Raw genomic sequence first — 57,671 nt, 5'->3', positions numbered from 1 at the left:
GGCTTCGGCGCACTCGCCCTCCCCGAGGTCCTCGCCCTCACCACCGCGGGCAACCTGCGCTCCCAGGCCGTGATGCGCCGCCTCGGGATGACCCACGACCCCGCCGACGACTTCGAGGACCCCGACGTACCGGAGGGGCCGCTCCGGCACACCGTGGTCTACCGGCTGCGGGCCGGGGCGTACGCCGGCTAGGCCCTGTCCGGCCGACCTTGCCTGCGCCGCCCGGATTGTCGGTGGGCTGTGCGAGGGTGACGTCATGCTGGCGATCACGGTGCAGACGAACGACGCGCGGCACCTCAGGGTGACCGCGGACGAACTGGCGGGGTTGGTCCGGCGCATCGGCGCCGGGGCCGACACCTTCCTCGTCGTGCAGCGGATACCGGACCTGCCGGACGTGTACATCCAGGTCTGGCACAAGGCCGGCGGCGGCTACACCCTGGAGCACCGCGACGGCTCCGCCGCCCGGCACTTCGAGGTGCGGGTGGACGGGCCGGAGACGGTGCTCGCGGCGATGACGGCCTGGGCGCGGCAGGAGCCGGGCTGGGGTGACGCCCTGGCGTGGGAGCGGCTGGACTTCGGCCCGGCCGCCGAGCCGGTGCCCGCGCCGGTGCTGGAGCCCGAGGAACGGCAGCAGCTGGAGGACCAGCTGCGGCTGACCCTCGCCTGCGGCTACACCGACCGCGCCCGGCTCGCCGAGCACGCCGAGGAGTACCTGGTCTCCGGCGAGCGCCGCCCGCTCTCCCCGGCCCAGGCCGAGCAACTCGCCGACCGGCTCTGGCTGGAGCGGATCGGCGAGCAGAGCGGCTGGATCGGCGAGACCGACCCGGAACGCCTCGCCCGGGCCTTCGCCGCTCTGGAGGCGGCCGGCATCACCGCCCGGGAGGACTTCACCTGCTGCCGCTCCTGCGGTGAGGCGGAGATCGGCGCGGCCGGGCGGCCGGAGGCCCGGGGGTTCGTCTACTTCCACTCCCAGTGCACCGAGTCGGCCGCCGCCGGCCGCGGACTGTCCCTGCTCTACGGCGGCTTCGACGGCTCCCCGGCGACCACCACGGCCGTCGGCGAGGAGGTGGTCACCGCCCTGGCGGCCGTCGGCCTGCCGACGCTCTGGAGCGGCGACCCCTCCGACGCGATCGAGATACGCCCGCTGCTCTGGCGCCGCCGCCTGGTCGGCTGAGCGCGGGACGGGGGGGTCAGGGCACCAGTAGCCGGAGGGCCTCGCGGTGGACCGCCACGTCGACGGGGAGAGCGGTGATGAACTCGCCGTCCGCGTAGGCGGTGATGCCGGGGGACTCGATCCGCAGCGACTCGGTGCGCAGGGTGGTGACCTCCGGGTGGGTGGTGTGGGTGCCCTTGAAGAGGGTGGGGAAGAAGCGGGCGATCCGCAGCCGGGGCATGGCGTCGACGAGGGTGACGTCCAGCAGTCCGTCGTCGGGCAGGGCGGCCGGGCAGATCAGCATGCCGCCGCCGTAGCTGCGGGTGTTGCCGACGGCGGCGAGGGTGAGGTCGCGTTCGATGACGGTGCCGTCGGCGAGGGTGAGCCGGAACGGCAGCGGGCGCAGGTTGGCGAACTCGGCGAGGATGGCGAGGTTGTAGCGCATCCGGCCGCGGGGCCAGCGAAGCCGGTTGGCGCGGTCGCTGACCAGCGAGTCGAAGCCGCTGGCGAGGACGGAGCCGTACCAGCGGACGGCGCCGTCCGGGCCGGTGATCCGGCCGAGGTCGACGCCGCGGGTGCGCCCGGCGGCGATGACCTCGGCGGCGGCCTCGGGGGAGTCGATCGGCAGGCCGTACTCGCGGGCGTGGTCGTTGCCGGTGCCGGCCGGGATCAGGCCGAGCGGGACGGCCGTGCCGGCGAGGGCCTGGAGGGCCAGGTTGACCATGCCGTCGCCGCCGACCACGACCACCGCGTCGGCCCCGCCGGCCGCCGCCTCGCGGGCGAGGCGGACGGCGTCGTCGGCGGACTGCCCGGCCTGCGGCTCGACCTCGACGCCGAGGGCGCGCAGCCGGGCGACGGCCCGGTGGGCGGCGGGTTCGGCGTGGCCGATGCCCGCCGCCGGGTTGGTGAGAACGGTGACCCTGCGGATGACGGTTCTCGGTCCGGTCACGGGATCAGCTTCCCGGGGTTGAGGATGCCCGCCGGGTCGAGTTCGGCCTTGACGGCGCGCAGGATGCGCACGCCGAGGTCGCCGATCTCCTCGGTCATCCAGGGCCGGTGGTCGGCGCCGACGGCGTGGTGGTGGCTGATGGTGCCGCCGGTGCGCACGATGGCGTCGCCGGCGGCCCGCTTGGCGGTGCCCCACCGGGTGAGCGGGTCCTCGCCGAGGGCGGCGACGACGGTGAAGTAGAGCGAGGCGCCGGTCGGGTAGACGTGCGAGATGTGGCAGAGCACGAGCGCGCCGGGCAGGGCGGTGGTGAGCGCCCCGGTGACGGCGGTGCGCAGTTCGGCCAGCCGGCCCCACTCGGCCGCCGTCTCCAGGGTCTCGCACAGCGCGCCGGCGCTGAGCAGCGAGTCGCGCAGGTAGGGGGCGTTGAACCGGCCGTGCTCCCAGGCCCGGGCGGGCGGCTCGCCGAGCGAGGTGCCGCCGGCGGCGAGCAGCACCTCGCGGGTGAGGTCGTGCCGGGCGGCGACCTGTTCGGCGGTGCCCTCGAAGACGGTGACGGCCAGGCAGCCGGTGACGGCGGGGGCGCCGCCGATCTGCTCGGTCGTGGCGAGGTTGACCATGGTCTCGGCCTCGTCGGAGAGCCGGATCACGGTCGGGCCGGTGCCCTGCTGCTCGACGGCGCGCAGCGCGGCCGTCCCGGTGGCGAAGTCGGGGAAGCTCCACGCCTCGTAGGCCTTGACGGCGGGCAGCGGGTGGACCCGCAGGCGCACGGCGGTGATCACGCCGAGGGTGCCCTCGGAGCCGAGGAACAGCTGGCGCAGGTCGGGGCCGGCGGCGGAGGCGGGGGCCCGGCCGAGGTCGAGCGTCCCGGCGGGGGTGACCACGCGCAGGCCCCGGACCATCTCGTCGAAGCGCCCGTGCCCGGCCGAGTCCTGGCCGGAGGAGCGGGTGGCGGCGAAGCCGCCGATGGTGGCGTAGCGGAAGCTCTGCGGGTAGTGGCCGAGCTCCCAGCCGCGTTCGGCGAGCAGCGCCTCCGCCGCGGGGCCGGTGAGCCCGGCGCCGAGGACGGCCTCGCCGGAGGTCTCGTCGAGGGCGAGCAGCCGGTCGAGGCGGCGCAGGTCGAGCGAGACGACGGCCTGGAAGGGGCCGCGCTCGGGGTCGAGCCCGCCGACCACGCTGGTGCCGCCGCCGAACGGGACGACGGCGATCCGGCGTTCGGCGCAGACGGCGAGGACGGCGGCGATCTCGGCCTCGTCGCCGGGCAGCACGACGGCGTCGGGGGCGTCCTGGGCCTCGCGGCTGCGGCGGCGCAGCAGGTCGGGGGTGGACTTGCCGCCGGCCCGGGGCAGCCGGTCGGCGTCGGCGGCGCTGACGTGGGTCTCGCCGACGGCGTCGGCCAGGGCCTTGAGGTCCTCGGCGGTGATCCGGGACGGACGCAGGACGACCTCGGCGGCGCTCGGCCCGGGCGCGGCGTCGCCGGTGACGCCGAGGGCGGCGGCGAGCAGTCCCTTGATGTCCGCGGACAGTTCCTTGGCGAGGGCCGGGTCGCCCCAGGCGTTCCACTTCATCGGGGGGAGGGGCAGGGCGGCGTCGGCCGGTCCCGCTTGCGTCTCAGGTGCCATGCGTTACAGTTTCACACATCATGTCAAGTAGTAACGCCACGGCCGGAGGGCCGGTCAAGGCTGCGAAACCCCGCAGCACCGAGCCGCACGGCACCGAGCGGCGAGGCGCTGAGCTCCGCAGCGCCGAGCCGCGCAGCACTGAGCCGCGCAGCACCGATGACGCGATCCTGGACGCCGCCGCCGACCTGGTCGTGCACCTCGGCGTGCGCCGCACCCAGCTGGCGGAGATCGCCCGCCGCGCCGGAGTCAGCCGCCCGACCGTCTACCGGCGCTGGCCGGACGTCCAGGCGGTGATCGGAGCGCTGCTCACCCGCGAGATCCTGGCCACCCTGGAGCGCGCCTCGCTGGAGGTGGTCGGCCGGGAGGCCTTCGTGGACCGGGTGGTGGAGGTCGCCGTCCGGCTGCGCGACCACCCGGTGCTCGGCGCGCTGCTCCACTCCGACGACTCCGACCTGCTGCTCCAGTACGTCGTCGAGCGCCTCGGCGCCAGCCAGCGCGGCCTGCTGGAGGCGCTGCGCTCCGGCATCGAGCGGGGCCAGGCCGACGGCTCCGTCCGGGCCGGCGAGCCGACCGAACTGGCCGCCATGGTCCTGCTGATCGCCCAGTCCACCGTCCAGTCGCACCGCATGGTGGCCTCCCTGCTGCCGGAGGCGGCCTGGCGGCGCGAACTGGCCCGAGCACTGAACGGATACCTCGCACCATGACGCCCGAGGCCGGCCCGTACGCGGGAACCGCCCAGCTGAACGCCGTCCGCCGGCTGCGCGAGCTCGACGCGCTCGTCGACGATCCGCACATCGACCTGCTGGTGATCGGCGGCGGGGTGACCGGCGCCGGGGTGGCGCTGGACGCCGCCGCGCGCGGCCTGCGGACGGTACTCGTGGAGTCCCGCGACCTGGCCTTCGGCACCAGCCGCTGGAGTTCCAAGCTGGTGCACGGCGGCCTGCGCTACCTCGCCTCCGGGCGGGTCAAGGTGGCCCGGGAGAGCGCCGTCGAGCGCGGTGTGCTGATGACCCGCACCGCCCCGCACCTGGTCCGCGCGCTGCCCCAACTGGTGCCGCTGCTCCCCGACTTGCTGCGCCCGGGGCAGGCCTCGCTGATCCGCGCCGGCTTCCACGCGGGCGACGCCCTGCGGCTGAGCGCCGGCACGCCGGGCGCGCTGCTGCCCCGGATGCGCCGGATCGACGCGGCCCGGACCAGGCAGCTGGCGCCGGCCGTCCGGACCGCCGGACTGCGCGGCGCCCTGGTCGCCCACGACGGCCAACTCGTCGACGACGCGCGGCTGGTGGTCGCCCTGGCGCGCACCGCCGCGCAGTACGGGGCGAGCGTGCTGACCCGGGTGCGGGCCGAGTCCGTCACCGGGACGTCGGCCCGGCTGGTCGACGCGCTGAGCGGGCAGACGCTGACCGTCACGGCGGGCGCGGTGATCAACGCCACCGGGGTGTGGGCCGGCGAGGTGGACACCTCGATCAAGCTGCGCCCCAGCCGCGGCACCCACCTGCTGGTGGACGCCGCGACCCTGGGCCACCCGGCGGCCGCGCTCACCGTGCCGGTGCCCGGCTCCACCAGCCGCTTCGTGTTCGCGCTGCCGCAGCAGCTCGGCCGGGTCGCGATCGGCCTGACCGACGAGGACGCCCCCGGCCCCGTCCCGGACGAGCCGCAGCCCACCGAGGCCGAGCTGACCTTCCTCCTCGACACCGTCAACGCCGCCCTGGCCACCGCGCTGACCAGGGCGGACGTCCGCGGCGTCTACGCCGGGCTGCGCCCGCTGATCGACACCGGGGGCGGCAGCACCGCCGACATCTCCCGGGAGCACGCGGTGCTGGAGTCCCCGTCCGGGGTGGTCACCGTGGTCGGCGGCAAGCTCACCACCTACCGGCGGATGGCCGAGGACGCCGTGGACGCCGCCGTCCGGCTGCGCGGCCTGCCCGCCCGTACCTGCTGGACGGCCCGGCTGCCGCTGGTCGGCGCCCCCGGCCACCGGGACAGCCGCCCGCTGCCGATCCAAGGGGTGCCCGCCTCGCTGGTCGCCCGGCACGGCGGCCTGTCCCACGAGGTGCTGGCGGCGGGGGAGTCGGCGCCGGTGGCGGAGGGCATCGACGTGACCCGCGCGGAGGTCGCGTACGCGATCACCCACGAGGGCGCCCTGGACGCCGCCGACGTGCTGGACCGGCGGACCAGGATCGGGCTGGTGGCGGAGGACGCCGAGCGGGCCCGGAAGGCGGTCGAGGAGATCCTCGGGGACACCGCCGCGCGGTAGCGGGGCCGGCCCGACCGCGGACGGCAGTGCGGCCGGGGGCCTCAGCGGGCGGTGCGTTCCGGCATCGGGTGCTCGGCGCCCGCGAACTCCAGCACGCAGGCCAGCGGGTGCTCCGCCCGGCCGGTCCGGTCCAGCCGTACGGCCAGCGGCCGCGGCGGCTCCTCGGCGAGCTGCCCGGACAGTGTCAGCGGGTAGCCGCCGTGGCCGTGGGTGCGGTGGAAGGCGCACTCCTTGCCGTCCACCAGCAGTTCGGTCTCGGTGATCCAGCCGGAGCGGACGTTGACGGTGACCGAGTGACCGTCCCGGTCGAGGTGGAAGCTGTACCGCTGGCGCATGGGAACCTCCCGCGGGGGCCTCGGAACGGGGACGGCCAGGGATCCACCGCCAGTCTATGAGGGCCGTACCCTCCCGGCGCCCCGGCCGGTACGGTGGCCGGTGCGCGGAGGGATCACGGCCGGGGGCGATCGGTTCCCTCCCCGGCCCCTGAGAAATCCCCGGGGCGGGGCCAGCCCGCAGGCGGATTCTCGTGATCTCTACAGTGTTGTAGATTCGTCCGCAGGGAGAGATCCGAGGAGGGCATTGTGGGAGTTTCGCTGGCCAAGGGCGGCAACGTCTCGCTGAGCAAGGAGGCGCCCGGTCTGAGCGCCGTGATCGTCGGTCTCGGCTGGGCCGTCCGCACCACCACCGGGGCCGACTACGACCTGGACGCCAGTGCGCTGCTCTGCAACGCGCTCGGCAAGGTCGTCTCGGACCAGCACTTCGTCTTCTTCAACAACCTCCGCAGCCCCGACGGTTCGGTCGAGCACAGCGGCGACAACCTGACCGGTGGCGGCGACGGCGACGACGAGCAGATCAAGGTCGACCTGGACCGGGTGCCGGCCGACGTCGCCAAGGTGGTCTTCCCGGTGTCGATCTACGACGCCGACGCCCGGCTGCAGAACTTCGGGCAGGTCCGCAACGCCTTCATCCGGATCGTCAACCAGGCCAACGGCCAGGAGATCGCCCGCTACGACCTCACCGAGGACGCCTCCACCGAGACCGCGATGGTCTTCGGCGAGCTGTACCGCAACGGCGCCGAGTGGAAGTTCCGCGCGATAGGGCAGGGTTACGCCTCCGGTCTGCGCGGCATCGCCACCGACTACGGCGTCAACGTCTGATCCCTCCCCGAGGGGTGCGCCCGGGCGGGTCGGCTCAGCCGGCCCGCCCGGCGGCGTGTCCGGCGGCGTGTCCGGCGGCATGTCCGAGTGCGTGGCCGCCGAAGCCCGCGCCGGGGGCGAGCTGGCCCCGCCACCAGGCGTCCATCGCCGGTTCGTCCATCGCCGACCAGTCCGGCGCCGCGGTCACCTGCGCCCGGCCCAGCGTGCGGCCCAGGTCCACCAACTCCAGCCCGGCGGCGGTCCGTTCACGGTCGTACGCGGCCAGCAGCGGCGCCCAGGAGCCACCGCCCAGCCGTAGCCCGGCCTGCTCGAAGGCGTACGCGTCCTGCAGCGCCTTCACCGCGCCGCTGGTGTTGTGCGGGCGGACGATGGTCGCCGCGTCCCCGCCGATGAGCAGCCGTCCGGCCGTGCGGTGCGGGGCCGCCAGGTCGTAGACCGGCTGCAGCAGGGTCCGCTCGGGCGGAGTCAGCGCGATCACCCCGGCCCAGTACGGCGGCAGCTGCCGCTCGGCGAACTCCCGCATCTCGTCCAGCTGTTCCCCGGTGAGGGCGCCGGCGGCGACGGCGGTCGGGCCGTCCAGGCGCAGCCAGTCCGGGGTGGGCGCGTAGAAGACCCAGTTCACCTGGGTGCGTCCGGGGGTGAGCCCGGGGATCCGGTAGAGCACCACCTGGCCGCCGCCGTAGCAGACGGTGGCGCACTCCTCCTCCGGCCAGGCCGCGGCCCCGCCGGGCAGCCCGTCCAGCAGCGCGGAGTCGTAGCTGCCGCGCCAGCAGACGTACCCGGCGTACTCGGGCTCGGCCCGCGGGCAGACCGCGGCGCGCACCACGGAGCGGTAGCCGTCCGCGCCGATCACCAGGTCGTACGGGGTGCGGGTGCCGTCGGCCTGCTCCGTCCAGGCGCCGTCCGGGTCGCCGCCGACCGCCGTCACGGTGGTGCCCAGCCGGTACTCCACCGCCGCCGGGGCCTTCTCGCGCAGGGCCTGCCAGAGCACCGCCCAGTGGTGGGAGTGGAACGGGAAGGGCTGGGCCCAGAGCAGCCGCCCGCGCCCGTGCGGGCCGTCGCCCTCGCCGGCCGGCCCCCGGGTGACCCAGCGGCGCACGGTGAGCCGGTGGCGGCGGGTGTCCGGGGCGAGGTGGCCGGCGTCGACCAGTTCGGCGAAGCGGTCGTTGTGGGTGCAGATCCCCAGGCCGCGGTCCTCCAGCCGGCCCGGGCTGCGTTCCAGCACCACGACCCGCTCCGCGCCGAGCCGGGCGGCCGCCCCGGCGAACGCGCTTCCGGCGATGCTGCCGCCGACCACGGCCACCGAGCCACCCCGCACGGTCGTCCCCTCTCCCGGGTCCCTGTTGCGTCTGCTGCGCGCCCTGCGCGCCCTGCGTCTGCTGCGTGCTCTGCGTGCCCTGCGTGCCCTGCGCGTCCGGCGCGTCCGGCGCTTCTCGGCGTCCGTGCCGTCGGCGCGCGACGGCAGGTTCCGACAGGCGACGGCACGACGATACGCCGCCCGGTCGCGGTGTGCCGGGGCTTCTCCGTCGGCCCTATGCAACTAGTTGCATAGCACGTCGGCCGTCGCCTACTCTGCGGTAACCATCCCCACTGGCCGCCCCCTCAGGAGACGTCGATGAGCTGGACCCCCGGCAGCAGCCGCTACCCGCACCTGCTCAGCCCGCTCGACCTGGGCTTCACCACCCTCCCCAACCGGGTGGTCATGGGCTCGATGCACGTCGGCCTGGAGGAGGCCCCCGGCGGCTACCAGCGGATGGCCGCCTTCTACGCCGAGCGCGCCCGCGGCGGCGTCGGCCTGATCGTCACCGGCGGCATCGCCCCCAACGAGGCCGGGCGCCCCTGGGAGGGCGGCGCCATGCTGACCACCGAGGCGGAGGCCGACGAGCACCGGGTGGTCACCGACGCCGTGCACGCCGCCGGCGGGAAGATCGCCCTGCAGATCCTGCACTTCGGCCGCTACGCCTACCACCGCGACCTGGTCGCCCCCAGCGCCCTCCAGGCCCCGATCAGCCCCTTCGTCCCCAACGAGCTCACCGCCGAACAGGTCGAGCAGACCATCGAGGACTTCGCCCGCTGCGCCGAACTCGCCCGCCGGGCCGGCTACGACGGCGTCGAGATCATGGGCTCCGAGGGCTACCTGATCAACGAGTTCATCGTCGCCGCCACCAACCACCGCCAGGACGAGTGGGGTGGCGACTACGAGCGGCGGACGCGCTTCCCGGTGGAGATCGTCCGCCGGGTCCGCGAGCGGGTCGGCGAGGACTTCATCATCGTCTACCGGCTCTCCATGCTCGACCTCGTCCCCGGCGGATCCACCCTCGACGAGGTGGTCCAGCTCGCCCAGGCCGTCGAGGCCGCCGGCGCGAGCATCATCAACACCGGCATCGGCTGGCACGAGGCCCGCATCCCCACCATCGCCACCTCGGTGCCGCGCGGCGCCTTCGCCTGGGTCACCCGGCGGGTGATGGGCCGGGTCGGCATCCCGCTGGTCACCACCAACCGCATCAACACCCCCGAGATCGCCGAGCAGTTGCTCGCCGACGGCTGCGCCGACCTGGTCTCGATGGCCCGCCCGCTGCTCGCCGACGCCGACTTCGTCGCCAAGGCGCGGGAGGACCGCGCCGACGCCATCAACACCTGCATCGGCTGCAACCAGGCCTGCCTGGACCACACCTTCAACCTCCAGATCACCTCCTGCCTGGTCAACCCGCGCGCCTGCCACGAGACCGAACTCGTCCTCGCCCCCACCAAGGTGCGCAAGTCCATCGGCGTCGTCGGCGCCGGCCCGGCCGGCCTCGCCTTCGCCGTCTCCGCCGCCGAACGCGGCCACACCGTCACGCTCTACGACGCCGCCGACACCATCGGCGGCCAGCTGAACATCGCCCGGCGGATCCCCGGCAAGGAGGAGTTCACCGAGACGCTGCGCTACTACCGCACCCGCCTGGCCGAGTTGGGCGTCACCCAGCGCCTCGGCGCCGTCCTGACCGCCGAACAGCTCGCCGCGGCCGAGCACGACGAGATCGTCCTCGCCACCGGCGTCACGCCCCGGACTCCCGTCGACATCCCCGGAATCGACCACCCCAGCGTGCTCGGCTACCTCGACGTGCTGCGCGACGGAGCGCCGGTCGGCGAGCGGGTCGCCATCCTCGGCGCGGGCGGGATCGGCTTCGACGTGGCCGAGTTCCTCACCGACCAGGGCGACCAGGCCAGCCTCAACCCGCCCGTGTTCCAGGCGAAGTGGGGCATCGACCCGGAGTACCGCGAGCGCGGCGGCCTGCGCGCCCCCGAGCGGCCGAAGCCCCCGCGCAGCGTCCACCTGCTGCAGCGCAAGACCGGCAAGGTCGGCGCCGGACTCGGCAAGACCACCGGCTGGATCCACCGCACCGAACTCAAGCACCGCGGCGTGGTGATGGTCGCCGGCGCCACGTACGACCTCATCGACGACGCCGGACTGCACTACACCGTCGACGGCGAACGCCAACTGCTGCCCGTGGACACCGTGGTGCTCTGCACCGGCCAGGAACCGCGCCGCGACCTCGCGGACGCGCTGCGCGAGCGCGGCCTGTCCGTGCACGTCATCGGCGGCGCGGACGTGGCCGCCGAACTGGACGCCAAGCGGGCCATCAAGCAGGGCACCGAACTGGCCGCGGCCATCTGACGTCGGGCAGTCGGGGGGCTACCCGGCGCACCGGGGCCCGCGGCACCGCGCCGCGGGCCCCGCCTCTCCCGCCCGCACCCCGCTGACCTGCGAGGACGCCTGCCCGCGCGCCCCGCCCCGGCCCCGGTGGGACACTGGTTGCCTGTCCCTGCCCGACCACTCGACCGGGGGCCAGCATGTCCCTCCCGAGGACTCTCCACGCCCTCGCCGCCGCGGCCCTGGTCGCGGCGGCCGCCCTGGGCCCGGCGGGCACCGCAGGTGCCGTCGGCGGCGCGGCCGTACCGCCGCTGCCGTCCGCCGACCAGCTGAAGTCGGCGCTGCTCACCGCGAACGACCTCGGCCCGGGCTACACCGAGGCGCCCGCCACCCCCACCCCCAGCTCCGGCCCGAGCGCCAACCCGACCCCTGTCACCGGCTGCGACGCGCTCAACGCCCTCATCAACATGCACGCCACCGCCCCCGACCCGGCGACCCCGCGCGCCGAAACCGAACTGGACGGCCCCGACGGCAACCCGATGGTCACCGAGGCCCTCGCCGCCGAGGACTCCGGCAGGCTCACCGCCGACGTCAACACCGTCGCCGACGCGCTGAAGACCTGCCACACCATCACCTTCGGCTCCGCCATCGGGGTGACGGTGACCTTCACCGTCACCCCCGTCACCCTCGGCGACCGCCCGGACGCCCCCGCCGCCCGCCTCGACGGCACCCTCGCCGGCGTCCAGCTCAGCGCCTTCGTCGGCGTCGAACGCTTCGGCACCGTCGGCCTCGCCTACGGCTACTTCCAACGCCAGGGCGCCGACCCCCAGGCCGCCGCCCTGCAGTACCGCAGCGCCGTCGCCAAGATCGAACACACCCTCGGCACCACCGCCGGCAGCACCACCCCACCCACCGCCACCGCCACCGCCACCCAGGGCATGTCGGTCTGACCGCCCCGGGACACCCAGCGGCCCCTGTCGAGCACACCGCTCGACGGGGGCCGCTGCGCGGTCGATCAGTACCAGTCGGTCTTCCTGATGAAGACAGCGGTGGAGTTGGAGGTGGCCTGCGACTTGATGTCCTTGTCGTTGACCATCGCGGTCCAGATGGAGCCGCCCGAGTACGTGACGGCGCCGTAGCTGTCGTTGAGGGTGTTGGCGATGTCCACGGACTCACCGACGATCGCGTACTTGTCCCGTGCCCAGGCTGCCCGGCAGGACGGGCTGTAGCGCAGCTCCAGCGGACCGTCGGTGGAGACGGTGATGGCGTCGTTGGCGCAGGTGGTGTTGGCCGGGTCCAGGCCGGTGCAGCTGCTCGCGTAGCAGCTGGTGGCGGCCGAGGCCGGTCCGGCCGCGAGCACTGCCCCGGACACCGCCAGGGTCAGGGTGGCGCCGATCGTGGCGGCCTTGCGGGTGATGGAACGCATGGAGTCCTCCGGGGCGGTACGGGACGATGGATCAGCGCTCCCACTCTCGGGCGCCGCGTCACCGTCCCTCCACCGTCCCGGCTTCCCCGGGACGTCCCCCGCCCGTCCCGGGAAGCGGGGCGGCCGCACCCCCGTGCCGGCCGCCCCCGTACCGGCCTCCCCGTTTCCGGCCTCACGGCAGGAACTTGACCTCCGGGAACTTCGGGGACGGGCCGTCGAGGAGGGCGCCGCGGCGGTGCCGGAGGTGGCGGTCGAAGAAGGCGAGCGGGTAGGCCTGCTGGATGCGGACCGAGCTGTCGGCGGGCAGGGTGCCGACCTGCTGCTGGATCTGCTGCTCGGGGATGCCGAGCACCTTGCCGACCTGGGGAAGCAGGACGGCGGCGTCCTCGTAGGAGCCGTGGACGACGCCGTCGGCCTGGATGTTGAGCCGCCAGCCGTGCAGGTGGTTCCAGAAGGTGACGGCGTCCGGGTTCTGGTCGCGGCCGAACTCGGCGGTCATCATCATGAACGGCCGGTCGAGGTCGGTGATGGTGATCGCCGCCATCGGACCGTCGATGGCGAAGCCGGCCCGGACCCGGCGGTCGGCCATGATGACGGCGGCGGTGGCCGAACCGCCCTTGGACCAGCCGAACATGCCGACGTCGAGCGGGTCGGGGGCGCCGAGCAGGCCCTCGGGGAGGGTCTTGCCGTCGACGTCGGGGTTGCGTCCGGCGGCGAGTTCCTCGACGCAGTCCAGCACGAAGCGGGCGTCGGCGGCGCAGTCGTTCGGGCCGATCCGGGGGGCGCCCTCGATCCACGGGGTGAGCACGCGGCCGTCGGGGAACTCGGTGAAGGCGTCCCAGGTGTGGTCGACGGTGACCACGACGTAGCCGTGGCTGGCGAGTTCCTGGACGATGACGGTGTTGACGGCCCGGTGGGCGTGGGCGCCGTGCGAGTAGACGATGACGGGAAGCCGGTGGCCGGGGCGGTGGACGGGCGCGCCCAGGCGGGCCGCGGTGAGCGGGGCAAGGGTGAGCGGGAGCTGGTAGCCGGCGTCGTCCAGGAAGGCCTTCAGGGCGCCGTCGCTCAGCCAGGGGGCGAGCGGGAGTTCGTCGGCCTTCCGGGCCGGGTACCAGACGGCGGCCATCAGCTCGCGGTACCGGCCGGCGCCGGCGAACGGGTCCGGCCGGGAGGTGTCGCGCAGGTGCAGGTCGACGGTGCCGACGCGGTGCGGGCCGGTGGGCTCGGGCAGGGTGAGCCGGCCCGGCGTGGGAACGGGTGCCGGGGTGGGGGCGTCCGCCCGGGCGGTGGAGGCCAGGCCGAGCGGGGCGGCGGCGCCCAGGGCCAGTGCGGTGCCCAGTACGCGACGGCGGGTCGGTCCGGTGGGGCCGGTGAACGGCGTGGTGTCCATGGCGAGGACGCTGTCACGCGCTGCCGGACGGCGGCATCGGCCCACCGATTGATCTCCCGCCCGCCCGCATTGGCCCACGGGTTTACATCCCCGGGCTGATGCGGCGTCAGGCGTGGAAGCGGCAGAGTGGGAAGTCGGCCGGGCCGACTTCCCACTCCTGGCGTTCCGTTTGTTCTGCTTGTTCTGCTTGTTCCGTGCGCGTTGTTCCGTGCGCGCCGGGGGTCCGGTCAGTTGAAGACCAGGACGTCGGTGCGCATCGGCAGCGAGCTGCCCCAGTCGATGTTGATCTTGAAGGTGACGATCCCGTTGCCCGGGGCGATGCTCGACACCTGGAGGGCGGCGGCACCGACGAACCGGTGCCCGTTGGAGTCGATCTCGGAGGCGGTGATGACGACGGTGGAGTCGATCCCGATGACGTTCCACTGGAGCTGGAGGTTGAAGATCCCGTGCGACGGGGTCCAGGTCCACCAGGCCCGGTACACGGAGCCGACGTTGCCGCCGATCGCCGCGAGGTCCCGGCCGTGGCCGGTGGGCTCGGAGTGGCCCGCGATCTGCGGGATCTCGGAGGCGGAGGATTCGGCTGCGGTCATGGCGTCACTCCTTGCGCCGGGAGAGCCCCACGAGCTCTCCGGATACTCCGAGTGTCGGTCCGTGTGCATACCGTAGGCAATCACTCGTGCGAGTGAACAGCGGCGCGTCCCCGGCGTGTCAGCGCCCGCTCCGCCCGCCCGCGTGCGCCGGTCCCGCCCGTCCCGGGTCGCTGCCGCCGATCGGCGGACAGCGCGCCGCCGTGCGGGTGTCGGCGCCGTACCGACGGGCGCCGCCTGTTACCAAAAGCCCCATGTCCCACCACCTCAGCGGCCCCAACCTCCGCTCCCCGCGCGGCGATGCCCGCCTCGACATGACCGACCTGTTCGCCTTCCCGGCGGCCGACGCACCCGGCCGGACCGTGCTGATCCTGAACGTGAACCCGTACGCGCCCACCCAGGCCGCCGAGTTCCACCCCGACGCCGTCTACCGGATCAACATCGACAGCGATGGCGACCACCGCGCCGACGTCGCGTACTCCTTCACCTTCTCCGCCCCGGAGAGCGGGACCGGCGCACAGACCGTCACCGTCCACCGGTCCACCGGCTCCGCCGCCCAGAAGCACGAACCGGCCGGCGACGTGCTCTTCTCCGACGCCCCGGTGGCCTTCGGCGACGCGCCCGACGTGATCGAGGCCAACGGCTACAAGCTCTCCGTCGGCCTGCGCAGCGACCCCTTCTTCGCCGACCTCGAAGGCATCGTCAACGACTTCACCTGGACCGGCAAGGACGCGATGGCCGGCGCCAACGTCTTCGGCATCGCCCTCGAAGTCCCGGACGCCGACCTCGGCCCGGACCCGGCCATCGGCCTCTGGGGCCGGGTCAGCCTGCGCCAGGACGGCCGGCTGATCTCCGTCGACCGGGGCGCCCACCCGTCCCTCACCGCCTACTTCAACACCGAGGAGGTCAAGGACGCGTACAACGCGGGCGAGCCCGCCGACGACTGGGACACCTACCGCGAGCCCTGGACGGCCGTTCTCCAGCACACCGGCGACTACACCACCGAGGCCGCCACCGAGACCCTCAAGCTCGTCCTCCCCGACATCCTCCGCTACGACCGCTCCCGTCCGGCCGGCTACCCCAACGGCCGCACCCTGGTCGACGACGTGACCTCCGCCCGGCTCACCATGGTCTCCGGCGGCAAGGTCACCAGCGACCACATCGGCCCCCACACCGACCTGCTCCCGACCTTCCCGCACCTGGGGCACCCGCACCCGGTCAAGTAGCCCCCCGCCGCCCGGTTGACCGGCCCGCCGCGAGCCCCGCGGCGGGCCGGTCGCCGTCCTCGGCACCGGCTTCCCCGACCTCCTCGGCCTCCTGCGCGCCGAGAGCCCCTCAGTCGGCCCCGCGCAACCCCGCCGACAACGCCGCCGGCAACGGCAACGTCGGGGCCCCAAGCCCGGCCTCCAGCGCCCTCGACCGCCCCTCGCCAAACACGTCATGGTTCGTGCCGGAACGTTGTGAGAATTCAGCGGAGTTGGGCTCGTGGCGATCCACTGGAGGATTCAGACGGACCATGGCAAAGGGGGGCGCAGAAAGCCGCCCAGGTTGCCCCTCAGATACCGTGCGAGGCAACCCGCACCCTTTCCATGTCGGCCACGAGCGATTCCACCCTCGTGTTCGCCTTCCTGCCCCAGCCGTATCCCGCCAGTAGCGGCAGTTGGTCGGACTTGCCGTTGGTCAGCACCAGTTCGGGGAGGTCGGAGGAGAAGAGCAGTCCCGAAGTGGTGGCGGATTCCACTCTCTCGATCTCGGACCAGGTGTACGAGCGTGCCCGGAGCAGCCCGGAGTACTTCAGCCCGGACGGCCCGAAGGACACCCCGTACATCGGCGAGCGCACCATCAGAACCAGCGCGGGAACTCCGGTGAGAACGATCGGGATCAGGTCGTCGACCCTGGTGGCGAACGCCGCCGTCGAGGTCGCGATCAGTGCGCACAGGAGCCCGATCAGGAAGTAGACGATCGTCCAGGGACTGCGCCGCTTCTGCATGGTGTTACCCCAGTCACGTTGTGCGCCGGGGCGCCGTCCGGAGACCGGACGGCGCCCTGACATGGTGGTTCAGTGGATCAATGCCCACTGATCGGACAATCTAGAAGTTGAACGGCTTGAAGAAGAAATTCAGCACCGCGGGAACCAGCGTGGCGAGCGTGTAGCCACCGAACACCGGTTGGATCGGACTGCTCGGCTTCACCGGGCTCGTCCTGAGGCTCCAGGCCGGCTTGCTCCAGGGCTTGAAGCCCCGTCGTGCCTCCCGCCAGCGGGACCAGCCGCCGAGTGCGGCGTTACGGCCGGCGGCCGTGACGCCGAAGCTCATGAGGCTGAACGCGCCGTCCGCCGCGTTGGCGCGCCAGGTACGACGCCAGCCACCGCCCTCGGAGGCCCGCTGCTGAGCCCGGACGCCGTATGCGGCACCCTGCATACCGGCACAGGCCGCCCAGCCGACGGCAGGGACCAGGCAGCCGGCGGTTGCCGCACCGGTGGCGAGTGCGCCCCGGTTGTTCTTGACGAACTTTCCGACCGCCTTTGCTTGGCGGGCACCGCGGCAGGAGCCGTTCGGGTTCTTGCCGACCAGGCAGACCCGACCGTCGAGGTCGTAATTGTTGATCGGGTCGCCGAAGCCGTACTCGTAGGCGTTGGCGCTACCGCCCGCGACCGGGTCCGTGGACAGGAAGCGGCCGGTGGCCGGGTTGTAGAGGCGGACGCCCATCAGGATCAGGCCGTCCTGGGCCTCGCCGGAGCGCTGCTTGCCGCCGAGCCAGCCGTAGCGGGTGGCGGGCTGGCCGGTGGCGGGGTTGCCGTACTCGTCGGCGTCGAGGAGGACGGGCTTGGTGAGGGCGGGGTCGCTGGTGAGGACCACCGAGCCGAACAGGTTGGTGAGTTGGAGCTGGGTCTCTCCCTTGTCGGAGATCGTGGCGGCGAGGTCACCGCTGGTACCCGGGACGTAGCGGGTCCAGGCGCCGCTGGCGGGGTCCTCGACGATCCAGCGCGGGCTGTCACCCTCATCGCCGTAGTGGTTGAGCTTGGTGGCGGTGGTGGACCAGCTGCCGTCGGCCTGCTTCTTGGCGGTGGTGCTGCCGTTCAGGCGGCCTGCCGGGTCGAGGGTCCAGGTCTGCCGGGTGTCGGCGGTCTCCTGGGAGGCGACCAGGTCGTTGACCCGGTAGCCGATGGTGGTGCCGGCCGGGGTCTTGACCGTGCGGCCGAACGCGTCGTACTGGTAGCCGGCGTTTGTGATCCGGTCGGCGCTGTCGTAGGTGGTCGTGGTCGTAGCGGCGCCGGCGGTGGTGCAGCTGCCGTCGCCGGCTGGCCCCGAGAGGTCCTTGCTCGTGCGGTTGTAGTGGTTGTCGTAGGTGTAGATCCGGGTGGTGCAGCCGCTGCTGGTGCTGCCGTGTTCCGCCTTGACCAGGCGGCCCAGGCGGTCGTAGCCGTAGCTCTTGCTACCGGTGCCGGTGCTGTCCTTCACCACCTGGCCCTGGGTGGAGACCTCGTTGGTCTGCGCCCAGATCACCGCGCTGTCCGAGGCCCGGGTGTAGCTGCGGGCCACGGCCTTTCCGGAGGCGTTGAGCGTGTCCTTGCGGACGATGCCACCGGGGTAGGTCTGCTCGACGAGCTGCCCGTCCGGACTGTACTTGGCGGTGAACTCGCCGGCCTTGCTGTCGGTCACCGAAGTGAGCAGGCCACGCGGTTCCTTGGCCCGGTCGTAGGTGAAGGAGAGCGAGCCGGTGGGGTCGACGACCTTGACCGGCTTGCCGAACTTGTCGTACTCGGTCGTGGTCGTCGCACCGTCGCCGTCGGTGTAGGAGGTGGTCCGGCCGAGGGCGTCGCGGACCGTGCTGACCGATCGGCCGTCCGTGGTGACCTTGACGGTCCCACCGGTGGCGGGGTCGTACGTGGTCTCGGACTTCGGCACCGCCGCGCCCTCGTCGCCGGTGGTCTCGGTGGAGACCGGCCGGTCGACGTCGTCGTACACCGTCGCCGACTTGCGGGTCTTGCCGGCGTTGGTCTCGACGACCTCCTCCGGCTTGCCGCCGCGCGAGTAACGGGTGATCTGCTTGACCGGCAGGGTGGTCGGCATCCGGGCGGAGTCCGCCCCGGTGACGGCCGCGCCCGGGGTCGTGGTGCAGACCAGGCCCGCCCACTCGGGTCGGTTGGCACAGGCGGGAGCGGCCGCGTTGGCACCGGCCGCGTAGTACGCGGTCTTCACGGTGTTGGCGTCGGCGGCGTCGTTGCCTGGGACGCGGGTTTCGACGGTGCGGCCTTGGGCGTCGTAGCTCGTGGTGCTGGTGAGCTTGGCACCCAGCGCGTCGGTGGTGACCGAGGTGGGCTTCTTCAGGGCCCAGCCGGAGGTGCCGCCGATCGGCGTGCCGTAGCCGTTCTTGGCGACGCGCAGCTCGGTGTCGTCGGCGTAGCCGTCGATGCGGGCGCCGTCGGTGGAGGTGGTGACCAGGTGGTAGGCCTGGCCGTCGGGCTTCCCTTCGTCGTAGGTGTTGGTGTTGTGGTCGCGGGCGACCACCGAAGTGCCGACCGGGAGGGTCGGGTTGACGGTCGTCTTGGTGAGGGTGACAGTGTCGATTCCGGTGTGGAAGCGCTCGCCGCCGCTGGCCGCGTTGGTGTCGACCACGGTGAGCTTGAGCTCGTGGTCGCCGCGCGCCAGGTGTACCGATTGGCCGACGGTGAACGGGGCGACCACGCCGGTGGCGATGTAGGTGTCGATCGGCTGGCCGACGTTCTGGCCGTCGATTGCCCACTGGACGATGCCGTGGTCGCTGTTCTTGGTGAGCTGGCCGGAGAGGACGTAGTCGCCCTCCTCGGGGACGCTGACCCGCATGCTGTCGAACGCGCCCGCTGCGGTGCCGCGGATGCCCAGGTGCGCGCCGCCGGACCAGGTGAGGCCGCAGCAGTCGCTGTCGACCTGGATCTTGGTGTTGGTGCCGAGCTGCGGCAGCTTCTCGGCCTCGGAGGTCACGGCGACCGGGGTGGTCTGGCCGTTGACCTGCTCGGCGAGCGCGGCGCGGTAGACCGGGCCGAGGGTCTCCGTCACGTCCAGGCCGTCGGCCGTGTAGACGGTGCGCGCGTCGAGCAGACGGGCGCGGGAGGTGGAGTCGGCGGGCAGGTTCAGTTCGGCCGCGTACTTGTCGGCCTCCGGGTGGGTGCCGAGCGCGATGGAGCGGTTGGTGGCCTCCAGGGTGCGCACGACGTGGCCGTAGCGGTCGTACTCCTTGGTGTCGATGTCACCGCCGGGGGTGACGGACGGGGTGGCGGTGTTGACCTCGTTGCCGGAGGCGTTGAGGTAGTGGACGCTGGCCGGCTTGTAGCCGTCCGGACCGGGCTTGGCGGCCGTGGCCGTGCTGGTGCCAGGGGCGTCCTCGGGGTCGAACACGGCGGTGGCGTCCGTCGGGGCGTCGGTCTGCGCCCACTTGGCCACGTCCGGGCCGGCCAGGTCGTACGGGCCGCCGGCGCCGCGGGTCAGCGGCACGTCGTAGACGACGCTGGTGGCGGTCTCACCGCTGACCTGGTCCTTGGAGCCCTGCGCCAGCGCGGCGCGCCGCACCTTCAGCAGACGGCCCGGGTCCTGGTCGGCGGCGGCCTTGCCGTAGTCGAAGTTCCACGGCAGTTGACCGGCCGGGGTGGCGCGGGTGAGGCGCCCGGCGTCGTCGTAGCCGTAGGTGGTCTTCAACGGGGTGGCCAGACGCGGGTCCCACGCCTCGGCCAGGCGGCCGCGGTCGTCATAGGCGTAGCGGGCGACCTCGACCGCCTCCTGCTTGGAGGTGGCCGGGTTCCACGACCAGGCCTTCACACCGCGCACCCGGTCCAGGTAGTCACCCGGGGCGGACGCGGTGGCCGTGGTGGCCTTGGCGTAGTCGTACTCGAGGACCTGGCAGCCGCGTGGCAGCGGGTCGACGGTGCAGCCGTTGACGTCGTCGACGCCGGGTTCGACGGCTGGGATGACCCGCTTGACCAGCGAGCGGCCGTCGGTGGTGTCGTACTGGTACCGGGTCGTCGAGTTGGCCTCGGGCCCGGTCTCGCTGACCACCTGGTAGATGTTGGAGCCGGCCTGGCGGGCGAAGACGGTCTTCGAGCCGTCCAGCTCGGTCAGCTCGTACGTGGTGCCGGCCGTCTGGACGTCCCAGATCTGGTTGGGGCCCGCCCAGCAGACCCAGATCGAGGCGCCCTTGTCGGCGTCCAGGCACTGGCCCGAGTGCCGGTTGGTCACCGTGTTGTCGGGCCGGACCTCCCACTGCTGGTTGTCGCCGCCGTTGCAGCCCCACAGCGTGAGCGGGGTGCCGTTGGCGACCTGGCCCCACGGGTTGTCCAGGCAGTAGCCCAGCAGCCGCAGGCTGAGGTCGTCGCCGCGGGTCCACTGCTGGTTGGCGGCGCCGGTGCAGGCGGCCGGCTGCAGCCGGGCACCGTTGCCGGCGGCGCCGTTGGGCACCTCCAGGCACTGGCCGGTGGTGGACAGCACGATCGCGCCGGACTTGGCCGGGACGGCCTTGAGGCTCAGGGACTCGGCGCCGGGCTCGGGGAAGAACGTTCCGTCGGTGCCCTTGGCGAAGGTCAGCGAGCTGTCGTCGTTGCCCTTGATCTCGACCAGGTCGGACTGCGGGAACGAGAGCGAACGCAGCTCCGAACCGGTGCCCGCGTCGGGGCCGCCGGCCCACTGGGGGCCGAAGGGGGCGACGATCTCCTTCAGTGACAGGTCGTCGAAGAAGACCTCCTTGCCGCTTCCGGCCGCGTTGCCGTTGTAGAGGCGGAACCAGGCCTCGGTGGCGTCGGCCGGGACGGCCATGTCGACGGTCAGCTGCTGCCAGCCGTCGGTGAAGGAGGCCTTCGGCGAGGCGGTCTCGCCGTAGCCGGCCGGGGTGCGGTAGACGCCGACCATCCGCAGGCCGCGGTTGGCCAGCGGGGTGTCCAGGCCGGTGGCGCCGGGGACGTAGACCCAGCCGGTGAGCCGGTAGGTGCGGCCGGGCTTCATGCCCTGGCCCAGGGTGTACTCGGGGCCGAGTGCGGCGTAGGAGTCCCAGCCGGAGGCGGCCGGGCTGATCAGCAGCGAGTCGGTCGAGCTGTCGTGGCCGCGCGCCGTGGAGCGTGTGACGGTGGCCTGACCGGGAGTGAAGCCCGCGGTGTCGGTGCCGATCTGACGCTGGTTGATGGTCAGTCGCTCGCCCTGTGGCTGCCAGCCGCGACCGAGGTCGCGGGAGGACGCGGTACGGCTGACCGAGGTGCCGAACGCGCCGGCGTCCGTGGTGCTGGTGGTGTAGTCACCGGTGAGCAGGTTCACCGAACCCGGGCCCACCTCGGTGGTGGCCGCGCCGTCGGCGTTGCGGTCGACCGTCATGGTGTTCCAGACGGTGGTGTAGCCGTTGCCGGAGCCGTCCTCGGGGAACAGCACGGCGCGGACCTGGACGACGCCGCCGACCTGGCCGAGGGTGTCCAGCACGTTCCAGTTGGCGTGGGTGCCGAGATCCGCCAACCGCGGCTTGTCCTCGGTGACCGGGGTGTTGTCCGCCTTGGTGAGGTTGGTGCGCGGGACGTTGTACTCGGTGGCGCCGGGGCCGCGACGGTACTGGTAGACGACCCGCTTGAACTGGGTCTGCGCGTCGACCGAGAGCTTGACGCGCTTGGCGGCCTGGGTGCCGTTGACCGGCGAGCTGATGCCGGCCTGGCCGACGTGGAAGGTGTACGTCGCGGGCGGGGACAGGTTGCCCGCACGGTCCTTGGACTGCACGGACAGGACGCGCCGGCCCTCGGTGGTCGGGGTGATCGACAGGGTATGTGCCCCGGTGGCGTTGACCGTGACGGGGGTGCCGCCGTCCAGGGTGTAGACGTAGGCCGCCGTGTCGTCGGTGCCGGGGGCGGGTGAGAAGGTGAACGAGCCCGCCTGGTTGGCGGTGCCGTGCCAGAGGCCGTCCGCCGGGTAGTCGGACGAACTCACGAACGGTGTACCGGGCTTGACGGTGTCGATGATGAAGCTGGTGCCGACCCAGCCGGACGCGGAGCGCTCGTCCGAGACACGCGCCCAGATCCCGTACGTCACTCCCTCGTCGAGCTTGGCGATGCCGAGATCGGCCGGAGTGATCTGTGCGTAGGTGTTCGCGGGAACCTTGCGGTAGATGCCGGTCACGTACGAACCGTTGCGCCACAGGTCGAAGTTGACCCCGACCTCGCCGCCGTCCGGATCGGCCGCGAGGACCTGGAAGCGGGGCGTCGCCGAGTTCGTGTAGCGCGGGTCGCCCTGCTGGGAGGGCAGGAGGTCGACCACGGAGGGCGTCGGCGGAACCGAGTTGTACGTGATCGAGACGAACGGCGGCCAGTAGCCCTCCGCGGAGCTGAACCGCTTCCAGGACAGGCTGCTGGACTCGTCGGCCGCCTTGAGGGCGAAGCCGTAGTCGCCGTAGCCGAACCCGGCGAAGTACCGGATCATCTCGGTGACGTCGGCGTTGGCCCAGAACGATCCGTCCGGGGCGTAGCAGTCGTGGTTGTCACCGTCGCCCGCCACGTCGTACGTGTCGTTCGAGGTGGCCCACTTCTTCTCCATGGCGGGCTGGTTGCCCCAGCGGGTCCACCCGGCCGCGCCGCCCGCGTTCCAGACCTCCCACTGCTTCGGGGTGCACGAGGCGGAGTGGTAGTTGGCGAGGTGGAGCGTGGCGCCCAGGATCTGCTTGCCGTTGAACGGGCCGCCCGGGATGGTCAGGAAGGACCGGGCCACGACCTTGCCGTCGTAGCTGCCCAGTTTGAGGTCGGTCGACGCGGAGGCGTCGATGTTCTCGTTGGTCTGGACGTAGGTGTCGAAGGTCGTGCCGACGTCCACCACCGGGTCGATGGTGACCGGGAACTGGGTCTTCGGGTCGGCGAGGAACGCCGCGTCCGGGGTGAACACCAGCTCGGTGTCGGCGCCCTGGCCGCGCAGCTCCATCGTCACCGGGCCGCGGTTCAGGTGCTCCTGGGAGGCCTGGTCGACGGCGGCGTCCCACATGACGGGGGCCGGGATCCGGACGACCGTCTTGCCGTTCGGCTTGTCGAGCAGCTGGATCGAACCGTCCTGCTGCGGGGCGACGCTGAGGCCGGTGGTGTCGAGCGGGATCGTCATGGTGCCGGTCTGGGCGACGGCGGCGCGGTCCTTGACGATCAGGAACTGCTCGAAGCCGGTCCGGGTGGCCTCCAGGACCAGGTCGACGCCCGGGCGGGCGTTGACGTAAGTGGCCTTGTTGCCCTCCAGCTTGGGCTTGGGCAGCTTGCCGAGCCAGCCGAATGTGACCTGCTGCTCACCGGCGCCGATCTTGACCAGCTCGCGCTCGGCGGGCTTCGGGTCGGCGGGCTTCGGGTCGGTCGGCTTCGGGTCGGCGGCCGGGGCCGCGGCGGCGCGGGCGCCGGCGCGGGAGGCCCGGGTCGCCTCGGCCGACGGCGAAGCGGTCGGGGATGCCGACGGTGAGGCAGTGGCCGACGTCGAGCCACCCGCTGACGGCGTGGCGGCGGGGGTGGTGGGCGTGCCGGTGGTCGGCGTGCCGGTGGTGGGCGTGCCGGTGGCGGTCGGCGTGACGCTGGGCGCCGTCGTCGGGGCGGTAGTCGGAGCGCTGTTGGGCGCCGTCGTCGCCCCGGCGCTCGGCAGGCTGTCGCCCACCGTCACCCCGGCGTCGCCGCCCTCGAAGACCACCCCGCCCGGGTGGGCCTTCGGCGCGACCTTGCCGTCCGGCGTCTGCACCAGGGTGGTGTCGACGGGCACCCAGGCCTCGCCGACCTTCATCCGGATCGGCCCGGTGGACCGGTCGGAGGTGAGGGTGCCGTCCGGGTTGGCCCACAGGGTGGTGAACTCGGTGCGCGCGCCGGTGACTTCGATCCGCCGCTTCTGCAGCCGGGCCGAGAGCAGGGCGGACGCCTCGTCGGGCGCCTCGGTGGCCGGGGCGGCCGGGGGCGCGGGGGGCGTGGGCGCGGCGACGGCGGGGGCCGCCGTGATGGCGTCCACCGCGACACCGGTCTGCACCAGCAGACCGAGCGTCAGGATCGCGGCTATTCGCCGGCTCCTGCGCGTGGAGAAGGCCCCGTCCGTGGAACCGGACGAGGCCTGAGACCGTCGTGACATCAAGACTCTCTCAAGAGATTGCCATTGTTGGTAAAGGCTTCTGCAAAGCCGAACGACAATCTCTCATTCCCGGCAGACCCCCGGTGACCAGCCAGGATGAAGATTCCGTAACGGATCACTCACCCAGGGTGCTAATTGGTGGTGGTTTGTCGAGAAAAGGGGGGAATGACTGGGTCGGCGCGGGGGGCTTCGGCATGACCTGGGTGATTGTTATTTGCCGGTACTTTTCCGGCCCATTGCCTTGTTGACGCGGTTTCTGATTACGCCGGCTCGTACGTCGTCCGGCGGACCAGGGCGCGGGCCTGGGGGCCGTCCATCGGGTGGGCGAAGAGGTAGCCCTGGCCCAGGGGGCAGCCCATGGCGGCGAGCAGGTCGCGCTGGTCGGGGTGTTCGATGCCCTCGGCGATGACCTGGACGCCGAGGGTGTCGGCGATCCGGGTGATGCCCTCGACCAGGGCGTACTGCTGGGGGGAGAGGCCGAGGCCGTCGATGAAGGACTTGTCGATCTTCAGCAGGGAGATGGGGAACTCCCGCAGGTACGACAGCGAGGAGTAGCCGGTGCCGAAGTCGTCGATGGCGAGGCCGATGCCGAGGTCGCCGAGGGTGGCCATGTCGGCGCGCAGGCGGTCGTCGCGGCGCATCAGGACGGATTCGGTGAGTTCCAGGACGAGGGTGCGCGGGTCGATGCCGGAGGTGTCCAGGGCGTGGCGCACCACGTCGACGAAGCCGGCGTCGCGGAACTGGCGGGCGGAGACGTTGACGTTGACCCGCAGCGGTGGGCGGCCGGTGGCGGTGCGGGCGGCGGAGCTGGCGGCGTGCCAGGCTGCGGCCTCCTCGGCGGCGCGTTCCAGGACCCAGGCGCCGAGCGGGACGATCTGGCCGCTCTCCTCCGCGAGCGAGATGAACTCGTCGGGGAGCACCATGCCGCGCCGGTCGTGGGGCCAGCGGACGAGGGCTTCGAAGGCGACCAGGTCGCCGGTGCGCAGGTCGACGATCGGCTGGTAGTACAGCTGGAAGGCCGATTCGGCGATGGCGGAGTCCAGGTTCTCGTTCATCTCGTGCCGCTCGACCATCCCGGCCTGCAGGGCCGGCCGGTAGTGGCACCACTGGCGGCGGCCGGCCGCCTTCGCCGAGTAGAGCGCGAGGTCGGCGTGGGCGAGCAGTTCGGTGGAGTCCACGCTGTCCTCGGTGGTCGCGACGCCGATGCTGGCGCTGACCCGGACGGCGCCCGCGCTGAGCTTGAACGGTTCGGTGAACACCGAGAGCACGCCGGCCGCGATGGTGTCCACGTCGGCGGGGCAGTAGGCGTCCTCGACCAGGACGGCGAACTCGTCGCCGCCGAGCCGGGCGGCGGTGTCGGAGCTGCGCAGCGCGGTGGAGATCCGCAGCGAGACGGCGACCAGCAGTTCGTCGCCGACCGCGTGGCCCTGGGTGTCGTTGACCACCTTGAAGTCGTCCAGGTCGATGAACAGCACCCCGGTGACGGCCCCGCTGCGCTCGCCGCGGGAGAGAGCGTGGCCGACCCGGTCCTGGAACAGCACCCGGTTGGCGAGGCCGGTCAGCGAGTCGTGGAAGGCCCGGTGGGTCAGCTCGCGCTCCATCTGGCGCTGCTCGGTGACGTCGCGCAGGGTGAGCACCAGGCCGCCGACCGTCGGGTCGTCCCGCAGGTCGGTGTAGCGGACCTCGGCCTCGATCGGGGTGTGGTCCAGGCGCAGCAGCCGCCAGTGCTCGCGCGGCTGGTCGCCGCGGGGCGGCTCGGCGGGGTCGCGCATCCGGGCCAGCGCCTTGCCGACCTCCCGGCTGTCCTCGGGCGGGACGAGGTCGGTCAGCAGGGTGCCGTCCAGGCTGGGGTGGCCGAGCACCCGCTGGGCGGAGGAGGAGGCGTAGCGGATGCCGTCGTCGGCGTCGAGGATCAGGATGACGTCGCCGGCGTTCTGCACCAGGGTGCGGAAGTACAGCTCGCTGTTGCGCCGGGTGACCTCCTGGCTCAGCACCACGCGTTCGACGGCCAGCGCCGCCTGGCCGGCCAGGATCTCCAGCGAGCCCCAGAGGCTGGTGAGTTCCTGCTCGGTGCCGGTGACGACGAGCGAGCCGATCAGCGGGTCACCGGAGGGGCGTTCGGCCAGCATGAGCGGGCAGACCAGGGCGGCGGGCATGCCGCCGAGCTGGTCGGGCAGGTCGACGGAGTCGGCGGGTAGCAGCCGGGTCTCGCGGTGGGCGGCGAGGCCGGCGAGGACCTCGTCCTCCTGCAGGGTGGGGAGGTTCGGGGCGGGGAGGTTCGGAGTAGGGCGGTTCGGAGTAGGGCGGTGCGGGGAGGCGCCCCCGGGGCCGCTGAGGCCCTTGGCCGACCCCCGGGCCGAGCCCCCGCCGTCCGCACGGTCGCCGGCCCGCCGGACGTGCAGCACCCCGGACTCCGCCACCGCCAGCAGGGCGACGTGCCCGCGCTCGGCCGGCATCAGGGTGGAGGCGGCGGCCTGGACGGCGTCCGCGACCTCCGCCACCGTGACGGCCGCGGTCAGCCGGGCGCCCGCCTGGCGCAGGGCCCGTTCCCGGGCCACCGCCTGCCGGCGGGCGACCACGACGACGGCCAGCCGGGCCAGCACCAGCAGGTACAGCAGGGCGGAGAAGGCGCCGATCACGCCGGCGTTGCCGGTGCTCCCGGCCAGCGACTCGATGATCAGCATGCCGGGCGCGATCAGCGAGGCGAGGGTCAGCAGGACGAGCCGGCCGGCCGAGAGGTCGGGCTGCTGGGTGGGAACGGGTCTGGTCAGTTCGACCATCGAGGGGTGCAGCGCGGCCGCGCCCCAGGCGGTGTAGAACGCGGCCCAGCCGAGTTCCACGCCGGTGCCGATCCGCCAGTGCCCGTGCAGCTGGATCAGCCCGTAGAGGATGTCGGAGGTGAGCAGGCCGAGGGCGCCGACGGTGAGCAGTTGCAGCGAGCGGGAGTTGCCGCCGCGCGGGGTCAACAGCCGTAGCAGCAGGGCGAGGACGACCACGTCGCCGAGCGGGTAGGCGATCGAGACGGCCTTCTGCACCCAGGTGAGGTCCGGGTTCCGGGCGTACGGGAGGATCAGGTAGATCCAGGCGAGCAGCGCCAGGCCGAGCGTGATGATCAGGGCGTCCAGCAGCCCGGCGCGGTCCTGGCGGGCGGTGCGCCAGCGGATGAAGCCGAGCAGACCGGCCGCGTACAGCAGGAACTCGGCGAGGTAGAAGCCGTCGGCGACGGAGGGGAACGGGTTGTTCAGGTGCAGGATGTCGAGTTGCAGGGCCTGCACCGCCTCGCCGGTGGTGAAGCTGAGGTTGGCGAGCGCCAGCAGGTACCAGAACAGCGGGTGACGGGGGCGGTTGAGCCGGACGCCGACCACGACGGCGGCGACGCCGCCCAGGCCCATGCCCGTCCACCAGATGATCCGGAGGCCGGGGTCGGCGAAGTAGATGCCGGTGAACAGCACCATCCAGAGCAGGTAACAGACCATCAGGCGTTGTCGCCGGCGAGTCAACGAGGCTACCTCCTCCGCGGCACCACCCCGCCGGTCGGGCGGGGGAGTTCGGGCGAGGGCGGAACTGGCGTACGGGCCCCGCGGCCGGTTCGGCCCACGGGAGAGTGACGTCCGGCGGTCCGTGCGACGGACGTTGTCGGTGTCCCCTGAGTGCGTATAGTCGGAAATGTCGCACCTCCCAGCATTCTGCCGCTTCAGCACGAGGTCAAGCCGGTGGACGACGCAGCCGACAGCGCACTGGGCGCACGCACGGATGTGAACTCCGGGCGTCACGCCGTGGTAGCCAACGACGACGGTCAGTACGGGCTCTGGCCCGTGGAGCCCGGGGACCTGCCACTGCCCGCCGGGTGGCGGCAAGTTTACGGGCCGGCCGGGCGGGCCCGGTGCCGGGCCTGGGTGGAGCGGAACGCGCCCGGCCCGGCAGGCGGGTCCGCCGGCGCCGGGTTCGGCCGCGCGGGGTCCGTCCGCGCCGGGTTCGTCCGCGCCGGGTTCGCGGAGACGGTGCACGGGCTGTTCCGGAACCGGGCCGCCCACGACCCGACGGCGATCGCGGTGGTGGGGGAGGAGGTCACGCTGAGCTACCGCGAACTGGACGCGCGCAGTGACCGGCTGGCCGCCGAGCTACGGGCCCGGGGGGTGGGGCCGGAGCAGGTGGTGCCGGTGTGCCTGGGGCGCGGGGTGGAGCTGGTGGTGGCCTGGCTGGGGGTGCTCAAGGCGGGCGGGGCGTTCCTGCCACTGGATCCGGCGCATCCGGAGCGGCGGCTCGCGGGGCTGGTGGCGGACAGCGGGGCGCGGGTCGCGGTCACGGACGGTCGCGGGTTCGACGGGGTGGAGCGGGTGGCACCGGACGTCGCCGGAACGGCACCGGACGTCGCCGGAACGGCACCGGACGTCGACGGCAGGGCACCGGAGGTCGACGGAGCGGCGCCGCCGGTGCCGGACGAGGCCGCCGTACCCGACGAAGCTGCCGCGCCGGATGAAGCCGCCACGCCCGACGAAGCCGCCACGCCCGACGACCTCGCCTACCTGATCTACACCTCCGGCACCACCGGCCGCCCCAAGGGCGTCCCGGTCACGCACCGTTCGCTGGTGTTCACCCTCGACCGGGTGATCCACGCCTACCGCCTCGCCCCCGGCGAGCGGGTGCTCCAGCTGGCCGCGCTCGGCGCCGACACCGCGCTGGAGCAGGTGTTCTCGGCGCTGCTCGCCGGGGCGACGGTGGTGCTCGGCGGCCGCGACACCTGGGCGCCCACCGAGCTGGTCCACCGGCTGCCCCGGCTCGGCCTGGCCGTCGCCGACTTCACGCCCGCCTACTGGCACCACGTGCTGGACCTGCTGCCGCCCGGCGGCCCGGCCCCGGACGGGCTGCGGCTGGTGGTGGTCGGCGGGGACGTGGTGCACGCCGACGACTGCCGGGCCTGCGCGGAGCGGCTGCCGGGGGTGCGGCTGGTCAACGCGTACGGGGTGACCGAGGCCGCCGTCACCTCCTTGCACGGCGAGGTCACCCCGGAGCTGCTGGACTCCCCGACCGCGCCGGTGCCGATCGGGCGGCCGCTGCCGGGGGTGCGGGTGCACGTACTGGACGAGCGGATGCGACCGGTGCGGCCCGGCGAGCGGGGCGAGATCCACCTCGGCGGGCCCGGCCTCGCCCGGGGCTACTGGCGGCAGGCCGGGCTCACCGCCGAATCGTTCCGGCCCGATCCGTACGCGCCGCTGCCCGGCGAGCGGATGTACCGCACCGGGGACGCCGGGCGCTGGCGGACGGACGGGCAGCTGGAGATCCTCGGGCGCTTCGACGACCAGGTGAAGGTGCGCGGGCACCGGGTCGACCCGGCCGAAGTGGAGGCGGTGCTGGCCGCCCACCCGGCGGTGCGGCAGGCCAGGGTCGCGGCCGACGGCAGCGCGCCGGACGGCAGCCGGGTGCTCACCGCGTACTACACGCTCGGCGACTGGGCGGTGCCCCCCGAGGGGCTGCGGGGGTTCCTCGCGGAGCGGCTTCCGGAGTACCTCGTCCCGGCGGAGTTCGTGCCGCTGGAGGCCATGCCGCTCACCGCGGCGGGGAAGATCGACCGGCGCTCGCTGCCGCACGCCGCGGTCCGGACGGCGGGCCCGGACGCCGCTGCCGCCTCCGCCTCCGCCTCCGCCTCCCCTCCCGCCTTCGCCCCGCTTCGGACGGCGGCCCCGGCCGCCGCTCCCGCCTCCGCTCTCGCCGCCGCCGGACCGAGCGCCGTGGAGGCCGCCGTCGGCCACCTCTGGGCGGAGCTGCTCGGCGCCGAACTCGTCGGCCCCGAGGACGACTTCTTCGCCCTCGGCGGCACCTCGCTGCTCGCCATGGAGATGCTCGCCCGGGCCCGGATGATGTTCGGCCTGGACGTCGGCCACGTCCGCACCCTCACCCGGGCGCTGCTGCGCTCGCCCGTCCTGCGCGACTTCACCGCCGCACTGCAGGCCGCCCGGGCCGGCGCCGCCCCGGGGGAGGCCGCCGTCGACTGGCAGGCCGAGGCCCGACTCACCGACCCCGTCGGCCAGTCCTGGAGCCCGGCGCCGTCCCGGGCCGAGCCCGCCGAGATCCTGCTCACCGGCGCCACCGGCTTCTGCGGCGCCCACCTGCTGCACGTGCTGCTCGCCACCACCCGGGCGCGGATCCACTGCCTGGTCCGCGCGCCGGACGAGGAGCACGCGCTGGAACGGCTACGCGCCACCCAACAGCGCTTCCTGCGGCACGACTTGGCGGACCACCGGGTGGTGCCGCTGGTCGGGGACCTCGCCGCGGAGCGGCTCGGGCTGGCGGAGCGACGCTTCGACTGGCTGGCCGGGCACCTGGACGCGGTCTACCACCTCGGCGGGCTGGTCAACTTCCTCTACCCGTACCACCAGTTGCGCGCGCCCAACGTCGGCGGCACCCGGGAGCTGATCCGGCTCGCCGGGCACAGCCGGGGCGTGCCCGTGCACTACCTCTCCACCCTCGCCGTGCTGGCCGGGTTCGGCGCGGCCGGTGTCCGGGAGGTCACCGAACGCACCCCGCTCGCCCACCCCGAGCGGCTCGGCGTCGGCTACGTGGAGAGCAAGTGGGTCGCCGAGCAGCTGCTGCACAACGCGGCGGCGGGCGGGTTGCCGGTGACCGTGCTGCGCACCAACGACGTCACCGGGGACCTCGCGGCCGGGGTGATGAACACCGGGACCGAACTCTGCGCGCTGATCAAGTACGTCGCGGACAGCGGAAGTTACCCGGACGTCCAGCTGCCGCTGGACTTCGTGCCCGCCGACCGGTTCGCCCGGGCGGTCGCCCACATCGCCGCGCACGCACCCGCCGACGGCGAGGTCTACCACCTCACCTCGCCGGATCCGGCCGGGCTCCCCGAGCTGGCCGACCGGCTCCGGGCGCGCGGCCACCGGATCGACCGGCTCCCGTACCAGGACTGGGTGCGGCGGCTGGCCCGGTTCGCCGCCGGGCACCCGAACCACCCGATCACGCCGTTCGTCCCACTGTTCGTCGACCGGGCGCCCGGATCCGAACTGTCCATCAGCGAGCTGTACTTCCAGTCGGTGTTCCCGCGCTTCGACCGGCTCAACGCGGAGGCGGCGCTGGACGGCAGCGGGGTCGAACTGCCCGCCGTGGACGGCGCCCTGCTGGACCACTACCTGGCCCGGCTGGCCGACGAAGGGTTCCTGCGACCGTGACCGCGACGGCCTTCGACGCGCTGGACCTCCGACTCGCCCCCGCCGACGGCCCGGTGGCCTTCGGCGGAGCGCTCGGACCGGAGGAGCTGCTGGCGGCCTACCGGCGTGGGCTGTTCCCACTGCCCGCGGCCGACGAGTACGCGAGCGCCTACAACGAGGCGCTGTACGGGGATGCGGCGGAGGCGGGGGAGGTGGCCCTGCTGCCGGGCGGGGCGGACCCGTACGCGCTGGCCTGGTGGTCGCCGGACCCGCGCCCGGTGCTGCGGCCCGGCGCCGTCCGGCTGCCCCGCCGGCTCGCCCGGCGGCTGCGGGGTGCGGTCGAGTGGTGGACGACCGCGGACCAGGCCTTCGGCGAGGTTCTCACGGCCTGTGCGGAAGGGCGCCAACCAGCTTGGCTTACCCAAGAGTTGATGGCGGCACTGGTCGAGCTGAACGCGCGGGGAGCGGCCCACAGCGTCGAGGTGTGGGAGGACGGGGAGCTGATCGGCGGGGTGTTCGGGGTGGCCGTCGGGCCGGTGCTGAGCCTGGACTCGATGTTCCACCGGCGGCCGGACGCCGCCCGGGTCGCCGTCGCCGACCTCGGGGCCCGGTTCGGCGCCGCGGGCGGGCGGCTGCTCGACGCCCAGTGGGACGGGCCGTACGTGCGCAGCCTCGGCGCGGTGCCGATGGAGCGCTCCCGCTACCTCGGCGAGCTCTCGGCGGCGATGACGGTGGTGACGGCGGTGACGACGGACCCGCTGCCGGGTGATCGGCTGCCCGTGACACGGCTATGCTGACCTGGGCTTTTCGCTCGGAGTGAGCTGTCTTCGACAAACTTATTCCTCGTCAGTAACATGACGCCGCGTGTTCAAACCCTCGATAGGCAGGGCCGCGCCCGCAGCCCTGCTCACCCTCATCCTCGCCGGAACGGCCGCGTGCGGGCCCACCGGCTCCGGCGGCACCGCCGCGCAGGCCGCCGTCGAACCGGCCGCCGCCACCAGCACCGCCGACACCGGCGCGACCACCGCCGGGGGCAGCCCGGCGGGCGGCGCGCCCGCCTCCGGCGCCCCGCGCGCCCGGGCCGGCACCCCCGCCTCCGGCCGTCCGACCCCGGGCGGCGGCAACAGTGGCAACGTCACGGTCGCCCCGGCCGACGACCAGCAGGCCGCCATCGGCAGCCCCGGCAAGGACGGCGGCGCGGTCACGGCCGCGACCAAGGCGCTCCAACTCACCGCGTACGACCCGGGGAAGGGCACGGCCGTCCTGACGGCCTCGGGCCCGGGCACCGCGCCGACGGCGGCCCCGAGCGCCTCTCCGACCGCCGCGCCGACCGCTGTCCCGAGCGCCGTCCCGACCGCTGTCCCGAGCGCCGTCCCGACCGCGAGCGCGAGCGCCACGGGCGCGGGCGCGGGCACGGGCGCGGGCACGACCGCGACTGCGACCGCCGCCGCCGTCCAGCCCGGCCAGCTGATCGCCAGCCCGCCCACCGCCGCCGCACCGCAGGGCGCGCTGGTCGCCGTCACCGGCGTCAACCCGGGCGCCGGAAGCACCGTCAACCTGACCACCCGCCCGGCCACCCTCTCCGAACTCCTCGGCGGCACCGAGGCGGACGGCCAGGTGCCGATCGACGTGCACGGCATCAAGGTGACCCCGCTGGTCAAGGACCTCAAGGCCACTGCCGGCATCGACGGCAACGGCGTGAAGGCCGACGCCTCCGGCACCCTGGAGGTCGACGTCAAGGCCCCGGTCCCGCTGCCCCAGGGCGCGAGCCTGGACGCCTCCGGCTCCCTCCAGCTGCGCCCGGCCGTCCACTTCGCCTACCACGGCGCCCAGGCCGGCAGCCCCCGCACCGCCTCCGTCGGCTTCGACCTGGGCGCCCAGGCGCACTGGAAGGTCACCGGCGACGTCGCCCGCAACACCGGCGCGGCCCCGATCCGCGTCCCCTTCGCCAAGCTGCAGGCCAGCCCGGTGCTGACGGTCGCGGGCCTGCCCGTGGTGGTCAACCTCGGCCTCACCTGCTACCTGGAGGTCAGCGCCGACGGCCAGGTCCACCTGGAGACCGAGCAGGACGCCACCGGCACCTGGGCCGTGCGCGCCGACTACACCGGCGGCAAGGGCTGGACCCCGACCACCAGCGCGGACACCAAGGTCTCCCCGGTGCACGTCCACCTCGACGGCAAGGCCTCGGTGCGGGCCGCCCTCGGCGTCGAGGCCAGCGTCGGCCTGTACGACACCGTCGGCGTCGAGGCCACCGTCGCCCCCTACCTGAGCGCCAAGGCCGACGGCTCCCTCGCCGTCGACCTCCCCGGCAACACGCCGCAGCTCCAGGGAAGTTGGGCCCTGGTCGGCGGTGTCGACCTGAACGGCGCACTGACCGCCCACCTGAAGATCTTCGGCACCCCGATCATCGAGGGCAAGATCCCCCTCCCACCCTTCCACAAGGAATGGCCGCTCCTCACCGGCTCGGCCACCCTCCCGGCCGCCCCGAAGCCCACCAAGAGCTGACCCCCCCCACCAGGAAGACCCCGGCCGATCCGCTCGGCCGGGGTCTTCCCTTTGCCCTTAGCCCTTCGTGCCGGTGGGCCGGGGTGGGCCGGGGTGGGCCGGTGGGTCAGTCCTCGATCGCCTGGTAGAGCGTGGTCCAGAAGTCGTGGATCAGCCGGGCCGAGTTCGGCACGGACATCCCGGTCTGGGTGAGCAGGAGGCCGACAAGGCCGTGCTGCGGATCGGCGTAGGTCGAGGTGCCGCTGCCGCCGTCCCAGCCGAACTGGCCGATGGGGGCGTAGTCGCCGCGGTAGGTGCGGACCGCCATGCCGAAGCCCCAGCCGCCGTGCTGGCCCTGGCCGTAGGAGAGGTGGACGTTGTCGCCGGCCAGGGCGCGGCGGGCGGCGGTGTGCTCGGGCGTCATGCGGTTGGTGGTCATCAGCTGGACGGCGGGCCGGGACAGGATCCGCTCGCCCGCGTGCGTGCCGTGGTTCAGCAGCATCCGGAAGTAGGCGTGGTAGTCGTCGACGGTGGAGGCCAGGCCGCCACCGCCGCCGGGGAACGCCGGGGGCTTGCTCCAGCGCCCGGTCGCGGGCTCGTCCCACACGGTGAACGCCCCGGTCTGCGGGTCGGGGGCGTAGAGGGGCGGCAGCCGGTCGATCTTGTCGGCGGACACGTGGAAGCCGGTGTCCGCCATGCCCAGCGGGTCGAAGATCCGCTCGCGCAGGAAGGACTCGAACGGCTGCCCCGTGACCCGTGCGACGAGCACGCCGAGGAGGTCACTGGCGATGTGGTACTGCCACTGTTCGCCGGGCTGGTGCATCAGCGGAAGGGTGCCGAGGCGGCGGAGCCACTCGTCCGGTTCGGGCATCGGCGTCGGCAGGTCGGGGGTGAGCCCCTGCTCGAAGACCGCGTTCATGATCGGGGTGCCCAGCGCGGTCAGGTCCATGCCGAGCCCGAAGGTGCTGGTCAGTACGTCTCGTACGGTGATCGGCCGCTTGGCCGGCACGGTGTCGTCCAACGGGCCGTCGATCCGCTTCAGCACCTGCCGGTCGGCGAGCTCCGGCAGCCACTGCTCCACCGGGTCGTCCAGCCGCAGCCCGCACTCGTCCAGCAGGACCATCGCGGCCGCCACCGAGACCGGCTTGGACGTCGAGGCCATCCGGAAGATCGTGTCCCGGCGCATCGGCGCACCGCCGTCGTGGCCCATCGTCCCGACCGCTTCGACGTGCGTTTCGTCGCCGCGGCTGACCAGGGCGACGACCCCCGGGATCCGACCGGAGTCCACGTGCCGCGCCAGCACGTCGCGCACCTTGCGCAGGCCTGCCTCGGTGAAGCCGCCGTTGTTGGTTCCCATCCTGGATCTCCCCCTGAGTGAGTGTTCGGGAATCTCTGAACGCTTCGAAGCTACATTGCGTTCAGTGAATCGTCAACGCCGATGGCGCGCCCTAAATCCTGTTGCTTACTGGGGAGTTAGCTATTCATTGCAATGACTATGGCGCTGAATGCAATGGTCGGCGCGGGCAGTGCATTGCAATGGGATGGAGGTGAACGCATACTGCCGAGCGTGGAGTGCGCGGATCGGATCGGAAGGGGAGGGGTGGAGGCGATGCCCGGAGGCAGGCTCACCGGTGAGGACCGTCGGCTGATCGCGGAGGGGCTGGCGGAGGGGCTCGGTTTCGCCGAGATCGGCCGACGGCTCGGGCGGCCCGCCTCGACCGTCATGCGGGAGGTCGCCCGCAACGGCGGGTCCGAGGGGTACCGGGCGAACCGGGCCGAGGAGGCCGCCCGGCACCGTGCGCGGCGCCGGAAGCGGGACCGGTCCCCGGAGCCGGCCGTTCCCGAGCGCGGCGAAGGCGGAGGCGGCGGCGGAGGCGGAGGCGGCGACGGGCGGGACCCCGGGGAGGTGCAGGAGTTCACGGAGTTCTTCACGCTCCTGCTCGAACAGCAGGGGCTGCCCAGGATGGCCGCCAGGGTGCTGGTCTGCCTGTACGTCACCGATTCCGGTGCCGTCACCGCCGCCGACCTGGTCCGGCGGCTGCGGGTCAGCCCGGCGTCCGTCTCCTCCGCCGTCGGCTTCCTCGAACAGCAGGGCATGGTCCGGCGCGAGCGGACGCCCGGTGAACGCCGTGAGCGCTACGTCATGGACGACGACATCTGGCGGCGCTCCACCCTCGCCGCGCTGCGGATGAACGACGCCCTGATCACGGCCTCGCAGCGCGGTGAGGCGGTCCTCGGCGCCGCGACTCCGGCGGGTGCCCGCTTCGGGGCCTCCGCGGAGTTCCTCCTGATCATGGGCGAGGCCCTCCGGCAGGCGATGGACCGGTGGCAGCGGCGAACGGCCTCCGGCGAGCCGGGCGGGACCTCCGGCGAGGGGGACGGGGCCTCCGGCGAGGCGGACGGGGCCTCCGGCTGACCGGCCCGGCCCGGCCCGGTCAGATCCAGTTCCGGTCGCGGGCCGCCAGGGCGGCCTGGAAGCGGTTCGGTACGTCGAGCCGGCGCATCAGGGCCGCGACGTGGCCGCGGTAGGTGCGCAGCGACATGTCCAGGGCCCGGGCGCCGGCCTCGTCCTTGTCGACGCGGGCCATGGTCCGCAGGACCGCCCGTTCGATCTCGTTCGGCGGTTCCTCGCCGACGCCGCAGGACCGCTCCCAGTGGCGCTCGAACAGGGACAGCAGGTGCGACAGCAGCCCGGGATGGCGGATGATCAGGGCACCCCTGGTGATGTCGTGGGGGTGGGTGGCCACCAGGGCGGTTCTTCGATCGAAGATCACCATGCGTTCCAGTGGGTCGGCCGTGCCGCGCACCTGGGCGCCCTGCTCGGCGAGTTCGGCGGCGAAGCGGTTGATCCGCCGGCTGTCGAGTGCGCTGCGGTGCAGGATGGTCCGCATCCGCAGTCCGCGCCGCAGGTACTTCAGGTCGGAGCTGCGGACCGAGTCGAGGGCGGCGGCGATGATCGGCCCCGGGTGGGTGGTCAGCCGCTCCTCGCGGGCGAAGAACGACAACTCGTCCACGCACGCCACCACTTGGTCGATCCCTTCGACCTGCTGGAGGTCGCGGGCCGGCCCACGCTGCCCGGTGCGCCGGTCCTCCAGCAGGAGGTCCACCAGGTGGCGTGTGGAGACGACCTGCCGGATCTCGTCCTGGAGCCCGTCGAGCCGGCGGCGGGCCAGCCCTTCGACGGCTGCCCGCGGGTCGACGCCGGTGAACGCGGACCGGCCGTCCGAGGCGGTCAGCAGGCCCAGCTCCAGGAGCCGGGCGACGGCGGCCCCGGCGCTGTCCTGGTCGAGTCCGCAGCCGAGCGAGATCGCCGGGAGCCCGATGCCGGGTGAGCGCAGGACCAGCCGGTAGACCGACTCCTCCTGCTTGTCCACGCCCAGTACCGCCAATGCGTTGCCTTCCATGCGACCCCCGGAGACGTCGAAGTGAAAGCGACGGCCCGGGTCGGGCCGCCGCTCGACAGAGATCGTGCAACGGCTGTCGGGGGCTCCCCAGGGGTCCTCCGCCCCGTCCGGGCGGGACCAACGTCCCATGGCTGCAGGAAGTTACGCCCGGCAGGTGCAGGCAGTGGCGCCGGGAACGGGATCCGGGCCCGCCCGGGCGCCAGTAGGTTTGTTCGTGTCCACAGCGACAAGGCCGTTGCCGCTCGGCGCAGTTGCCCGGGTCCGGGAGCGGGTCCAGGAGCGGGTCGCCGGGGCGGGAGGGGGTTCCGACGGCCGGCGGCCTCGGGTGTGGACCCCGGCTCCCGGGGCTGACCCGACGGGCCATAGGTCAGGCCTATGGGCTGATAGGTCGACCGCCCCTACCCATGGCGGTTCGCGCTGCGAAGGGTGGACGGACAAAGCCATCGATCCGTTCGAAACCGGGACCAAGGGTCCTGGAGCTCACACAGGAGAAAGAGCCGGCAGTGAAGTGGAAATGTGCAAGGCGTACGGCAACCGCCGTGCTCGCGACCGGAGTTCTGGCGGGCGGCGGGCTCGCGCCGTCGGTGGCCGCCGCGGCGGACGGCGGCGCCGGTGGTACTGGTGGTGACGGGGGGACCGTCATCACGGCGGCGGAGGTCATCGGGCTGGGCGACTACATCCGGTTCAGCGACAAGAAGGACGATGGCGGCATCGGCGGCCTGACCAAGGCGACGACCGCTGACGGCGGCGTCCTGTTCGTGTACTGCCTCGACAGCGGGACCGATCTGGTGCCGGGCTCGGCCTACCACGAGGCGGGCCGGTCCGACGTGCCCACGCTGAAGGGAAACCCCGATGCGGGGAAGGTCTCCTGGATCCTGCAGCACGGGTACCCGGCGGTCACCGAGGGCGAGCTCGGCGAGCTGGTCGGCGGCAAGCTCTCCAAGGCGCGTGCGGCCGGGGCGACCCAGGCCGCCATCTGGCGCATCACCAACCATGTCACCGGGGTCCCGTCCGACCCGGTCGGCGCCAAGGTCGCCGACTACCTCGCGGCGCACGCGGTCGACGAGCCCGAGCCGGGCGCTTCGCTCTCCCTCGCTCCCGGCGCGGTGACCGGGGAGGCCGGCTCGGTGCTCGGCCCGATCGGGATCACCTCCACGGGTGAGCCGGTGGGCGCGTCGCTCGATCCCGCGGCGGCCGCGGCGGGCGTGGTGCTGACCGACCGGGAGGGGAAGGCCCTCTCCGACGGCAGCGGCAAGCTGACCCAGCCCGCGAAGAACGGTGACGCGCTCTTCGTGAAGGCCCCGGCCGGGTCGTCGGCGGGCAGCGCCACCGTCACGGCGACGGCGTCGGTCCCGGCGTCGGCGGGCCGGGCGATGGTCAGCCGGGACAGCCAGGCGCTCCTCCTGGCGCGCGCTGACGCCAGGCTCGCCACCACCGCGACCGCGAAGGCGAGTTGGACGGCCGGTGGCGCCTCTCCGTCGCCCACCGCCACCCCGACCGGCACGGCGAGTCCGACCGCGCCGCCGAGCCCGTCGACCTCGCCGACCGCAACGGGTGAGCCGACCGCGACGGGTGAGCCCACCACCCCGGGTGGCTCCGCCTCCCCGAGCGGCTCGGTGAACCCGAACCCGAACCCGAACCCGACCGCGACCCCGGGTGACACATCGAGTCCGTCGGCCGTGCCGAACCCGGGCGCCGAGCCCTCCGGTGGCACCGGGGGTGCGCTGGCCGCCACCGGGGCCGGGGGCGGCGTCCGGATCGCCGCCGGCGCCGGCGCGGGGCTGCTCCTGGTCGGCGGTGTCCTGGTCCTGCTCCACGAGCGGCGCCGTCGCCGCCGCAACGGAGCCTGAGCCGAGCGCGGACAGGAGTGCCGTGGCCGGTGGGGGCCGCGGACGGGGGAGCCGTGCACGGGTGAGGAGTGGGAAGTCGGTGTGGCCGACTTCCCACTCCTCGGTGTTCACCGTCACCCGCCTTGGATGCCCTACCCTTCCGCCATGCTGTCTGTGGTGGTGGCCCCCTGGGAGGGCAATGCCGAGCCGGTGTTCCAGCGGGCGCCGGACGAACTGCACGATGCCGCGAGCACGATGAAGGTCGCGGTGCTGGCGGCGCTGGTGCGCGGTGGGGCGGACCTGGACGCCGAGGTGCCGGTGGTGAACCGCTTCGAGTCCGTGGTGGGCGGGGAGTTCGGCAACGATCCGGACTGGGACAGCGATCCGCTGCCGTGGGAGCTGCTCGGCACCCACGTGCCGCTGCGCCTGCTCGCCGAGCGGATGATCACCCACTCGTCCAACCTCGCCACCAACCTCTGCCTGGCCCGCACCGACCGGCGGGCGGTGGCCGAGGTGTGGCGCCGGGCGGGGGCGTCCCGCAGCAGCACGCCGCGCGGGATCGAGGACTACGCGGCGCGCGACGCGGGCGTGCACAACCGGGTGAGCGCCCGCGATCTGGTCCGGCTGCTCCGCTCGCTCGCGGACGAGCCCGAACTACTCGCCCTGCTCGAACGCAACGACTTCCGGGTGGACCTCGCCGCCGGCCTCCCGCCGGGCACCCGGATCGCGTTCAAGAACGGTTGGGTGCCCGGCGCCCGGCACTGCGTCGGCCTGGTGCGCCCGTACGACGGCCCGCCGTACCTGATCGCCGTCTGCTACACCGGCCCGCTGGCGGACGGCAGCGACCGCACCGACCCGGCGGCCCGGCTGCTGGCCCGGGTCTCGGCGGCGGTGTGGGCGCGCAGACGGAGCATCACTCGTTGATCGCGGGCATCGGCGCGCCGTCCGGGTTCCAGGCGGCCAGGAAGTCGGATTGCCGGGCGACGTCGACCAGTTCGACGTGCGCGCCGATGCTGTCGAGGCGGTGGTAGACGAAGGGGCGTCCGTAGGGACAGCCGGAGAAGGCCTCCGGGAAGCCGGCGTTGCCGAGTCGGGCCGCGCCCGCGGTGACGTCCGAGGACCAGAAGCCGAGGTGGTGGAAGCGGGCGGTGCCGGTGTCGCCCCAGGGGCCGCCGTTCGGGGCTTCGATCAGCTCGATGTAGGGCGCGTCGCCGGCGGTGAAGACGATCCGGTAGTCCCAGTCGCCGATCCGCCCGGCCGCCGGTTCCCGCCACCGCACTCCGGCGGCGGCGGTGAGGTCGGCCATGGCCGCGTCGAGGTCGGGCACGGTGAAGCAGACGTGGTAGAAGCCGGTCATGATCACCAGCCTGCTACGGGCCCCGCGTGGGCGCAACTCCCGCGCGGGGCCCGGAACCAGCGGCTCAGTACGGCTGGACGAGGACGTGGGCGGCGCCCGGGATGCCGATCTTCAGCAGCTCGTCCTCCTCCGCCGTGGTGGGTGTGCCGGTCTCCTGCTTGAGGACGGCGCGGGACAGCGACTGCACCCACATGGCGCGCGGGCGGCGGCGGGCCTCCCAGGCGGTGAGTGCGGCCGGGACGTCCTCGGCGGCGTCCAGGCTCTCGGCCAGGACGAGGGCGTCCTCGACGGCCATCGCGGCGCCCTGGGCGAGGTGGGGGGTGGAGGCGTGGGCGGCGTCGCCGGCCAGGACGATGCGGCCGACGTGCCAGGGCTCCTCGACGGTGACCTGGGAGATCCGGGAGTAGACCACCGCGGCCGGGTCGGTGACCTGGGCGAGGGCCTCGGCGATGGGGCCGCCGAAGCCGGCCAGGCGTTCCCGCAGCTGCTCGTGGGCGGTGGACGGGTCCGGGCGGAAGTCCTCGGCCTCGGCGAACACCGAGCCCAGGTACATGAGTTCCGCGCTGATCGGGGTGAGCAGCGCCTTGGCCTTGAGGTTGCCGGCCGACATCACCACGCCCTGGACCTCGGGCGAACGCGGCAGGGTGACACGCCAGTTGGCGAAGCCGGTGTACTCGGGGGCGTACGTGTCGCCGTACAGGTGCCGACGCAGCGGGGAGCCGATGCCGTCGAAGCCGACGACCAGGTCGTAGCGGCCGTGGCGGCCGTCGCCGAGGGTGACGTCGACCCCGGCGCCGTCGTCCTTCACCGAGGCGATGGTGGTGCCGAAGCGCAGCACGGCGCCGGCCGAGGTGGCGGCGTCGGCCAGCACCCGGGCCAGGGCGGGGCGGGGTATGCCGTTGTTGGAGGGGGCGTCGCCCATCCGGGGCTGGGGGATCCGGGCGACGGTGGTGCCGGCCGGGTCGCAGATGGTCAGCACCTCCCATGCGAAGCCGGCGGCGAGGCACTCGTCGAGCACGCCGATCTCGCGCATCACGTGGAGGGCGTTGGACGGCTGGATGATGCCGACGCCGAGGGCCTCCAGCCGGTCGCGCAGTTCGGCGACCTCGACCTGGTGGCCGCGCCGGGCGAGGGCGGTGGCGAGGGTGAGGCCGCCGATGCCGCCGCCGTGGACGAGGACGCGAAGGGGGGTGGTCATGTAGGGCGCTCCGGGGGAGGTTCAGCCGACGGGGGCGGCGGCGAGGTCCATCAGGTGGTCGACCAGGGCGAGCAGCAGGTCGCGGCCGAAGCCGCGCTCGCGGACGTCGCCGATCAGCATCGGGACCTGCGGGTCGAGGTCGAGGGCGGCCCGGATCTCGTCCGGGGTGCGGGTGTTGTGGCTGTGGAAGCAGTTGATCGCGACGACGAAGGGGATGCCCCGGCTCTCGAAGAAGTCGATCGAGGCGAAGCTGGTGTCCAGCCGCCGGGTGTCGGCGATGACGATCCCGCCGAGGGCGCCGTTGACCAGGTCGTTCCACATGAACCAGAAACGTTCCTGCCCGGGGGTGCCGAACAGGTAGACCACCAGCTCGGGGCTGACGGTGATCCGGCCGAAGTCCAGGGCGACGGTGGTGGTGTCCTTCTGGTCGACGCCGGCCAGGTCGTCGACGCCGACGCTGGCCGTGGTCAGGTACTCCTCGGTGCGCAGCGGGGTGACCTCGCTGACCGAGCCGACCAGGGTGGTCTTGCCGACGCCGAAGCCGCCGGCGATGAGGATCTTGACCGCGGCGGGGGCGGCAACGGGGGTGGCGGAGTGGGGTGTTGCCATGGCTTAGAGCCTCCGGAGTCCTTCACGTACGGCCGTGAGCAGGCCGAGGTCCACGTCCCCGGCGGCGCGGGCCACCGAGAGCGGGGCCCGGGCCTTCAGTAGGCCCTGGGCGACGAGGTCGCCCAGCAGGATCTTGGTGACCGAGACCGGGAGGTCCAGGCCGGCCGCGACCTCGGCGACGGCCGCCGGGCGGCGGCAGCGGTCGAGGATCAGCCGGTGCTCGGGCTGGAGGCCGCGGGCACCGGCGCGACTGCCCCGCGCCAGGGCCGCGTCGGCCTCGTCCTCGGCGGTGGTGAGCACGGTGATGAGGGTGAGGTCGTCGCGCTCGGGCGCGGTCCGGCCGCGGGTGATGGTGTACGGGCGGACCATGACGCCGGTCTCGTCCTCGGCGTCGGGTTCCTCCAGTTCGCTCCAGTGCGGCACCCGGCCGCGCGCCCAGGCGTCGTCGCCCTCGTCGCGGTACGGGCCCACCCCGGTCAGCTCCGGCTCCGGGTGGCGAAGGCGTCGAAGGACGCGGGGGCGCCCTCGGCGCGGGCCGGGGTGGTGAGCTTCTGGCCGACCTGCTGGACGAGGGTGTGCATCGCGACGGACATCACCTCGGCGTCCACCTCCTGGGAGGCGACCACGGCCAGGTGGGTGCCCTGGGCGGCGGCGATGACGAACAGCCAGCACTCGGCGAGCTCGACGATGACCTGGTGGACCGGCCCGCCGTCGAAGAGCTGGCCGACGCCCCGGGCGAGCGACTGCTGGCCGGTGGCCACGGCGGCGAGGCGCTCGGCGTCGGCCCGCTCGATGGTGCGGGAGTGGCTGACCACGAGGCCGTCGTCGGAGAGCAGGACGGCGTTGCGGGTCCCGGGCACCGAGTCGACGAGTCCGTCCAGCAGCCAGTCCAGATCCTGGTGGGTGGCGATCGTGCGGTTCATGACTGGTCATCCGTTCGTGTGGTTCGGGGTTCCGCGGCCGGCAGGGCCCAGGGGGAGGGCGCGGACGCGGAGGCGGGGGGACCGGCGGGCAGTGCGGGGGGAGCCGGCGGGGTGGCGGCCGGCGGCAGCGGGTGCTCGCCGCTGTCCTGGGCGCGGGCGGCGCGGGACTGGCGCTGGAAGGCGCCGATGGCGGCGCCGGAGCGCCGGACCGGCCGCTGGACGGGGTCGGCGGCCGCGGTGGCGTCCACCGGGCCGGCGGGCTGCCCGGCGGCCGGGTCGACCCACTGCTGGCGGCCCGGCGGCGGCACCCGCAGCTCGGCGGCCAGGCTGGCCTGCCGGACGCGCTGCGGCAGCGGCGGCTGCCCGCCCTCGACCGGGCTCACCGGTACGGCGGAGGGGTACTCCCGCCCGCGGCGCCGCTCGGCCAGCCGGTAGTGGTCGGCCGGGCGGTACTGCTCGTCGGCGTACGGGGCCTCGGCCTCGGTGACCCGGGCGTAGGCGATGTCCGGGTAGGCCGGGGCCTCCGGTGCGGGGGTGGCGGCGGGTACGCCGCCTTGGGCCTCGGCCGGGGTGGCGGCGTAGCCGGGCGGCGGGTCGGCGGGGGAGTTGTGCTGGATCGGCTGCTCGGCGGGGCCGGGCTGGTAGGGCTGCGGGTACGGCTGGGCCGGGACGGGGTGCGCCGGGAACGCCGGTTCCGGGAAGGGCGGTTCCGGGAACGCCGGTTCCGGGAAGGGCGGTTCCTGGAATCCCGGTTCCTGGAACACCGCGGCCACACACTGGGCGTGCGCGGCCTGCCCGGGGAGCCCGAGCGCCTGCCCGGCCTGCCCCGTCGGGCCCGCCGGTACGGCCGGTACGACCGCCCCGGCCGGCCCGAGCGCCTGCCCCGCCGGTACGGCCGCCCCGGCGGGCCCGACCGCCCCGAAGGAGTCCACCGGCGCCATCGGCGGCCCGACCGGCTGCTGCGTCTCGTCGGCGGCGGAGCGCAGCGCCCGGCGCGAGCGGCGGACCAGTGGGATGGGCTCGACCGGCGCGGCGTCCGGCAGCCCGGTGTCGCCGTCGATGACCAGCTCGTCCGGGACGAGCACGACCACCCGGGTGCCGCCGAAGGCCGACGGCCGGAACTCGATCTTCAGTCCGGTCAGCGCGGCCAGCCGGGCGACCACGTAGAAGCCGAGCCGGATGTCGTCGGCCCGGGCCAGCACGTCGGTGCGCGGCGGGCGGCTCATCAGCTCGTTGGCGGCGTCGTACTGTTCCGGGTCCATGCCGAGGCCGCGGTCCTCGATCTCGACGGCGAGCCCGCGGCCGACCATGGCGGCCCGGACCTCCACCGGGGTCGGCGGCTTGGAGAAGGTGGTGGCGTTCTCCATCAGCTCGGCGAGCACGTGGGCGACCGGCCCGACGGCCCGCTCGGAGAGCCACGGGTGGCCCTCGACGTCGATCATGATCCGGCGGTAGTCCTGCACCTCGCCCTGGGCGGAGCGCAGCACGTCCAGCAGCGGTACGGGCTTGCGCCAGCGCCGCTGCGGCTGGCCGCCGGCCATGATGACGAGGTTCTCCTCGTAGCGGCGCAGGCGGGCGGTGAGGTGGTCGAGGTCGAACAGGCCCTCCAGGACCTCCGGGTCCTCGTGCTTGCGCTCCAGCTCGTCGAGCTTGCGCAGTTGGCGGCCGATCAGCAGCTGGGTGCGGCGGGCGATGCGCTGGAGGAGGCGTTCGAAGCCGCGGTGCTGGGCGGCCTGCCGGACGGCGGCCTCCAGGGCGGCGGAGCGGGCCAGATTGAGGGCCTGGCCGAGGCGGGCGATTTCGTCGGTGCCGTTGCCGTGTTCGCCGGTGGTGACGGCGCGGCTCTCGGCCTCGGCGTCGACCTGCTCGCCGCGGCCGAGGCGGTCGACCACCGCGGGCAGGGTGCGCTCCATCTCCTCGGCCTGGGTCTGGAGGTCCTTGATCCGGCGGCGCAGCGAGCGGCTGATCCGCCAGGAGGCGATGACGACGGCGACGACGGCGATCAGGCCGACGACGGCGGTGAGCACCACGCGGGTGAGCAGGCTGAGGATGGTCCCCTTGCCGACCTCGACGATGGCGCTGGTGCGGGCCTCGATGTTCTTGACCAGCTGCGGGTTGAGCTGGTCGACGGCCTGGCGCCACTGGTCCTGGGCGGCGGGCAGTTTGACGGTGCCGTTGGAGTCGGCGGCGACCGGCCGGGTGAGCTGCTGCTCGACGGCGGCCTTGGCCTGCCAGGCGGGGCCGTTCATCAGGTCGTGCCAGCCGGCCGCCTCGCCCTCGGGGATGTACGGGAGGATCTGGACGGTGAACAGGTGGTCCTGGGCGCCGATCAGCTGCTGGACCTGCTGGTAGTCGGCGGTGCTGAGCCGCCCGGTGGTCCAGCCGCGGGCCAGCAGGGCGTCCTCGCGGGCCAGCATCTCCTTGGCCCAGAAGGTGTTGACCAGGGTCTTGGACACCCAGGTGACCTCGCCCGCGTCGACGTGGCTGAGCGCGGTGAACAGCCGCAGGTCGACGGCGATCAGGTCGGTGTAGTAGGTGAAGACGGTCTGCTGGTCGATCGAGCCCTTGTCGACGGCGGCGCGTTCCTCGGCGAGCTTGCCCATGGCCTGCCGGGCCTCGGCGACGGCGCTGCGGACGTCGTCCGGGGCGTGGTCGGCGGTCTCGCCGGACAGGGCCTGGAACTGGCGGACCGCGTCGTCGGTCAACTGCCGCTGGTGGCGCAGTTGGTCGGTGTTGCTGCCGGGCCGGGCGAGCGCGTCGGCGCTGAGCCGACGCTCCTCCTGGAGGTTGTAGTAGACGATGTTGGACGGCTGGCCGGCCTTCTGGGCGAGCATGCCCTGGGCGGCCTGGCGCTGGAAGTCGAAGACGGTCTCACCGCTGGTGACCGCCCAGAGGGCGACCAGGGCGAGGCTGGGGACGACGGCCAGGACGAGTAGTGCCGCCCGCAGGGACAGGCGTGGACGCCTGCGGGGGGCCTTCGGCGTCGGGGGCCGCCGATTCGCACGCGCGCGCAGAGCAGACTCCTTGGGGCTGGCGGCCGGCCGGTGAGGGGCGGGCCGTCCGGGCACGGGCTTTTGACGAAGCGATACTAGTCATATCGTGTGATTGGAGTGAAAGCCCGTTCGCCACCTGGGTGGTGCTTGTGCACCAGGTGGACACAATGTCACCCGCACGTTGACCGTTTGTGCTCGAAGCAGCCTGCTCCGGTCGTGCCTGACACAGTGTCGGGGCCGCCCGAGGCCACTGGATGACCGCTGTGTGAAGACTGTGTGACGCCTCGTCCGGCGACCCGGCCGGAGGGGGCGTACGGAAGACGACCCCTCAGTGGTTCAGCAGTTGCGCGCGCGTCGACTCCAACTCCGCCGCCAGCACCCGCCCGGCCGCCGCCGGGTCGCCCTCGTGCAGCACCCGGACCAGCTCCGCGTGCGTGTCGTAGCCGTGGTCCGGATCGCCCTCGCGCAGCCCGAACAGGCCGACCAGTTCGACCAGGTGCTCCCGCAGGATCGGGGCGAACTGGGCGAACAGGTCATCCAGGACGGGGTTGTGGGCGGCGGCCACGATCGCCGTGTGCAGCGCGATGTCGGCGTCCACGAAGGCCGTGTCGTCCGCCCCGCCCGCGGCCCGGCGCGCGGCCAGTGCGGCGTCCATGGCGGTGAGGTCCGCCGCCGTGCGGCGCTCGGCGGCCAGCCGGGCGGCCTGCACCTCGACCATCGTCCGCACCTCGTAGATGTGCGCCAGCTCGGCGGCCCGCAGCCGGGTCGCCCAGTCCCCGGTGGTCGGGCGGTCGGACGTCACGAACACCCCGGAGCCCTGCCGGGCGTGCACCATCCCGGCCGCGGCGAGGGTGCGCAGCGCCTCCCGGACGGTCGAGCGGCCGACGCCCAGCTCCTTGGCGAGCGCCACCTCGCCGGGCAGCTTGCCGCCGACCGGCCACTCGCCGGCCCGGATCCGTTCCTCGATCAGCGCGGCGGCCTGTTCGGCGAGGGGGGAGGGGCGGAGCGGGGCCATCGTCGTCACCTGTCGGGTTGTCTGAGGACTTGGATCGTGGTTAGTCTACCCGGCATGCAGCCGTGGAGCGTTCTCCTTCTTGGTGGCCGCAGCGGGGCGTGACCTGACCGGCACCCCGCTGCGGGGCGCCGTCCTGCCGGTCTCCGGTCACCAGTCGAGGACACCCAGAGACCCCATGCGATACCCGACCCTGCACGCCCCCGCCGGGCCCGTCCCGGCCGACGCCCCCGCCTGGAACCCCCAGCGCGGCGGCGCCATGCCCTCCCACCGCTACCGTCCCGCCCACGAGCGGGTCCACGTCCCCGCCCTGCTGCGCCGCTGGCCCGGCCGCCGGATCGAGCGGGCCCCGCTGTGGGTGCCGGTCGACCTGCGCGACGGCAACCAGGCGCTCGCCGAGCCGATGGACCCGGCGCGCAAGCAGCGGATGTTCGACCTCTTCCTGGCCATGGGCTTCAAGGAGATCGAGGTCGGCTACCCCTCCGCCAGCCGCACCGACTTCGAGTTCGTCCGCCGGCTCGCCGAGCACCCCGACGCCCTGCCGGAGGACGTCACGGTCGTCGTCTTCACCGCCGCCCGGGCCGACCTCATCGACCGCACCTTCGAGGCGGTCCGCGGCCTGCCGCGGGTCGTCGTCCACCTCTACACCGCCACCGCCCCGCTCTGGCGCGACCTCGTCCTCGGCAAGGACCGGGACGAACTGCGGGCGCTGATCACCGCGGCCGCCGAGCGGATGGCCCGGCACGGCGAGGGGCGGGACGGCCTGCGGTTCCAGTTCTCGCCCGAGGTGTTCAACCTGACCGAGCCGGACTACGCGCTGGAGGTCTGCAACGGCCTGAGCGCGCTGTGGGACGCGAGCCCCGACCGGCCCGTCATCCACAACCTGCCGGCCACCGTGGAGATCGCCACCCCGAACGTCTACGCCGACCAGATCGAGTACCTGGACCGGCACCTGGACCGCCGCGACGGCGTGATCCTCTCCGTCCACCCGCACAACGACCGGGGCACCGGCGTCGCCTGCGCCGAACTGGCCGTGCTGGCGGGCGCCCAGCGGGTCGAGGGCTGCCTGTTCGGCAACGGCGAACGCACCGGCAACGTCGACCTGGTGACCCTGGCGCTCAACCTCCACACCCAGGGCGTCGACCCGATGCTCGACCTCTCCGACATCGACGGGATCCGCCGCACCGTCGAGCACTGCAACCGGCTGCCCGTGCACGAGCGCCACCCCTACGCCGGGGACCTCGTCCACACCGCCTTCTCCGGCACCCACCAAGACGCCATCAAGAAGGGCCTCGCCCGGCACGCGCGGGCCGCCGCCGAACTCGGGCTGCCCGAGCGGGAGACGCCCTGGTCCGTCCCGTACCTGCCGATCGACCCGGCCGACCTCGGACGCGACTACGAGGCGGTGATCCGGGTCAACAGTCAGTCCGGCAAGGGCGGGATCGCCTACCTGATGCAGACCGGGGCCGGGCTGGAACCGCCCCGGCGGCTCCAGATCGAGTTCGCCCGGGTGGTCCAGGAGGCGGCGGACGACAGCGGGCGGGAGGTGACCGGCGAGGAGCTGTACGAGCTGTTCCGCTCCGAGTACCTGGACGCGGGCGCCGCCCGGGCCTGGCGGGTCGGCGAGGACTGGGCCGAGGTGGACGGCCGCCGGGGCGGCGGCGCCGGTCCGGTGGACGCGGTCGCGGACGCGGTGGGCGTCGAGATCCTCTCCTTCACCGAACACAAGGTCGCCGGCAGCCCCGACGCCGTCGCCTACCTGGAGGCCCGGGCCGGCGGCCGGGTGGTCTGGGGTGCCGGGCGCGACGCCTCGGTGCTCACGGCCGGCGTACGGGCGGTGCTCAGCGCCGCCGACCGGGCCTCGGGCCGAAACGACACGGCCTCGCTCCGAACCGACCCGGCGGTGCTCAGCGCCGCCGACCGGGCTTCGGGCCGAACCGCGGCCGGTACGGGAGCCGGACGCGGAAAGGCATGATGGGGCGATGAGTTCCTCCCTTCCCACGCGAAGCGTCGCGGTCGCCGAGGCGCTGGCGGCGGCCGGTGTCGCCGGTGAGATCGTCGTCCTGCCCGACTCCGCCCGCACGGCCGCCGAGGCCGCCGCCGCCCTCGACTGCGAGGTCGGGGCGATCGCCAACAGCCTGGTGTTCAGCTGCGACGGCGAACCGCTGCTGGTGATGACCAGCGGCGCCCACAAGGTGGACACCTCCTACCTGGCCGCCGAGTTGGGCGCGGGCCGGATCGCCCGGGCCTCCGCCGAGCAGGTCCGCGAGGCCACCGGCCAGGCCATCGGCGGCGTCGCCCCGACCGGCCACCCGGCGCCGCTGCGCACGGTCGTGGACACCGCGCTGCGGCGGTACGAGGTGCTCTGGGCGGCGGCCGGGCACCCGCACACCGTGGTGCCGATGACGTACCAGGAGCTGCTGCGGGTCACCGGCGGTGCGGCGATGTCCGTGGTGCCGCCGGAGGGGGCCGCGGACTGAGCGGTCGCTCGCGACGGACGGCCCACCGCCTGCCCGGCGGTGGGCCGTTGCGGTGCGGAGCATCCCTGGGACGACCGGCCGCCCCGGGCCCGGGGGCCGTCCCCGGGGCCTCGCCGTCCCAGGGACGGGACGCGCTAGCGGGACGCCGCCGGCGGCTCCTACGGTCTGTCAGCGGTGGCCGGTCGCGGCCGACGAGCCGTTCGGTGCCGCCGCTTCCCGCTCCGCGCGCTTCCGCGCTCCGCGCTCAGTCAGTCAGTGAGGAACCGTCATGAAACGCATCCCGGCAATCGTCGCCGCGATGTTCGCCGCGCTTCTCGCGGCGGTGCTCGTCGCCCCCGCCGCCCAGGCCGCCGGCTGGCCCCTCGTCCGCAACGGTGACCACGGCGACAACGTGAGCACGGTCCAGTACCTGCTGAACGCCCACGGCGCCGGTCTCGGCGTCGACGGTGACTTCGGCTCCGGCACCGAGACCAAGGTCAAGAACTTCCAGAGCGCCAACGGCCTCAACCCGGTGGACGGCATCGTCGGCTCCGACACCTGGTCCAAGCTGATCGTCACCGTCCGCAAGGGTGACAACAACGACGCCGTCAAGGCGCTCCAGGTCCAGCTGAACGCCCACGGGGCCGGCCTGGCGGTCGACGGCGCCTTCGGCGACGGCACCGACGGCAAGGTCCGCGCCTTCCAGCAGTCCGCCGGCCTGAACCCGGTCGACGGCATCGTCGGCCCGGCCACCTGGGCCGCCCTGCTCGGCGGCGGCGGCAGCACCGGTGGCGGCGGTGGCGGTGGCGACACCCTCACCCAGTCGCAGGCCGCGTCGATGTTCTCGGCGGCCGGCATCACCTGGTCCTCCTCGGGCAACTGCTCGGACCGCACCAACAGCAGCTGCACCTCCTTCGACGGCCTGCGCCGCGCCTCGGCGACCGGCGCCGTCAACTTCAAGAACGCCAGCGGCTGCGCGCTGAACATCACCGGTGGCACCGAGACCGGCCACGCCAGCGGCACCTACAGCCACGGCACCGGCTACAAGCTGGACTTCGCCATGTCGAGCTGTGTCACCAACTACATCCACGGCACCTTCTCCCACACCGGCACCCGCGGTGACGGCGCCGACCTGTGGACCGCCGCCTCCGGCAACATCTACGCCAACGAGGGCAGCCACTGGGACGTCACCTTCATGAACTGACGCCCGCAGAGCGCAATCTGTGAGGGGCAGGGCCACCGGAGGTCTTCCGGTGGCCCTGCCCCCGTCGCGTTCACGGTGATGATCGGGCCCGCCCGACAGGCGGGCAGCTTCGACGGGCCCGCCGGCCGAGCCCCCGCGTCCCGGTCAGCGGGTGCGGGCCGGCTCCTGCTCGGGCGCCGGCTCCCCGGTGACCGGGCCGGGGGCCGGGACCGGCGCGGTGCGCGCCGCCGGCCGCAGCAGCACGGCGCAGGCGAGGGCGGCCAGCAGGGCGAGCGAGGCCGCGACGATCAGGCAGAGCCGGAGGCCGTCCAGGAAGGAGCCGCCGAGGGCGGTCAGCGCCTGCCCGGTGGCGGGCCCGAGGTCGAGCCCGGCGACGGCGCCGAGGCCCTGGTCGCGGGCGACGTCGAGGACGTGCCGGCCCGTCTCGGCCGGCACCCCGGCGGCCGTCAGCCGGCCGGGCAGGGCGTCGAGCGCCCGGGTGGTCAGCAGGGCGCCGAGCACGGCGGGGCCGAGGGCACCGCCGACCTGGCGGAAGGCGTTGTTGCCGGCCGCCGCCATGCCGGCCAGGTGGTGCGGGACGGCGGAGACGGCGGAGGCGGTCATCGGGGTGAGGACGGCGCCCAGGCCGAGGCCGAGCAGCAGCAGCCGCCAGGCGATCGAGCCGAAGGAGGTGTGGGCGTCGAGGTTCGTCAGGGACAGCAGCGAGCCGGCCGTGACGACCAGTCCGGTGGTGATCAGGACCCGCGCGGACACCCGGTGCATCAGCCGTCCGACCGGCAGGCTGGCGGCCAGCGAGGCCCCCGTCACCATCACCATCCGCAGGGCCGCCTGCATGGTGCTCAGGTGCTGCACCATGCCGAAGTACAGGCTGAGCACGAAGAAGAAGCCGATCAGCCCCAGGAAGCTGATCATCGCGACCAGTGAGGTGGCGGTGAACGCGGGGCTGCGGAACAGCGCGAGGTCGATCATCGGGCTGGCGCTGCGGCGCTCCACCACGACGAACACCACCGCGGCGAGCACCCCCAGGGCCAGCGCGGCGACGGTCGCGGGCTCGCCGAAGCCGTTCGCGCCGCCCTCGATCACCCCGTAGACCACGGCGGTGACGGCCACGGCCGCGCTGATCTGCCCCGGCCAGTCCAGCCGGCGCCCGTGCGGCGCGCGCGAGTCCGGCAGCAGGAACGCGGCGACGACCAGCACCAGCAGCGACACCGGGACGGGCAGCAGGAAGATCCAGCGCCACGCCACGTGCTCCAGCAGCACGCCCGCGATCAGCGGGCCCACGGCCAGCGAGGCCAGCAGGGACATCGCCCACAGGCCGATGAACTTCCCCCGCTCCCGGTGGTCCGGCACCGCGTGGCTGATCAGCGCCAGCGTGGTGGGCAGCAGCGCCGCCGCCCCCAGCCCGGAGGCCGCCTGCCCGGCCCACAGCACCCGCACCGAGTCCGAGCTCAGCGAGATCGCGGCGCCCAGCGCGCACAGCGCCATGCCCGCCTGGAACACCCGCTTGCGGCCGTGGACGTCGCCCACCACGCCGGTGGTCAGGATCAGCGCGGCCATCGGCAGCACGAACGCGTCCGACACCCAGGACAGTTGGGCCGTGGAGGCGCCGAGCGCCCGTTGGATCGCCGGCAGGCTCACCGACACGGTGGTCACCGGCAGGTAGGCGACGAAGACGCCCAGGCAGGCCATGACGAGGGTGGTGCCCCGTCCGGCCGGGGGGCGCCGCGCCCGGAGGCCCTGCGCCCGGGAGCGCCGAGCCCCGGGGTCCTGGGCCTGGGGGCCCTGCATCGTTGCGGAGTTCACGAAGGGTTCCTTCGACTGCGGAGGTGCCGCGCGGGCACCGGCTGCGGTGAGAGCGCCGCCGTCCGGCGCGCGCCCGCTCACAGGCCGGGCGCACCGGCCGGGCCCCGCGGCCCGTGCCGGCCACCGGTCGCCTGCGGAGCCGCCGACCAGCTTCACCCGGACGGGCGAGGGATCCCCAGGCGAGACCGGCAGATGTTCCACAACCTCCAGCCCGGCGATCGGTGTGTGACGATTCCCCCATGCCCGACGACCTGGACCGCAAAATCATCCACGGACTCCACTACGCCCCGAGGGTCTCCTTCCGCCGCCTCGGCGAGGTCATCGGGGTGTCCGAGCAGACCGTGGCGCGCCGCTACACCGCCCTGCGCCGCGGCGGGGTCCTGCGCGTCGTCGGCCTGAGCAGCCCCGCCGCCCACGGCCAGGCCGAGTGGATCGCCCGCCTGCGCTGCCGCCCCGACGCGGTGGGGCCGCTCGCCGACTCCCTCGCCCGCCGCTCCGACGTCGCCTACGTGGGCATCGCCTCCGGCGGGTCGGAGATCAACTGCATCATCCGCTCACCGGCCGGCACCGGCCGCGACGACGTCCTGCTGCGTCAACTCCCCAAGGCCGCCTCCGTCCTCGACATGAGCGTCGACCTGCTGATCCACCCCTTCGGCGCCGAGCGCGCGGCCGGCTGGACCGGCGGGGAGGGCTCCCTCGACGGCGATCAGGTGCGGCAGCTCGCCGGGGACCGCGCCGAGCCCGTCGGCCCCCCGCTCACCCCGGGCGAGGAGGACCTCCCCCTGCTCGCCGCCCTGGCCGAGGACGGCCGCGCCTCCCACACCAACCTCGCGGAGGTCACCGGCTGGTCCAAGCCCCGGGTCGCCCGCCGCCTGGAGGCCCTGGAGGCCAGCGGCTCCCTCGTCTTCGACGTCGACACCCTGCCCGAACGCCTCGGCTACGAGCTCAACGCCACCCTCTGGCTCCAGGTCGACCTGTCCCGGCTGCACGGGATCGGCGAGGAGATCAGCCGGCACGACGAGTGCGCCTTCGCCGCGGCCGTCAGCGGCCGGCACAACATCATGGCGGTCGTGTTCTGCAAGGACACCCCGGACTTCTACCGGTACCTCAGCCACCGCCTCGCCCACCTCGACGGCATCCGCGGCTACGAGATCAGCGTCCGGGTGCGCCGCCTCAAGCAGGCCGCGTCCCTCATCCACCACGGCCGACTCGTCCACCCGGCCCTCGCCTGACGCCGCACCGACCTGACACCGCACCGACCTGGCGCCGCACCGATCTGACGCCGCACCGACCTGGCGCTGCACCGATCTGACGCCGCACCGACCTGGCGCCGCACCGATCTGACGCGGACACGTCCCGGGTCAAGATCCGCTCGGTCACGGGTCTGTCCCAGCGGGCGCCGGCCGTGTCGGGGCGGCGGGGGAGTCGTGAGAACCGGTGTGCCGCCTGGGCTCGGGGCCGTATGGCGGGGATAAGGAGCCCGACGTACGCGCTCCTTCGTGTAACAGCACTGTCTTGGCGGCCGGTTGGGCGGAACGGTTCTCCCGGTGCGGTTGTCCTGCTCACCAGAAACCCGGCCACTACCACCCGAACCTGAGGAAGACATGATGCGCGTTCAGAAGCTGACCCTCGCCACCCTGGTCGTTGCCGCCGGTCTCTCCCTGACGGCCTGCCAGAACGACGACCTCGACAGCGGTACGGCGGCGAACACGCCGACCGCCGCGCCGACCGCCGGCGCCGTGCCCACCAAGGCCGCCCCGGCCGGTTCGGCCCCCAGCGGGAAGGCCACCACCGGCGGGAGCGGTTCGACCGACGGCGGCAAGGCGGGCGGCAAGTGCCGGACCGACGACCTCACCATCTCGGCCGCCGACCGCACCATCGACGGCGATGCCACCCGCACCGTGGTGGTCGAGCTGAAGAACAAGAGCGGCCACGACTGCTCGATCAGCGGGTACGCCGGTGTCGACCTGAAGACCAACGCGGGCTCGATGTCGGCGGAGCGCTCCGGTGAGCCGGTCGTCCCGGGCGTCCTCAAGAACGGGAAGTCGACCTTCTTCGGCATCAGCTACCCGGCGAACAACACGGGTGGCACCGGCCTGCGCCTCACCGGCCTCGTGGTGACCCCGCCGGACGAGACCAAGTCCGTCACCCTCCAGTGGCCGGGCGCCGCCTCACTGCCCGCCACCGACGCCCCCGGCAACCCGGTGAAGGTCGGCCCGATCGGCAGCGCCGGGCAGGGCGGCCAGTGATCGGCGCGAGCCGGATTCAGCTCACCGACCCGCCGCCGGGGGGCGGCGGGTCGGTGTCGGGCGCCCGCTACTTCACGTAGGCGGTCCACTGCTGGTTCGACGAGCCGACCGACAGCTCGGTGGTGACCCGCTGGTCCTGCCCGTTGGCCTGGAGGACGTAGTCCAGGTACTTCACGCTGGCGATGGCGGTGGCGTCCACGCTCGGCTCGACGATCCACCGCTGGCCGAGGTCGTTCTGGTCGCAGGTCTGCTGGGTGACGGTCTTGCCGGGGCCGTTGGCCACGAGGCACTTGCCGTAGTGGGTGCCCTTGATGGTGAAGGTGCCGTTGCCGAGCGGGGTGAGGGTCCAGGCCTGGTAGGTGAGGACGGCGTCGCGGGTCCAGACGTCGTTTCCGAGGTACTCGTCCAGGTCGGTGGTGTCGCTCTGGACCTGGAGGGAAGCGGTGACCGGGACGGCGGCCGTGGCCGGGGTGCCGTTGAGGGCGGCGATGCCGCTGAAGGAGGCGGCGGCCACGAGGGTCGCGACGGCCTTCTGGGTGATGCGCACTGCTTCTCCTAGCTGGAAGGGGCGGCGGGCCCGGGTGGGCTCGCCCGGCCGCGAAGCTAGGGGGGTGAGGGAGTTCGTTTGTGGACGACTCGATGAGGGTAGGCCAACCGGTTCAGGCGTTTCGCCGGTTCGGCGCAGTAGACGTGCGCCGGCTCCGGTCGGGGTAGGACCCGCCGGAGCCGGTGGCTTGAGTCGGTGGCTGGAGCCGGTGGCCGGAGTCGGACCGGCCGGGGTCAGAGCGTCCCGGTGATGCCGACGGCGTAGTGGTTGCCGTTGACGCCGGTCAGGTCGACGGCGGCGGCGTTCTGCCAGCTGCCGTCCGGGTGGCGGACGGCGTGCAGGATGCGGTTGTCCGTTGTCACGAACGCCACCTGGAGTTCCCCGGCGACGGTCGCGGCACTCACCGACGTCGTGGTGAACGAGCCGGCCACCGAGGTCAGGTCGGCCAGCGGCATCCACTGGCCGTTGCCGAGCCGGGCGCCGTGGTACTGCTTCGTCCCCCCGTTCGACGTGATGACGATCTGCATGTCCGCGCCGGAGCCGGTCACCGCGACGTCGGTCGCCGGACCCGCGTCCCCCGCTGCCGCGTACACGTCCCCCCACGGGCTCCAGGTGCCGTCGGCGCCGCGGATCGAGTGGTAGACCCGGCCGCCGGCGACGGCCACCACCTGCAGCTGACCGTTCACGGAGGCCTCGGACGCGGAGGTCACGGCCCCGGGCAGCGCCCCTGCCTGCGACTGCACGTCGCCGAACGCCGCCCAGGTCCCGTCCGCGTGGCGCACCGAGTGGAACAGCCGCCCGTTCGCGACCGCCAGCACGTTCAGCTCCGGGCCGATCGACACCGCGGACACCTTCGTCACCGAACTCAGCTGCCCGGCCTCGGAGCTGACGTCGCCGAACGCGCCCCACTGGCCGTCGGCGAAGCGGACGACGTGGTAGATGTCGCCGTTGCCGCCGACCGCCACCACGTGGGTGTCGCCGTTGATGCCGGCGTCCGCCACCGAACCCACGGCGCCGATGTCGCCGACCTGGGCGTTGACGTTGGCGAAGCCCGACCAGTTGCCGGACGCGTCACGGGTCGCGTGGTAGATCCCGCCCCCGCCGTTCACCAGCACCTGCGTCTTCCAACTCGGCGCCGGAGCCGGGTTGGGGGAGGGGTCGGGGTACGGGTTGGTGTGGTCGGTGGAGAGACCGGTGCCCGGCGCGCACGACCAGGCGCGGGCACCCTGGTCGGCCAGGATCTTCTCCGCGATGAGGATCTGCTGCTGCTTGGTGGCGAGGTCCGGGCGGGCCGCGTAGTTCAGGCCGCCGTAGTAGCGCCAGTTGGCGAGGCTGATCTGGAGACCGCCGTAGTAGAGCCGGTTGGCGCTGACGATGCTCCAGTTGCCGCTGCTCTCGCACTGGGCGACCTTGTCCCAGGTGGCGACCGAGGCGGCCGAGGCCTCCGTCGGAACGAGCAGGGGTGCGGAAAGTGCCATCAGTACGGCGGCGGCGGATATCCGGCGGAGGACGGGGGCCTTGAGCGTGCGTGCGGGCATGGTGGGCTCCTGGGAATCCGCGGTGGTGGACGCGGTGGGTGAGCGGCTGGATCGGGTGTCCCGGCCCGGGAGGGAAGTCGGGCGGCACCCGCGGGGTGTCGCCGGTCCGGGCCGGGGTGGCGGCGAGGGTGACCGCCCGGTCCCTTGGGCGGGACCGGGCGGTCGGGGTCCGGGTCGTCGGCGACCCGTTACTTGGCGAGGGTCTCCAGGTGCATGTCGCCGTTGGGCATGCCGCTGGCGGAGATGGCGTTGACGTGGCCGCCGCCGTCGGCGAGCGCGGCGCCCTGCCAGCTGCCGTCGGCGTGGCGGACGTTGTCGTAGACCGAGCCGCCGGTGAGGGTCACCAGGTGCATGTCGCCGTTGGGCAGCGCCGCGGCGGAGATGGCGCCGATGCCGCCGCCGTTGTCGGCGACCGCGGCACCCTGCCAGGTGCCGTTGGCGAAGCGGATGTTGTCGTAGACCGAGCCGTTGTTGAGGGTCTCGACGTGCATGTCGCCGTTGGGCATGCCGACCGCGGCGACGGAGGAGACGTAGCCGCCGTTGTCGAAGACCTGGGCGCCCTGCCAGCTGCCGTCGGCGTGGCGGACGTTGTCGTAGACCGAGCCGCCGGTGAGGGTCACCAGGTGCATGTCGCCGTTGGGCAGCGCCGCGACG

Annotated in this window: 42 protein-coding genes and 1 pseudogene (1 of these 43 only partly in view); 20 read left to right on the top strand and 23 right to left on the bottom strand. The window is 73.5% G+C overall.

Annotated elements, in window-relative coordinates; translation table 11 throughout:
* A protein-coding gene (locus ACZ47G_RS14955; protein ID WP_465742563.1) for a GNAT family N-acetyltransferase crosses the window boundary here: on the top strand, positions 1–192 show its 3' end. 351 nt of this gene lie to the left of the window's left edge; only the last 192 of its 543 coding nucleotides appear in the window; its start codon lies beyond the left edge, outside the window; the stop codon is at positions 190–192.
* Positions 193–256: 64 nt separating this feature from the next.
* Positions 257–1,174, top strand: a complete 918-nt coding sequence (locus tag ACZ47G_RS14950) for a DUF6891 domain-containing protein (protein WP_465742561.1) — start codon at positions 257–259, stop codon at positions 1,172–1,174.
* A 16-nt stretch (positions 1,175–1,190) separates the two neighbouring features.
* Here ACZ47G_RS14950 and ACZ47G_RS14945 read toward each other — a convergent pair whose 3' ends face one another.
* Together ACZ47G_RS14945 and ACZ47G_RS14940 are read right to left on the bottom strand one after the other, a co-directional pair.
* A complete protein-coding gene (locus tag ACZ47G_RS14945; RefSeq protein WP_380451472.1) occupies positions 1,191–2,102 on the bottom strand; it encodes a diacylglycerol kinase in 912 nt (303 codons plus the stop codon).
* Positions 2,099–3,721, bottom strand: a complete 1,623-nt coding sequence (locus ACZ47G_RS14940) for an FAD-binding oxidoreductase (protein ID WP_465742559.1) — start codon at positions 3,719–3,721, stop codon at positions 2,099–2,101. Before ACZ47G_RS14940 ends, ACZ47G_RS14945 begins: the two co-directional genes overlap by 4 nt.
* A 20-nt stretch (positions 3,722–3,741) precedes the next feature.
* On the opposite strand from ACZ47G_RS14940, the gene ACZ47G_RS14935 reads away from it, so the two are divergent.
* Positions 3,742–4,425 carry a TetR/AcrR family transcriptional regulator gene (locus tag ACZ47G_RS14935; RefSeq protein WP_465742557.1) on the top strand — a complete coding sequence of 228 codons (684 nt, stop codon included), beginning with the start codon at positions 3,742–3,744 and terminating at the stop codon, positions 4,423–4,425.
* Positions 4,422–5,978 (top strand): glycerol-3-phosphate dehydrogenase/oxidase, encoded by a 1,557-nt coding sequence (locus ACZ47G_RS14930; RefSeq protein WP_465742555.1) that lies wholly within the window; start codon positions 4,422–4,424, stop codon positions 5,976–5,978. The genes ACZ47G_RS14935 and ACZ47G_RS14930 overlap by 4 nt, the downstream gene beginning before the upstream one ends.
* Before the next feature lie 41 nt (positions 5,979–6,019).
* Here ACZ47G_RS14930 and ACZ47G_RS14925 read toward each other — a convergent pair whose 3' ends face one another.
* The gene (locus tag ACZ47G_RS14925; RefSeq protein ID WP_465742553.1) at positions 6,020–6,313 is read right to left on the bottom strand and encodes a hypothetical protein; all 294 of its coding nucleotides are present in this window, start codon (positions 6,311–6,313) and stop codon (positions 6,020–6,022) included.
* Positions 6,314–6,559: 246 nt separating this feature from the next.
* Between ACZ47G_RS14925 and ACZ47G_RS14920 the strand changes: the two genes are divergently transcribed.
* A complete protein-coding gene (locus ACZ47G_RS14920; protein WP_465742551.1) occupies positions 6,560–7,135 on the top strand; it encodes a TerD family protein in 576 nt (191 codons plus the stop codon).
* A 34-nt stretch (positions 7,136–7,169) separates the two neighbouring features.
* On the opposite strand, the gene ACZ47G_RS14915 is transcribed toward ACZ47G_RS14920, so the two are convergent.
* Positions 7,170–8,453 (bottom strand): FAD binding domain-containing protein, encoded by a 1,284-nt coding sequence (locus ACZ47G_RS14915; protein WP_465742549.1) that lies wholly within the window; start codon positions 8,451–8,453, stop codon positions 7,170–7,172.
* A 297-nt stretch (positions 8,454–8,750) separates the two neighbouring features.
* Between ACZ47G_RS14915 and ACZ47G_RS14910 the strand changes: the two genes are divergently transcribed.
* Together ACZ47G_RS14910 and ACZ47G_RS14905 are read left to right on the top strand one after the other, a co-directional pair.
* The gene (locus ACZ47G_RS14910; RefSeq protein ID WP_465742547.1) at positions 8,751–10,793 is read left to right on the top strand and encodes an oxidoreductase; all 2,043 of its coding nucleotides are present in this window, start codon (positions 8,751–8,753) and stop codon (positions 10,791–10,793) included.
* 176 nt (positions 10,794–10,969) lie between these two features.
* The gene (locus ACZ47G_RS14905; protein WP_465742545.1) at positions 10,970–11,719 is read left to right on the top strand and encodes a hypothetical protein; all 750 of its coding nucleotides are present in this window, start codon (positions 10,970–10,972) and stop codon (positions 11,717–11,719) included.
* 65 nt (positions 11,720–11,784) lie between these two features.
* Here the strand turns inward: ACZ47G_RS14905 and ACZ47G_RS14900 are convergent, their stop codons facing one another.
* The 3 genes from ACZ47G_RS14900 to ACZ47G_RS14890 all read right to left on the bottom strand — a co-directional run bounded on the left by ACZ47G_RS14900 (position 11,785) and on the right by ACZ47G_RS14890 (position 14,175).
* Positions 11,785–12,195 carry a DUF2690 domain-containing protein gene (locus ACZ47G_RS14900; protein ID WP_465742543.1) on the bottom strand — a complete coding sequence of 137 codons (411 nt, stop codon included), beginning with the start codon at positions 12,193–12,195 and terminating at the stop codon, positions 11,785–11,787.
* A gap of 172 nt (positions 12,196–12,367) precedes the next feature.
* Entirely contained in the window at positions 12,368–13,585 is a 1,218-nt protein-coding gene (locus ACZ47G_RS14895; RefSeq protein WP_465742541.1) for an alpha/beta hydrolase family protein, read from the bottom strand.
* A gap of 227 nt (positions 13,586–13,812) precedes the next feature.
* On the bottom strand, positions 13,813–14,175 hold the full coding sequence (locus tag ACZ47G_RS14890; protein ID WP_465742539.1) for a hypothetical protein: 363 nt from the start codon (positions 14,173–14,175) through the stop codon (positions 13,813–13,815).
* A gap of 251 nt (positions 14,176–14,426) precedes the next feature.
* Here ACZ47G_RS14890 and ACZ47G_RS14885 point away from each other — a divergent pair, with 251 nt between their 5' ends.
* Complete coding sequence (locus ACZ47G_RS14885) at positions 14,427–15,398, top strand: DUF4331 family protein (RefSeq protein ID WP_465742537.1); 972 nt, start codon at positions 14,427–14,429, stop codon at positions 15,396–15,398.
* A 329-nt stretch (positions 15,399–15,727) separates the two neighbouring features.
* On the opposite strand, the gene ACZ47G_RS14880 is transcribed toward ACZ47G_RS14885, so the two are convergent.
* From ACZ47G_RS14880 to ACZ47G_RS14870, 3 genes are all read right to left on the bottom strand, one after another.
* Positions 15,728–16,162 carry a hypothetical protein gene (locus tag ACZ47G_RS14880; RefSeq protein ID WP_465742535.1) on the bottom strand — a complete coding sequence of 145 codons (435 nt, stop codon included), beginning with the start codon at positions 16,160–16,162 and terminating at the stop codon, positions 15,728–15,730.
* A gap of 100 nt (positions 16,163–16,262) precedes the next feature.
* A complete protein-coding gene (locus ACZ47G_RS14875; RefSeq protein WP_465742533.1) occupies positions 16,263–24,248 on the bottom strand; it encodes a ricin-type beta-trefoil lectin domain protein in 7,986 nt (2,661 codons plus the stop codon).
* Between the two features lie 260 nt (positions 24,249–24,508).
* Positions 24,509–27,748 carry an EAL domain-containing protein gene (locus tag ACZ47G_RS14870; RefSeq protein ID WP_465742531.1) on the bottom strand — a complete coding sequence of 1,080 codons (3,240 nt, stop codon included), beginning with the start codon at positions 27,746–27,748 and terminating at the stop codon, positions 24,509–24,511.
* Between the two features lie 150 nt (positions 27,749–27,898).
* Here ACZ47G_RS14870 and ACZ47G_RS14865 point away from each other — a divergent pair.
* The 4 genes and pseudogenes from ACZ47G_RS14865 to ACZ47G_RS14850 all read left to right on the top strand — a co-directional run.
* Positions 27,899–28,138: pseudogene (locus ACZ47G_RS14865) on the top strand (MbtH family NRPS accessory protein); the annotation flags it as partial.
* Positions 28,139–28,144: 6 nt separating this feature from the next.
* Positions 28,145–31,429 (top strand): non-ribosomal peptide synthetase family protein, encoded by a 3,285-nt coding sequence (locus ACZ47G_RS14860; RefSeq protein ID WP_465742658.1) that lies wholly within the window; start codon positions 28,145–28,147, stop codon positions 31,427–31,429.
* On the top strand, positions 31,426–32,205 hold the full coding sequence (locus ACZ47G_RS14855; RefSeq protein ID WP_465742529.1) for a leucyl/phenylalanyl-tRNA--protein transferase: 780 nt from the start codon (positions 31,426–31,428) through the stop codon (positions 32,203–32,205). The genes ACZ47G_RS14860 and ACZ47G_RS14855 overlap by 4 nt, the downstream gene beginning before the upstream one ends.
* A gap of 67 nt (positions 32,206–32,272) precedes the next feature.
* Positions 32,273–33,913 (top strand): hypothetical protein, encoded by a 1,641-nt coding sequence (locus tag ACZ47G_RS14850; RefSeq protein WP_465742527.1) that lies wholly within the window; start codon positions 32,273–32,275, stop codon positions 33,911–33,913.
* Positions 33,914–34,019: 106 nt separating this feature from the next.
* Here the strand turns inward: ACZ47G_RS14850 and ACZ47G_RS14845 are convergent, their stop codons facing one another.
* Positions 34,020–35,249, bottom strand: a complete 1,230-nt coding sequence (locus ACZ47G_RS14845; RefSeq protein WP_465742525.1) for a serine hydrolase domain-containing protein — start codon at positions 35,247–35,249, stop codon at positions 34,020–34,022.
* 252 nt (positions 35,250–35,501) lie between these two features.
* On the opposite strand from ACZ47G_RS14845, the gene ACZ47G_RS14840 reads away from it, so the two are divergent.
* A complete protein-coding gene (locus tag ACZ47G_RS14840; RefSeq protein WP_465742523.1) occupies positions 35,502–36,308 on the top strand; it encodes a GbsR/MarR family transcriptional regulator in 807 nt (268 codons plus the stop codon).
* Between the two features lie 19 nt (positions 36,309–36,327).
* On the opposite strand, the gene ACZ47G_RS14835 is transcribed toward ACZ47G_RS14840, so the two are convergent.
* Positions 36,328–37,296, bottom strand: coding sequence for a helix-turn-helix transcriptional regulator (locus ACZ47G_RS14835; protein ID WP_465742522.1), 969 nt, complete (start codon positions 37,294–37,296; stop codon positions 36,328–36,330).
* Between the two features lie 539 nt (positions 37,297–37,835).
* On the opposite strand from ACZ47G_RS14835, the gene ACZ47G_RS14830 reads away from it, so the two are divergent.
* Together ACZ47G_RS14830 and ACZ47G_RS14825 are read left to right on the top strand one after the other, a co-directional pair.
* The gene (locus tag ACZ47G_RS14830) at positions 37,836–39,146 is read left to right on the top strand and encodes a thioester domain-containing protein (RefSeq protein WP_465742520.1); all 1,311 of its coding nucleotides are present in this window, start codon (positions 37,836–37,838) and stop codon (positions 39,144–39,146) included.
* A gap of 144 nt (positions 39,147–39,290) precedes the next feature.
* Positions 39,291–40,049 (top strand): serine hydrolase, encoded by a 759-nt coding sequence (locus ACZ47G_RS14825; protein ID WP_465742518.1) that lies wholly within the window; start codon positions 39,291–39,293, stop codon positions 40,047–40,049.
* Here ACZ47G_RS14825 and ACZ47G_RS14820 read toward each other — a convergent pair.
* From ACZ47G_RS14820 to ACZ47G_RS14790, 7 genes are all read right to left on the bottom strand, one after another.
* A complete protein-coding gene (locus ACZ47G_RS14820) occupies positions 40,039–40,482 on the bottom strand; it encodes a VOC family protein (RefSeq protein WP_465742516.1) in 444 nt (147 codons plus the stop codon). The two genes, ACZ47G_RS14825 and ACZ47G_RS14820, sit on opposite strands and share 11 nt — an antisense overlap.
* 64 nt (positions 40,483–40,546) lie before the next feature.
* Complete coding sequence (locus tag ACZ47G_RS14815) at positions 40,547–41,680, bottom strand: FAD-dependent monooxygenase (protein WP_465742514.1); 1,134 nt, start codon at positions 41,678–41,680, stop codon at positions 40,547–40,549.
* 21 nt (positions 41,681–41,701) lie between these two features.
* The gene (locus ACZ47G_RS14810) at positions 41,702–42,289 is read right to left on the bottom strand and encodes a GTP-binding protein (protein WP_380451523.1); all 588 of its coding nucleotides are present in this window, start codon (positions 42,287–42,289) and stop codon (positions 41,702–41,704) included.
* Between the two features lie 3 nt (positions 42,290–42,292).
* Complete coding sequence (locus ACZ47G_RS14805; RefSeq protein WP_380451653.1) at positions 42,293–42,658, bottom strand: DUF742 domain-containing protein; 366 nt, start codon at positions 42,656–42,658, stop codon at positions 42,293–42,295.
* Between the two features lie 107 nt (positions 42,659–42,765).
* Positions 42,766–43,212 (bottom strand): roadblock/LC7 domain-containing protein, encoded by a 447-nt coding sequence (locus ACZ47G_RS14800; RefSeq protein WP_380451525.1) that lies wholly within the window; start codon positions 43,210–43,212, stop codon positions 42,766–42,768.
* Complete coding sequence (locus ACZ47G_RS14795; protein ID WP_465742511.1) at positions 43,209–46,280, bottom strand: nitrate- and nitrite sensing domain-containing protein; 3,072 nt, start codon at positions 46,278–46,280, stop codon at positions 43,209–43,211. The genes ACZ47G_RS14800 and ACZ47G_RS14795 overlap by 4 nt, the downstream gene beginning before the upstream one ends.
* Before the next feature lie 253 nt (positions 46,281–46,533).
* Positions 46,534–47,220 carry a FadR/GntR family transcriptional regulator gene (locus tag ACZ47G_RS14790; protein ID WP_465742509.1) on the bottom strand — a complete coding sequence of 229 codons (687 nt, stop codon included), beginning with the start codon at positions 47,218–47,220 and terminating at the stop codon, positions 46,534–46,536.
* Between the two features lie 175 nt (positions 47,221–47,395).
* Between ACZ47G_RS14790 and ACZ47G_RS14785 the strand changes: the two genes are divergently transcribed.
* From ACZ47G_RS14785 to ACZ47G_RS14775, 3 genes are all read left to right on the top strand, one after another.
* Positions 47,396–49,192, top strand: a complete 1,797-nt coding sequence (locus ACZ47G_RS14785) for a 2-isopropylmalate synthase (protein WP_465742507.1) — start codon at positions 47,396–47,398, stop codon at positions 49,190–49,192.
* Between the two features lie 7 nt (positions 49,193–49,199).
* Complete coding sequence (locus ACZ47G_RS14780) at positions 49,200–49,697, top strand: YbaK/EbsC family protein (RefSeq protein WP_465742505.1); 498 nt, start codon at positions 49,200–49,202, stop codon at positions 49,695–49,697.
* 268 nt (positions 49,698–49,965) lie between these two features.
* Positions 49,966–50,880: a peptidoglycan-binding domain-containing protein gene (locus tag ACZ47G_RS14775; protein WP_465742503.1), complete on the top strand. Its 915-nt coding sequence runs from the start codon at positions 49,966–49,968 to the stop codon at positions 50,878–50,880.
* Between the two features lie 144 nt (positions 50,881–51,024).
* On the opposite strand, the gene ACZ47G_RS14770 is transcribed toward ACZ47G_RS14775, so the two are convergent.
* Positions 51,025–52,569, bottom strand: a complete 1,545-nt coding sequence (locus ACZ47G_RS14770) for an MFS transporter (protein WP_465742655.1) — start codon at positions 52,567–52,569, stop codon at positions 51,025–51,027.
* 353 nt (positions 52,570–52,922) lie between these two features.
* On the opposite strand from ACZ47G_RS14770, the gene ACZ47G_RS14765 reads away from it, so the two are divergent.
* The gene (locus ACZ47G_RS14765) at positions 52,923–53,915 is read left to right on the top strand and encodes an Lrp/AsnC family transcriptional regulator (RefSeq protein WP_465742501.1); all 993 of its coding nucleotides are present in this window, start codon (positions 52,923–52,925) and stop codon (positions 53,913–53,915) included.
* A 375-nt stretch (positions 53,916–54,290) separates the two neighbouring features.
* Complete coding sequence (locus tag ACZ47G_RS14760) at positions 54,291–54,932, top strand: DUF4232 domain-containing protein (RefSeq protein WP_465742499.1); 642 nt, start codon at positions 54,291–54,293, stop codon at positions 54,930–54,932.
* 67 nt (positions 54,933–54,999) lie between these two features.
* On the opposite strand, the gene ACZ47G_RS14755 is transcribed toward ACZ47G_RS14760, so the two are convergent.
* From ACZ47G_RS14755 to ACZ47G_RS14745, 3 genes are all read right to left on the bottom strand, one after another.
* The gene (locus tag ACZ47G_RS14755; protein WP_465742497.1) at positions 55,000–55,479 is read right to left on the bottom strand and encodes an RICIN domain-containing protein; all 480 of its coding nucleotides are present in this window, start codon (positions 55,477–55,479) and stop codon (positions 55,000–55,002) included.
* 233 nt (positions 55,480–55,712) lie between these two features.
* Positions 55,713–57,017, bottom strand: a complete 1,305-nt coding sequence (locus tag ACZ47G_RS14750) for a transglycosylase family protein (protein ID WP_465742495.1) — start codon at positions 57,015–57,017, stop codon at positions 55,713–55,715.
* Positions 57,018–57,205: 188 nt separating this feature from the next.
* The coding region (locus ACZ47G_RS14745) for a hypothetical protein (RefSeq protein ID WP_465742493.1) at positions 57,206–57,671 on the bottom strand (466 nt) is incomplete at its 5' end.

The organism is Kitasatospora sp. NPDC030952, assembly GCF_055571335.1.
This window is presented reverse-complemented; position numbering and strand designations above follow the sequence as displayed.

Coding starts and splice junctions, on each gene's coding strand:
- ACZ47G_RS14940 (WP_465742559.1), bottom strand. CDS start 3,721: ATGGCACCTGAGACGCAAGCGGGACCGGCCGACGCCGCCCTGCCCCTC.
- ACZ47G_RS14845 (WP_465742525.1), bottom strand. CDS start 35,249: ATGGGAACCAACAACGGCGGCTTCACCGAGGCAGGCCTGCGCAAGGTG.
- ACZ47G_RS14750 (WP_465742495.1), bottom strand. CDS start 57,017: ATGCCCGCACGCACGCTCAAGGCCCCCGTCCTCCGCCGGATATCCGCC.
- ACZ47G_RS14800 (WP_380451525.1), bottom strand. CDS start 43,212: ATGAACCGCACGATCGCCACCCACCAGGATCTGGACTGGCTGCTGGAC.
- ACZ47G_RS14950 (WP_465742561.1), top strand. CDS start 257: ATGCTGGCGATCACGGTGCAGACGAACGACGCGCGGCACCTCAGGGTG.
- ACZ47G_RS14805 (WP_380451653.1), bottom strand. CDS start 42,658: ATGGTCCGCCCGTACACCATCACCCGCGGCCGGACCGCGCCCGAGCGC.
- ACZ47G_RS14785 (WP_465742507.1), top strand. CDS start 47,396: ATGCGATACCCGACCCTGCACGCCCCCGCCGGGCCCGTCCCGGCCGAC.
- ACZ47G_RS14825 (WP_465742518.1), top strand. CDS start 39,291: ATGCTGTCTGTGGTGGTGGCCCCCTGGGAGGGCAATGCCGAGCCGGTG.
- ACZ47G_RS14810 (WP_380451523.1), bottom strand. CDS start 42,289: ATGGCAACACCCCACTCCGCCACCCCCGTTGCCGCCCCCGCCGCGGTC.
- ACZ47G_RS14905 (WP_465742545.1), top strand. CDS start 10,970: ATGTCCCTCCCGAGGACTCTCCACGCCCTCGCCGCCGCGGCCCTGGTC.
- ACZ47G_RS14910 (WP_465742547.1), top strand. CDS start 8,751: ATGAGCTGGACCCCCGGCAGCAGCCGCTACCCGCACCTGCTCAGCCCG.
- ACZ47G_RS14900 (WP_465742543.1), bottom strand. CDS start 12,195: ATGCGTTCCATCACCCGCAAGGCCGCCACGATCGGCGCCACCCTGACC.
- ACZ47G_RS14895 (WP_465742541.1), bottom strand. CDS start 13,585: ATGGACACCACGCCGTTCACCGGCCCCACCGGACCGACCCGCCGTCGC.
- ACZ47G_RS14770 (WP_465742655.1), bottom strand. CDS start 52,569: ATGGCCTGCCTGGGCGTCTTCGTCGCCTACCTGCCGGTGACCACCGTG.
- ACZ47G_RS14925 (WP_465742553.1), bottom strand. CDS start 6,313: ATGCGCCAGCGGTACAGCTTCCACCTCGACCGGGACGGTCACTCGGTC.
- ACZ47G_RS14790 (WP_465742509.1), bottom strand. CDS start 47,220: ATGGCCCCGCTCCGCCCCTCCCCCCTCGCCGAACAGGCCGCCGCGCTG.
- ACZ47G_RS14880 (WP_465742535.1), bottom strand. CDS start 16,162: ATGCAGAAGCGGCGCAGTCCCTGGACGATCGTCTACTTCCTGATCGGG.
- ACZ47G_RS14835 (WP_465742522.1), bottom strand. CDS start 37,296: ATGGAAGGCAACGCATTGGCGGTACTGGGCGTGGACAAGCAGGAGGAG.
- ACZ47G_RS14815 (WP_465742514.1), bottom strand. CDS start 41,680: ATGACCACCCCCCTTCGCGTCCTCGTCCACGGCGGCGGCATCGGCGGC.
- ACZ47G_RS14780 (WP_465742505.1), top strand. CDS start 49,200: ATGAGTTCCTCCCTTCCCACGCGAAGCGTCGCGGTCGCCGAGGCGCTG.
- ACZ47G_RS14885 (WP_465742537.1), top strand. CDS start 14,427: ATGTCCCACCACCTCAGCGGCCCCAACCTCCGCTCCCCGCGCGGCGAT.
- ACZ47G_RS14875 (WP_465742533.1), bottom strand. CDS start 24,248: ATGTCACGACGGTCTCAGGCCTCGTCCGGTTCCACGGACGGGGCCTTC.
- ACZ47G_RS14775 (WP_465742503.1), top strand. CDS start 49,966: ATGAAACGCATCCCGGCAATCGTCGCCGCGATGTTCGCCGCGCTTCTC.
- ACZ47G_RS14760 (WP_465742499.1), top strand. CDS start 54,291: ATGCGCGTTCAGAAGCTGACCCTCGCCACCCTGGTCGTTGCCGCCGGT.
- ACZ47G_RS14820 (WP_465742516.1), bottom strand. CDS start 40,482: ATGACCGGCTTCTACCACGTCTGCTTCACCGTGCCCGACCTCGACGCG.
- ACZ47G_RS14840 (WP_465742523.1), top strand. CDS start 35,502: ATGCCCGGAGGCAGGCTCACCGGTGAGGACCGTCGGCTGATCGCGGAG.
- ACZ47G_RS14765 (WP_465742501.1), top strand. CDS start 52,923: ATGCCCGACGACCTGGACCGCAAAATCATCCACGGACTCCACTACGCC.
- ACZ47G_RS14930 (WP_465742555.1), top strand. CDS start 4,422: ATGACGCCCGAGGCCGGCCCGTACGCGGGAACCGCCCAGCTGAACGCC.
- ACZ47G_RS14890 (WP_465742539.1), bottom strand. CDS start 14,175: ATGACCGCAGCCGAATCCTCCGCCTCCGAGATCCCGCAGATCGCGGGC.
- ACZ47G_RS14935 (WP_465742557.1), top strand. CDS start 3,742: ATGTCAAGTAGTAACGCCACGGCCGGAGGGCCGGTCAAGGCTGCGAAA.